This window comes from Streptococcus sp. oral taxon 061 (genome assembly GCF_964211575.1).
Classification (GTDB): Bacteria; Bacillota; Bacilli; order Lactobacillales; family Streptococcaceae; genus Streptococcus.
Map to the genome: position 1 here is coordinate 57,672 of NZ_CAXOQQ010000006.1, position 57,671 is coordinate 115,342.

58 protein-coding genes, 2 pseudogenes and 1 riboswitch (2 of these 61 cut by a window edge) are annotated in these 57,671 nt (G+C 41.8%); of the genes and pseudogenes, 17 read left to right on the forward strand and 43 right to left on the reverse strand.

Features of this window, described 5'->3' with window-relative positions:
• Positions 1-421, forward strand: partial view of a rhomboid family intramembrane serine protease gene (locus tag AB8E63_RS05785; RefSeq protein ID WP_368910375.1) — the 3' portion only. 254 nt of this gene lie to the left of the window's left edge; the window shows 421 of its 675 coding nt (coding positions 255-675); the start codon falls outside the window, past its left edge; the stop codon is at positions 419-421.
• Positions 422-498: 77 nt separating this feature from the next.
• Here AB8E63_RS05785 and AB8E63_RS05790 read toward each other — a convergent pair whose 3' ends face one another.
• From AB8E63_RS05790 to AB8E63_RS05810, 5 genes are all read right to left on the reverse strand, one after another.
• Positions 499-1,878, reverse strand: coding sequence for a glycoside hydrolase family 1 protein (locus AB8E63_RS05790; RefSeq protein ID WP_368910376.1), 1,380 nt, complete (start codon positions 1,876-1,878; stop codon positions 499-501).
• Positions 1,879-1,986: 108 nt separating this feature from the next.
• Positions 1,987-3,840, reverse strand: coding sequence for a proline--tRNA ligase (locus AB8E63_RS05795; RefSeq protein WP_368910377.1), 1,854 nt, complete (start codon positions 3,838-3,840; stop codon positions 1,987-1,989).
• Between the two features lie 16 nt (positions 3,841-3,856).
• Positions 3,857-5,113 carry an RIP metalloprotease RseP gene (rseP, locus tag AB8E63_RS05800; protein WP_368910378.1) on the reverse strand — a complete coding sequence of 419 codons (1,257 nt, stop codon included), beginning with the start codon at positions 5,111-5,113 and terminating at the stop codon, positions 3,857-3,859.
• 21 nt (positions 5,114-5,134) lie between these two features.
• On the reverse strand, positions 5,135-5,938 hold the full coding sequence (locus AB8E63_RS05805) for a phosphatidate cytidylyltransferase (protein WP_368910379.1): 804 nt from the start codon (positions 5,936-5,938) through the stop codon (positions 5,135-5,137).
• 8 nt (positions 5,939-5,946) lie between these two features.
• Positions 5,947-6,699, reverse strand: coding sequence for an isoprenyl transferase (locus AB8E63_RS05810; RefSeq protein WP_368910380.1), 753 nt, complete (start codon positions 6,697-6,699; stop codon positions 5,947-5,949).
• 213 nt (positions 6,700-6,912) lie between these two features.
• On the opposite strand from AB8E63_RS05810, the gene AB8E63_RS05815 reads away from it, so the two are divergent.
• From AB8E63_RS05815 to AB8E63_RS05835, 5 genes are all read left to right on the forward strand, one after another.
• Positions 6,913-7,308 carry a helix-hairpin-helix domain-containing protein gene (locus tag AB8E63_RS05815; protein ID WP_368910381.1) on the forward strand — a complete coding sequence of 132 codons (396 nt, stop codon included), beginning with the start codon at positions 6,913-6,915 and terminating at the stop codon, positions 7,306-7,308.
• 360 nt (positions 7,309-7,668) lie between these two features.
• The gene (locus tag AB8E63_RS05820) at positions 7,669-8,229 is read left to right on the forward strand and encodes a GNAT family N-acetyltransferase (protein WP_368910382.1); all 561 of its coding nucleotides are present in this window, start codon (positions 7,669-7,671) and stop codon (positions 8,227-8,229) included.
• A gap of 62 nt (positions 8,230-8,291) precedes the next feature.
• A complete protein-coding gene (locus AB8E63_RS05825) occupies positions 8,292-8,657 on the forward strand; it encodes a hypothetical protein (protein ID WP_045613811.1) in 366 nt (121 codons plus the stop codon).
• 1 nt (position 8,658) lies between these two features.
• Positions 8,659-8,838: a hypothetical protein gene (locus AB8E63_RS05830; protein WP_045613813.1), complete on the forward strand. Its 180-nt coding sequence runs from the start codon at positions 8,659-8,661 to the stop codon at positions 8,836-8,838.
• Between the two features lie 13 nt (positions 8,839-8,851).
• The gene (locus AB8E63_RS05835; protein WP_368910383.1) at positions 8,852-11,503 is read left to right on the forward strand and encodes a valine--tRNA ligase; all 2,652 of its coding nucleotides are present in this window, start codon (positions 8,852-8,854) and stop codon (positions 11,501-11,503) included.
• A gap of 55 nt (positions 11,504-11,558) precedes the next feature.
• Here AB8E63_RS05835 and AB8E63_RS05840 read toward each other — a convergent pair whose 3' ends face one another.
• From AB8E63_RS05840 to AB8E63_RS05910, 15 genes and pseudogenes are all read right to left on the reverse strand, one after another.
• Positions 11,559-12,158 carry a response regulator transcription factor gene (locus AB8E63_RS05840; protein ID WP_368910384.1) on the reverse strand — a complete coding sequence of 200 codons (600 nt, stop codon included), beginning with the start codon at positions 12,156-12,158 and terminating at the stop codon, positions 11,559-11,561.
• Positions 12,159-13,256, reverse strand: a complete 1,098-nt coding sequence (locus AB8E63_RS05845) for a sensor histidine kinase (RefSeq protein ID WP_368910385.1) — start codon at positions 13,254-13,256, stop codon at positions 12,159-12,161.
• Complete coding sequence (locus AB8E63_RS05850) at positions 13,256-13,993, reverse strand: ABC transporter permease (protein WP_368910386.1); 738 nt, start codon at positions 13,991-13,993, stop codon at positions 13,256-13,258. Before AB8E63_RS05850 ends, AB8E63_RS05845 begins: the two co-directional genes overlap by 1 nt.
• Position 13,994: 1 nt before the next feature.
• The gene (locus AB8E63_RS05855) at positions 13,995-14,879 is read right to left on the reverse strand and encodes an ABC transporter ATP-binding protein (RefSeq protein WP_368910387.1); all 885 of its coding nucleotides are present in this window, start codon (positions 14,877-14,879) and stop codon (positions 13,995-13,997) included.
• Positions 14,866-15,060 (reverse strand): hypothetical protein, encoded by a 195-nt coding sequence (locus AB8E63_RS05860; protein WP_006154913.1) that lies wholly within the window; start codon positions 15,058-15,060, stop codon positions 14,866-14,868. The genes AB8E63_RS05855 and AB8E63_RS05860 overlap by 14 nt, the downstream gene beginning before the upstream one ends.
• Positions 15,057-15,248, reverse strand: coding sequence for a hypothetical protein (locus tag AB8E63_RS05865; protein ID WP_368910388.1), 192 nt, complete (start codon positions 15,246-15,248; stop codon positions 15,057-15,059). Before AB8E63_RS05865 ends, AB8E63_RS05860 begins: the two co-directional genes overlap by 4 nt.
• A 166-nt stretch (positions 15,249-15,414) precedes the next feature.
• Entirely contained in the window at positions 15,415-15,960 is a 546-nt protein-coding gene (locus tag AB8E63_RS05870; RefSeq protein WP_368910389.1) for an SP0191 family lipoprotein, read from the reverse strand.
• 10 nt (positions 15,961-15,970) lie between these two features.
• Positions 15,971-17,635: a DAK2 domain-containing protein gene (locus AB8E63_RS05875; protein ID WP_368910390.1), complete on the reverse strand. Its 1,665-nt coding sequence runs from the start codon at positions 17,633-17,635 to the stop codon at positions 15,971-15,973.
• Positions 17,636-17,637: 2 nt separating this feature from the next.
• Complete coding sequence (locus tag AB8E63_RS05880; RefSeq protein ID WP_000216443.1) at positions 17,638-18,003, reverse strand: Asp23/Gls24 family envelope stress response protein; 366 nt, start codon at positions 18,001-18,003, stop codon at positions 17,638-17,640.
• Positions 18,004-18,156: 153 nt separating this feature from the next.
• Entirely contained in the window at positions 18,157-18,345 is a 189-nt protein-coding gene (rpmB, locus tag AB8E63_RS05885) for a 50S ribosomal protein L28 (protein WP_001140948.1), read from the reverse strand.
• Positions 18,346-18,451: 106 nt separating this feature from the next.
• Positions 18,452-19,126, reverse strand: coding sequence for a hypothetical protein (locus AB8E63_RS05890; RefSeq protein WP_368910391.1), 675 nt, complete (start codon positions 19,124-19,126; stop codon positions 18,452-18,454).
• A 4-nt stretch (positions 19,127-19,130) separates the two neighbouring features.
• The gene (locus AB8E63_RS05895; RefSeq protein ID WP_006155797.1) at positions 19,131-19,577 is read right to left on the reverse strand and encodes a LytTR family DNA-binding domain-containing protein; all 447 of its coding nucleotides are present in this window, start codon (positions 19,575-19,577) and stop codon (positions 19,131-19,133) included.
• A gap of 118 nt (positions 19,578-19,695) precedes the next feature.
• Positions 19,696-20,199, reverse strand: coding sequence for a phosphatase PAP2 family protein (locus AB8E63_RS05900; RefSeq protein ID WP_368910392.1), 504 nt, complete (start codon positions 20,197-20,199; stop codon positions 19,696-19,698).
• A gap of 112 nt (positions 20,200-20,311) precedes the next feature.
• Positions 20,312-20,461: pseudogene (locus tag AB8E63_RS05905) on the reverse strand (hypothetical protein); the annotation flags it as partial.
• A pseudogene (locus tag AB8E63_RS05910) lies at positions 20,454-20,639 on the reverse strand (ABC transporter ATP-binding protein); the annotation flags it as partial. The pseudogenes AB8E63_RS05910 and AB8E63_RS05905, both read right to left, overlap by 8 nt.
• A 182-nt stretch (positions 20,640-20,821) precedes the next feature.
• Between AB8E63_RS05910 and AB8E63_RS05915 the strand changes: the two are divergent.
• Positions 20,822-21,493 (forward strand): hypothetical protein, encoded by a 672-nt coding sequence (locus AB8E63_RS05915; protein ID WP_368910393.1) that lies wholly within the window; start codon positions 20,822-20,824, stop codon positions 21,491-21,493.
• Positions 21,494-21,537: 44 nt separating this feature from the next.
• Here the strand turns inward: AB8E63_RS05915 and AB8E63_RS05920 are convergent, their stop codons facing one another.
• Positions 21,538-22,254 (reverse strand): YebC/PmpR family DNA-binding transcriptional regulator, encoded by a 717-nt coding sequence (locus AB8E63_RS05920; RefSeq protein ID WP_368910394.1) that lies wholly within the window; start codon positions 22,252-22,254, stop codon positions 21,538-21,540.
• A gap of 97 nt (positions 22,255-22,351) precedes the next feature.
• Entirely contained in the window at positions 22,352-23,722 is a 1,371-nt protein-coding gene (locus AB8E63_RS05925) for an MATE family efflux transporter (protein ID WP_368910395.1), read from the reverse strand.
• A gap of 108 nt (positions 23,723-23,830) precedes the next feature.
• On the opposite strand from AB8E63_RS05925, the gene AB8E63_RS05930 reads away from it, so the two are divergent.
• Positions 23,831-24,385, forward strand: coding sequence for a GNAT family N-acetyltransferase (locus tag AB8E63_RS05930; RefSeq protein ID WP_006149229.1), 555 nt, complete (start codon positions 23,831-23,833; stop codon positions 24,383-24,385).
• A gap of 44 nt (positions 24,386-24,429) precedes the next feature.
• Here AB8E63_RS05930 and recA read toward each other — a convergent pair whose 3' ends face one another.
• The 6 genes from recA to AB8E63_RS05960 all read right to left on the reverse strand — a co-directional run bounded on the left by recA (position 24,430) and on the right by AB8E63_RS05960 (position 30,486).
• On the reverse strand, positions 24,430-25,578 hold the full coding sequence (gene recA / locus AB8E63_RS05935) for a recombinase RecA (protein WP_006149228.1): 1,149 nt from the start codon (positions 25,576-25,578) through the stop codon (positions 24,430-24,432).
• 54 nt (positions 25,579-25,632) lie between these two features.
• Positions 25,633-26,889 (reverse strand): competence/damage-inducible protein A, encoded by a 1,257-nt coding sequence (locus AB8E63_RS05940; RefSeq protein ID WP_368910396.1) that lies wholly within the window; start codon positions 26,887-26,889, stop codon positions 25,633-25,635.
• Between the two features lie 76 nt (positions 26,890-26,965).
• Positions 26,966-28,015 (reverse strand): LCP family protein, encoded by a 1,050-nt coding sequence (locus AB8E63_RS05945; RefSeq protein ID WP_368910397.1) that lies wholly within the window; start codon positions 28,013-28,015, stop codon positions 26,966-26,968.
• A gap of 4 nt (positions 28,016-28,019) precedes the next feature.
• Entirely contained in the window at positions 28,020-28,541 is a 522-nt protein-coding gene (locus tag AB8E63_RS05950; RefSeq protein ID WP_368910398.1) for an N-acetyltransferase family protein, read from the reverse strand.
• Complete coding sequence (tsaE, locus tag AB8E63_RS05955; protein ID WP_368910399.1) at positions 28,531-28,974, reverse strand: tRNA (adenosine(37)-N6)-threonylcarbamoyltransferase complex ATPase subunit type 1 TsaE; 444 nt, start codon at positions 28,972-28,974, stop codon at positions 28,531-28,533. The genes AB8E63_RS05950 and tsaE overlap by 11 nt, the downstream gene beginning before the upstream one ends.
• Positions 28,975-29,064: 90 nt before the next feature.
• On the reverse strand, positions 29,065-30,486 hold the full coding sequence (locus AB8E63_RS05960; protein ID WP_036758137.1) for an NCS2 family permease: 1,422 nt from the start codon (positions 30,484-30,486) through the stop codon (positions 29,065-29,067).
• A 196-nt stretch (positions 30,487-30,682) separates the two neighbouring features.
• On the opposite strand from AB8E63_RS05960, the gene AB8E63_RS05965 reads away from it, so the two are divergent.
• On the forward strand, positions 30,683-31,495 hold the full coding sequence (locus tag AB8E63_RS05965) for a Cof-type HAD-IIB family hydrolase (RefSeq protein WP_036758139.1): 813 nt from the start codon (positions 30,683-30,685) through the stop codon (positions 31,493-31,495).
• Between the two features lie 134 nt (positions 31,496-31,629).
• On the opposite strand, the gene AB8E63_RS05970 is transcribed toward AB8E63_RS05965, so the two are convergent.
• From AB8E63_RS05970 to uvrA, 10 genes are all read right to left on the reverse strand, one after another.
• On the reverse strand, positions 31,630-32,055 hold the full coding sequence (locus AB8E63_RS05970; RefSeq protein WP_006152909.1) for an SP_0198 family lipoprotein: 426 nt from the start codon (positions 32,053-32,055) through the stop codon (positions 31,630-31,632).
• 86 nt (positions 32,056-32,141) lie between these two features.
• Positions 32,142-33,392 carry a folylpolyglutamate synthase/dihydrofolate synthase family protein gene (locus tag AB8E63_RS05975; RefSeq protein WP_368910400.1) on the reverse strand — a complete coding sequence of 417 codons (1,251 nt, stop codon included), beginning with the start codon at positions 33,390-33,392 and terminating at the stop codon, positions 32,142-32,144.
• Positions 33,393-33,603: 211 nt separating this feature from the next.
• Positions 33,604-33,909: a DUF1292 domain-containing protein gene (locus AB8E63_RS05980; RefSeq protein ID WP_000017624.1), complete on the reverse strand. Its 306-nt coding sequence runs from the start codon at positions 33,907-33,909 to the stop codon at positions 33,604-33,606.
• Positions 33,910-33,924: 15 nt separating this feature from the next.
• Complete coding sequence (ruvX, locus tag AB8E63_RS05985) at positions 33,925-34,344, reverse strand: Holliday junction resolvase RuvX (protein ID WP_368910401.1); 420 nt, start codon at positions 34,342-34,344, stop codon at positions 33,925-33,927.
• Between the two features lie 3 nt (positions 34,345-34,347).
• Entirely contained in the window at positions 34,348-34,614 is a 267-nt protein-coding gene (locus tag AB8E63_RS05990; protein WP_004250500.1) for an IreB family regulatory phosphoprotein, read from the reverse strand.
• 97 nt (positions 34,615-34,711) lie between these two features.
• Positions 34,712-35,284 carry an SP0191 family lipoprotein gene (locus AB8E63_RS05995; protein ID WP_006149217.1) on the reverse strand — a complete coding sequence of 191 codons (573 nt, stop codon included), beginning with the start codon at positions 35,282-35,284 and terminating at the stop codon, positions 34,712-34,714.
• A 60-nt stretch (positions 35,285-35,344) separates the two neighbouring features.
• Positions 35,345-35,743, reverse strand: coding sequence for a transcriptional regulator Spx (gene spx / locus AB8E63_RS06000; RefSeq protein WP_000591164.1), 399 nt, complete (start codon positions 35,741-35,743; stop codon positions 35,345-35,347).
• A 137-nt stretch (positions 35,744-35,880) separates the two neighbouring features.
• On the reverse strand, positions 35,881-38,541 hold the full coding sequence (gene mgtA / locus AB8E63_RS06005; RefSeq protein WP_368910402.1) for a magnesium-translocating P-type ATPase: 2,661 nt from the start codon (positions 38,539-38,541) through the stop codon (positions 35,881-35,883).
• Positions 38,542-38,839: 298 nt separating this feature from the next.
• Positions 38,840-38,993, reverse strand: a riboswitch (M-box (ykoK) riboswitch).
• A gap of 52 nt (positions 38,994-39,045) precedes the next feature.
• Entirely contained in the window at positions 39,046-40,107 is a 1,062-nt protein-coding gene (locus AB8E63_RS06010) for a M24 family metallopeptidase (protein ID WP_368910403.1), read from the reverse strand.
• Positions 40,100-42,931, reverse strand: coding sequence for an excinuclease ABC subunit UvrA (gene uvrA, locus AB8E63_RS06015; protein WP_368910404.1), 2,832 nt, complete (start codon positions 42,929-42,931; stop codon positions 40,100-40,102). The genes AB8E63_RS06010 and uvrA overlap by 8 nt, the downstream gene beginning before the upstream one ends.
• A 142-nt stretch (positions 42,932-43,073) precedes the next feature.
• On the opposite strand from uvrA, the gene AB8E63_RS06020 reads away from it, so the two are divergent.
• The 4 genes from AB8E63_RS06020 (at position 43,074) to AB8E63_RS06035 (ending at position 46,355) form a co-directional block, all read left to right on the forward strand.
• Positions 43,074-44,018, forward strand: a complete 945-nt coding sequence (locus tag AB8E63_RS06020) for a magnesium transporter CorA family protein (protein WP_004250490.1) — start codon at positions 43,074-43,076, stop codon at positions 44,016-44,018.
• Positions 44,019-44,030: 12 nt separating this feature from the next.
• The gene (locus AB8E63_RS06025; RefSeq protein ID WP_016466360.1) at positions 44,031-44,705 is read left to right on the forward strand and encodes a DUF1129 domain-containing protein; all 675 of its coding nucleotides are present in this window, start codon (positions 44,031-44,033) and stop codon (positions 44,703-44,705) included.
• A 200-nt stretch (positions 44,706-44,905) separates the two neighbouring features.
• Positions 44,906-45,169 (forward strand): SemiSWEET family transporter, encoded by a 264-nt coding sequence (locus tag AB8E63_RS06030; RefSeq protein WP_006149211.1) that lies wholly within the window; start codon positions 44,906-44,908, stop codon positions 45,167-45,169.
• Positions 45,170-45,317: 148 nt separating this feature from the next.
• Complete coding sequence (locus AB8E63_RS06035; RefSeq protein WP_368910405.1) at positions 45,318-46,355, forward strand: S66 peptidase family protein; 1,038 nt, start codon at positions 45,318-45,320, stop codon at positions 46,353-46,355.
• A 45-nt stretch (positions 46,356-46,400) separates the two neighbouring features.
• On the opposite strand, the gene AB8E63_RS06040 is transcribed toward AB8E63_RS06035, so the two are convergent.
• The 3 genes from AB8E63_RS06040 to mutL all read right to left on the reverse strand — a co-directional run bounded on the left by AB8E63_RS06040 (position 46,401) and on the right by mutL (position 49,645).
• Positions 46,401-46,973, reverse strand: coding sequence for a DNA-3-methyladenine glycosylase I (locus tag AB8E63_RS06040; protein ID WP_368910406.1), 573 nt, complete (start codon positions 46,971-46,973; stop codon positions 46,401-46,403).
• A 9-nt stretch (positions 46,974-46,982) separates the two neighbouring features.
• Positions 46,983-47,576, reverse strand: coding sequence for a Holliday junction branch migration protein RuvA (gene ruvA, locus AB8E63_RS06045; RefSeq protein WP_368910407.1), 594 nt, complete (start codon positions 47,574-47,576; stop codon positions 46,983-46,985).
• Positions 47,577-47,695: 119 nt separating this feature from the next.
• Positions 47,696-49,645 (reverse strand): DNA mismatch repair endonuclease MutL, encoded by a 1,950-nt coding sequence (gene mutL, locus AB8E63_RS06050; RefSeq protein WP_368910408.1) that lies wholly within the window; start codon positions 49,643-49,645, stop codon positions 47,696-47,698.
• A gap of 183 nt (positions 49,646-49,828) precedes the next feature.
• Here mutL and tyrS point away from each other — a divergent pair, with 183 nt between their 5' ends.
• Positions 49,829-51,085, forward strand: a complete 1,257-nt coding sequence (gene tyrS / locus AB8E63_RS06055; protein WP_368910409.1) for a tyrosine--tRNA ligase — start codon at positions 49,829-49,831, stop codon at positions 51,083-51,085.
• A gap of 53 nt (positions 51,086-51,138) precedes the next feature.
• Entirely contained in the window at positions 51,139-51,987 is an 849-nt protein-coding gene (locus AB8E63_RS06060; protein WP_368910410.1) for a putative RNA methyltransferase, read from the forward strand.
• Between the two features lie 52 nt (positions 51,988-52,039).
• Here AB8E63_RS06060 and glgP read toward each other — a convergent pair whose 3' ends face one another.
• A complete protein-coding gene (glgP, locus tag AB8E63_RS06065) occupies positions 52,040-54,298 on the reverse strand; it encodes a glycogen/starch/alpha-glucan family phosphorylase (protein ID WP_368910411.1) in 2,259 nt (752 codons plus the stop codon).
• A gap of 23 nt (positions 54,299-54,321) precedes the next feature.
• The gene (malQ, locus tag AB8E63_RS06070; protein WP_368910412.1) at positions 54,322-55,839 is read right to left on the reverse strand and encodes a 4-alpha-glucanotransferase; all 1,518 of its coding nucleotides are present in this window, start codon (positions 55,837-55,839) and stop codon (positions 54,322-54,324) included.
• A 417-nt stretch (positions 55,840-56,256) separates the two neighbouring features.
• Between malQ and AB8E63_RS06075 the strand changes: the two genes are divergently transcribed.
• Both AB8E63_RS06075 and AB8E63_RS06080 read left to right on the forward strand, forming a co-directional pair.
• Positions 56,257-57,528, forward strand: a complete 1,272-nt coding sequence (locus tag AB8E63_RS06075; RefSeq protein WP_368910413.1) for an extracellular solute-binding protein — start codon at positions 56,257-56,259, stop codon at positions 57,526-57,528.
• A 127-nt stretch (positions 57,529-57,655) separates the two neighbouring features.
• On the forward strand, positions 57,656-57,671 hold the start of the coding sequence (locus tag AB8E63_RS06080) for an ABC transporter permease subunit (protein ID WP_368910414.1). Its footprint extends 1,277 nt past the window's final position; the window shows 16 of its 1,293 coding nt (coding positions 1-16); its start codon is at positions 57,656-57,658; its stop codon lies beyond the right edge, outside the window.

Sequence of the window (57,671 nt, forward strand, 5' to 3'; positions counted from 1 at the left end):
GCGTCAGATGGAGGACATCTTTGGTTCCAAGCAGTTTTTCTTTATCTACCTCTTATCAGGTATGATGGGGAATCTCTTTGTCCTAGTTTTTAGCCCTGATGCCATTACCGCAGGTGCTTCAACTGCCCTCTACGGTATGTTTGCCTCAATTGTTGTTCTCCGATATGCTTCACGCAATCCCTATCTCCAACAGCTTGGTCAATCCTACCTCTCCCTCTTGGTCATCAACCTAGTAGGAAGTATTTTAATGCCTGGCATCAGCCTTGCTGGACATCTAGGTGGAGCTGTCGGGGGTGCATTACTGGCTATCGTCTTCCCAGTTCGAGGAGAACGAAAGATTTACAACCTAGGCCAACGTGCTCTAGCAACCCTAGCCTTTATTGCTTTATCAGCTCTACTACTTTTTATCGGACTATTCTAAGAACAAGAAAAACCATTGGAAACTCTCTCAGAGAGCTTTATTTCCAATGGTTTTTTTGAATCTATTTGAAAAGTAGCTTAAAATCCATTATTGTCACTGAGTTCTTTGAACCAGTGGCCTGATTTTTTCAAGCGACGTTCTTGTGTTTCTAAGTCAAGCTCGACCAAACCGTAGCGGTTTTTATAGCTGTTGAGCCATGACCAGCAATCGATAAAGGTCCAGATTAAGTAGCCTTTACAGTTAGCACCGTCTTCAATGGCGCGATGAAGTTCAGCCAGATGCCCTTTGACAAAGTCAATACGGTAATCATCCTGAATCATTCCATTCTCACGGAATTTATCCTCACCTTCAACACCCATCCCATTCTCGGTCAGCATCCACTCAATATTCCCATAGTTTTCCTTGATGTTTTGAGCAATGTCATAAATTCCTTGCTCGTAGATTTCCCAACCACGGTGCGGATTGATCTTACGACCAGGCATGACGTAAGGTTCATAGAAATGCTCTGGCAAGAGCGGGCTGTCAGGATGCTTAGCAAAACGTGGCGCCATGACACGCAAAGGCTGGTAGTAGTTGACTCCAAGGAAATCTACTGTGTGCTCACGAATAAGCTCCAACTCCTCAGCTGTAGAATCTGGCAGCAAATCATGCTCAGCTAAAATTTCCACTAATTCTTCTGGATAAGTTCCCAAGACAGATGGATCTAGGAAAGATTGAGCTTGGAATAGATCAGCAATGCGTGCAGCTTTGACATCGGCAGGATGCTGACTACGTGGATAGGCTGGTGTCAAGTTGAGGACAATCCCAATCTTAGAACCTGGCAATATTTCGTGACAAGCCTTCACCGCAAGAGTGCTGGCTAGCTGGGTATGGTAGGCAACCTTAACGGCTGCTTTGGCGTCCACCTTATGAGGGTAATGGGCATCATAGAAATAGCCAAACTCTACAGGAACGATAGGCTCATTGAAGGTAATCCACTGATCTACCAAGTCTCCATAAGTTTCAAAACAGAAACGCGCATAGTCTTCATAAGCCTTGATGGTCGCCTTATTTTCCCAACCATCGCCATCCTCTTGAAGGGCAAAAGGCAGATCAAAATGATAGAGATTGACTAAGAGACGAATGCCCTTGGCCTTAATAGCTTCAAAAACCTGACGGTAGAAAACTACACCTTGAGGATTGACTTCTCCACGACCCTGTGGGAAAATACGAGACCACTGGATAGAAGTTCGAAAGGCTGTATGCCCAGTTTCTAGCAAAAGTTCAATATCCTTTTCCCAGTTCTCATAGAAGGTCGATGTTTTGTCTGGTCCAATCCCATTATAGTAGCGATTTGGCTCTACTTGGTACCAATAATCCCAGAGATTATCTCCCTTGCCATCACCAGGTACTCGCCCTTCTGTCTGTGGCCCAGAAGTTGAGGAACCCCAGACAAAATCCTTTGGAAATTTTAGCATAGCACTACCTCTTTTTACGATTTTAATGTTTACTTTCTCTCATTATAAAGAAAAAACAAGGCAAAAACTAGTTACATTTTTGTCTTGTTTTTCTTCTGATTATAGATTTTATTTATTTGTTAGGATTTCAAGGGTTTCAAGCAAGCTATCTGCGTGAACTTCGATTGTATCTCCTGTCGCCTTGATCTTCACTTCTACAATCCCGTCAGCTGCTTTCTTCCCAACAGTGATACGAATTGGAAGACCGATCAAGTCGCTATCGCTAAATTTAACACCGACACGTTCGTTACGGTCATCCGTCAAGACTTCGTAGCCTTTATTTACCAAAGCTTCTTCGATACGATTTGTCAATGCAAGACTTGCTTCATCCTTGACATTAACTGGAATCAAGTGCACATCGAACGGTGCCAATTCTTTAGGGAAGTTGATGCCCCAAGCGTAACGGTATTCACCCTTTGGAGTTTTGTTAACAAAGAGGCGAGCATGTTGCTCCATAACTGCTGAAAGGAGACGACTAACACCGATACCGTAGCATCCCATGATGATTGGCACAGCACGGCCATTTTCATCCAAGACATCTGCTCCCATACTTGCTGAGTAACGAGTCCCGAGTTTAAAGATGTGACCAATCTCGATCCCACGCGCAAAGTTAAGAACACCTTGTCCGTCAGGAGAAATTTCACCTTCACGAACTTCACGGATATCCACATACTCAGCAGTGAAGTCACGACCTGGGTTTACACCAGTTAAGTGGTAACCATCTTCGTTGGCACCAACAACAGCATTACGGCTATCTTGTACCTTGCGGTCAGCGATAATCTTAACATTTTCTGGAAGATCTACTGGCCCAAGTGAACCAAAGTCCGCTCCTAATAATTCTTTCACTTCTGCCTCAGTTGCAGGTTCTAAGAAGTCTGCTCCAAGGTAGTTTTTCAATTTGACTTCATTGAGTTGGTCATTGCCAACGAGTAGGGCAACAACTGGCTCCTCGTCTGCGATATAAACCAAGGTCTTGATTGTTTGCTCTTCAGAGACATTCAAGAAAGCAGCAACTTCATCAATCGATTTGACACCTGGTGTTTCCACGCGAGCTACTTGATCTTCAGTCACAACACGGTTGCTTGGTTTGTAGGCGTTAGTTGCCATTTCCAAGTTAGCTGCATAGCTTGACTCACTTGAGTAGGCAATGGTATCTTCACCAGAAACCATCCATTTGAGCAATTCTGCCTTGATTTCTTTCTGTACATCTACAGGAATCTCATCAAATGATGCGACAGACTTGTCTAAAACAACCCAACGGTCAAGGTCTGTACGAGCAGGTGTGATGGCCATAAATTCTTGGCTATCCTTACCACCCATAGCTCCACCGTCACCGATGATGGCTTTGAAGTCCAAGCCACTACGGGTAAAGATACGCTCGTAAGCTGCCTTGTACTCATCATAGGTTACATCCAAGCTATCGTAGTTAGCGTGGAAGCTATAGCCGTCTTTCATGATGAACTCACGGGTCCGAAGAAGTCCATTACGTGGACGTTTTTCATCACGGTACTTAGGTTGGATTTGATACAAGTTCAGTGGTAACTGCTTGTATGACTTGACAGAATCACGGACAATCGCTGTGAAGGTTTCTTCGTGAGTTGGACCCAAGATAAAGTCAGACTTCTCACGATTTTTCAATTTGTACAAGTCCTCACCGTAGGTCTCATAACGTCCTGATTCACGCCAAAGGTCAGCACTGAGAAGGGCTGGAGCCAACATTTCAACAGCACCCATCTTGTCAAACTCTTGACGCATGATGTTCTTGGCTTTTTCAATAACACGGTTAGCAAGTGGTAGGTAAGAATAAACACCTGCTGATACTTGGCGAACATAACCAGCACGCAACATAAGGGCGTGGCTGATAACTTGAGCATCGCTTGGCATTTCGCGAAGCGTTGGAATAAGCATTTTACTTTGTTTCATATTTTTCCTCTAATTCTTAAAAGAAGGTACGCATGATGTCGTTCCAAGTCACGGCGATCATCAAGACAACCATAATCACAACTCCAACTAGAGTCACATAGGTTTCAATTTCTTGTTTTAGTGGTTTACGGCGAATAGCTTCGATGATGTTGAGCACGATTTTACCACCGTCTAGTGCCGGGATAGGAATCAAGTTGAAAATACCGATATTGATGGAAATCATAGCCAAGAAGAACAAAACATTCTCAAGACCATTTTTAGCAGCATCACTACTTGCCTTAAAGATAGCAACAGGTCCACCCAATTTATTCAAATCAGGCTGAAAAATCAAGCTCTTCAAGGCATTGAGAATACGCAAGGCTGAGTCAGCCGCACTAGTAAATCCACCTACAAACATAGACCAGATATCTGATTTGAGTCTCGGTTGAACCCCTAGAATATAGCGACCTTGGTTTTCCTCAGGGGTCACACTGACTTGCTTCTCAGTTCCATTTTCAGAGACTGTTACATCCAATACAGGTGCTGTTTTGTCTTTGGTCTCTGCTTCAACAGCCTGAATCAAATCTTGCCAGTTACTAATTTCGTGTGAACCGACTTTAGTGATTTGGGCCGTATTGTCAACACCGGCCTTAGCAATCGCGCTATCAGGGATGATGCTAAAGTTATTGCTTTGCGTATCACGAACGCCACCTTGCATGAAAATCAGAATCCAAAAGACGATAACTCCTAGAATAAAGTTATTCATAGGACCTGCAAAGTTGGTAATCAATTTACCCCAGACAGTCGCATTCTGATACTGAACATCTAGCGGAGCGATACGAACTTCCGTCCCATCAGCTTCCACAATCGTTGCATCATGGTCTACAGAGAAGGTCTTCTCCTCTTCCAAAACCAGACCTGTGATAAAGAGTTTGTCCTCAAAGTCAAACTGAGTGACTTGCATCGGAAGAGCCGTTTGGTCGACCTTCTTACCAGAAAGATTGATGCGCTTCACCTTGCCATCTTCAGCCAAAGTCAAACTAACAGGAGTTCCTGTCTTAATCTCTGTGGTATCCTCACCCCAACCTGCCATGCGGACATAACCACCAAGCGGTAGGAGACGAATCGTGTAAGCTGTCCCATCTTTCCCAATATGGGCAAAGATTTTTGGACCCATTCCGATGGCAAATTCACGAACCAGAATTCCAGACTTCTTAGCAAAGTAGAAATGGCCGAACTCGTGAACCACCACGATAATTCCAAAAACAAGGATAAAGGTTAATAATCCTAACATTTAATATCTCTTCACCTTTCCTTAAAATAAGCCAAAGAGGTGCATAATAGGGAAAACAGCCAACATAGAGTCAAAGCGATCCAGTACTCCACCATGGCCTGGGATAAAGAAGCCTGAATCCTTGACTCCAAAATGGCGTTTCATGGCACTCTCAATCAAGTCACCCAATTGCCCTGCAATACTAAAGAAAATAGCAAAGAGCATCATTTTGTAAATGCCATAAGGAAGGGCAACTGTATTATCCACTAACATAAAGATAAGAGTGACAAGCATGGCAGCTAAAATTCCACCAAAGGCTCCCTCGATGGATTTGTTCGGAGAGACTCTCGGAGCCAATCTTCTCTTACCGAAATTCATTCCGACCAAGTAAGCACCACTATCAGTGGCCCATACGATACAGAGGGCCAAGAGGGCTTTATCCAAACCTGCGATTCGAGCATCCACTAAAGCATTGAATCCAAAACCAACATAGAAACTCATGGCAATCGGGTATACAGCATCTTCAATGGTGTAATTCTTGCTAAAAACAGTGCAACCTAACATGATAAAAATCACAACACCATATGCGACAACATTCCCATCTACAGGTAAAAATGTCAAGTAGTTTTCTAGGGGGATTGTCAGTGCAAAAGTCGCTAATAAGGTTAGCAAACCCTCAGGGGTCATGGTGTTTAACCCTTTCATCTGAAGCAACTCATGAACCCCTAGCATGGCTAGAAGTCCCATAGCAATCTGTAACCAAAGCCCACCAATCACCAAGAGTGGGATAAAGATTGCTAATGCCAGAGCGGCAAATATGGTTCTCTTTAATAAATCCTTTTTCATAACTTTTCCTAAACTCCTCCAAATCGACGGTTGCGGCGATTATACTCTGCAATAGCCTCCTTCAAAGCTTGCTCGTCAAAATCTGGCCATAAGACATCTGTGAAATAAAGTTCACTATAAGCTGCTTGCCAAGGCAAGAAATTGCTCAAACGAAGCTCCCCACTAGTCCGGATAATTAAGTCCGGGTCGCGCAAGGTTTTCGGCAAATGCCCCGTAAAGAGATATTCCCCAATCAACTCTTCTGTAATATCGCCTGGATTCACCTTGGCATCCAAAACATCCTGCGCAATCAACTTGACTGCCTGTGTAATTTCAGCTCGTCCACCGTAATTAAGGGCAAAATTGAGAATCAAACCCGTATTCAACTTGGTCAACTCTTCTGCCTTTTTCAAAGCTTCAAAAGTCTGTTTAGGTAAACGATCCGTTTCCCCAATCATTTGAATCTTCATGTTCTTTTGGTGCAACTCAGGAACATACTTATCGTAAAATTCAACCGGAAGGTTCATGATAAACTTAACTTCCTGGTCTGGACGAGTCCAGTTTTCAGTCGAGAAAGCATAAACAGTCATAGCCTTGACACCCATATCACTAGCAGCAATGGCTACTGTTCTCAGAGCATCCATCCCAGCCTTATGACCAAAGACACGTGGCTGCATCCGTTTTTTGGCCCAACGACCATTGCCATCCATGATAACTCCGATATGCGCTGGTACCATCGCTGGTATTTCTGTTACTTTATCTTTTTTTAAAAATCCAAACATGATTGTATTCCTATTCAAAAATCTATCGTTTCATTATACCATATTTTTCGCTTTTCTTCTATCATATTCTCTTATTCTAAGGCGGAATTCCCTATAGAACTCCTATCTTTCTAAACTAACAAGCCTTGCATTTCACAGAGAAAGTTGGTACAATAAAACATAAAGATTTATCCTTGTTCAGTCACAAGGTTTTTTTATTGAAAGGATCTTATCATGTCAAAAAAACTCCAACGTAAAAAACAATTAAGAAATAGCCTTCGTCGTTCAGGTGTATTTTCAAATGCTGTAAACAAGGTTGTCGAAGAGACAAAAAAAGTCGTTAAACACGCAGAACATGCTGCAAATGAGGCTGGAAAAGTTGTCTCTAAGCAAGTAGAAAAAGCTGTAGAAACAACTAAAGAGCAAGCTCACAAGGTGACGACTTCTGTTGAAGATTTCGCAGCCAACCTAGGCGGACTTCCACTTGACCGTGCTAAAACTTTCTATGATGAAGGGATCAAGTCTGCTGCTGACTTCAAAAACTGGACAGAAAAAGAACTCCTTGCTTTGAAAGGAATCGGTCCAGCTACGATCAAGAAATTAAAAGAAAACGGCATCAAGTTCAAGTAATCTTTCTTGTTCCTTGCTTTTCCGTCAAAAACTTGTTAAAATAAAGCTATTAGAGGTGTTTTGAGTCCCACATTTTACAGAAAGTGGCGGTGCTGAGAAGTCCACAAATGTGTCAAAACTGGTTGCTAATGAGTTGAAATTAAAAATTGAATATAAATCTTTTTGCTTCCTTTTAGGACTAGGCAGCGAGTTGCAGGCTGTACTCAAGTACGGCAAGACGAGCTAACGACGCCATAAAAGAGAAACAAGAAGATTAGAGTTGCGGGCTCTGCCCGAAATTGGGTGGTACCGCGGATAAACACATTCGTCCCTGTCAGATTAATGACAGGGGCGATTTTTTGTAGAAAGTGAGGGAGGAAAATGACAAGAGCAGAGTTGCCAGAACGAATCGAAACCGAGCGACTTATCTTACGAGTCCGTACAGTGGCTGATGCCGAGGATATTCATGCCTACGCTAGTTTGCCAGAGGTTTCTTACCCAGCAGGTTTTCCACCCGTCAAGACCTTGGAAGATGAGATCTATTACCTGGAACAGATCCTTCCTGAACGCAATCAAAAGGACAATCTCCCAGCTGGCTACGGCATTGTGGTCAAAGGGACTGATAAAGTTATAGGATCTGTTGATTTCAACCATCGCCACGAAGACGATGTACTGGAGATTGGCTATACCTTGCACCCAGACTATTGGGGCCGAGGTTATGTACCAGAAGCAGCGCGTGCTTTGATTGACCTAGCTTTTAAAGAACTGGGTCTTCATAAGATTGAACTGACTTGCTTTGGGTATAACCTTCAAAGTCAACGAGTCGCAGAAAAACTTGGCTTTACCCTCGAAGCTCGCATAAGAGACCGTAAAGATGCCCAAGGCAACCGCTGTGACGATTTGAGATATGGCTTGCTGAAGAGTGAGTGGGAAGCTGAATAATTTAGTAGTGATAACAAAAAAATTGAGAGTATTAATAACATATAAAGTATTGAGGTATAAAAATGGAAAATGAAAGTTTAGATTTAATTATTAAGGAAGTAGAAAATCAACAGGAGAAAGAGTTAGTTCGTTTTGAATCAAACTTATCTGAAGGAATAAATAAGTATAAAGAAGTATTACCTGCTGATTTAATAACACCCCAGCTACAAGAAAAAATTGACAATGAAGTAAAATTACAATTAGTTGAATTTCAAAAAAGTATTGACTTAAAACCTAAAGCATTATACCATGCTTTAAAAGTGGAAGCTGAACTCAATCCAGATATTGAAAAAGATGAATTAAAGAAAAACGCTTATGATTTCTTGGAAAAAACAACAAAGAACAAATATCTGAAAAAAATTATTCGCGAGCTAAAAAAAGGAGTATAAAATGGCAAAAGTTGGGGATTTAGCTGTCAAAAGTGGAAAAGCTGTTATTAAATTTATGTTTGAATTGATAACAGATTATCTAAAAAGTGAAGAATTTAAAAAACAAATGAAAATCATGGTTGAAACTTTAGTAACTAAAATAGTTGAAAAAGTTATAGAAGAAAAGAATAGAAATAACTAGAAAGGACACACACATGTCTAAAGAACTTTCACCTAAATACAATCCAGCCGAGGTTGAGGCTGGTCGTTACCAAAAATGGCTTGATAAAGATGTTTTCAAGCCCTCAGGCGATAAAAAGGCGAAGCCTTATTCAATCGTGATTCCACCACCAAACGTAACTGGGAAACTTCACCTTGGTCACGCTTGGGATACAACTTTGCAAGATATCATTATCCGTCAAAAACGCATGCAAGGTTTTGACACCCTTTGGCTTCCAGGTATGGACCACGCTGGGATTGCGACTCAGGCTAAGGTTGAGGAGCGCTTGCGTGGTGAGGGCATTACGCGTTACGACCTGGGTCGTGAAAAATTCCTCGAAAAGGTTTGGGAATGGAAAGACGAATATGCCACTACTATCAAGGAACAATGGGGCAAGATGGGGCTCTCTGTAGAATACTCTCGTGAGCGTTTCACGCTTGACGAAGGCTTGTCGAAAGCGGTTCGCAAGGTCTTTGTGGACCTTTACAAGAAAGGCTGGATCTACCGTGGTGAGTTTATCATCAACTGGGACCCAGCAGCTCGCACAGCCCTTTCTGATATCGAGGTGATTCACAAGGATGTCGAAGGTGCCTTCTACCACATGAACTATATGCTGGAAGATGGCTCACGCGCCCTTGAAGTTGCGACAACTCGTCCAGAAACTATGTTTGGGGACGTTGCAGTTGCGGTCAATCCAGAAGACCCACGCTACAAGGACTTGATCGGTAAAAATGTCATCCTTCCAATCGCTAATAAATTGATTCCAATCGTTGGGGATGAACACGCAGATCCTGAGTTTGGTACTGGTGTCGTGAAAATCACTCCTGCCCATGATCCAAACGACTTCTTGGTTGGTCAACGCCATAACTTGCCACAAGTTAACGTCATGAACGATGACGGAACCATGAATGACTTGGCCTTCGAATTTGCAGGCATGGACCGTTTTGAAGCTCGTAAGGCAGTCGTTGCTAAGTTGGAAGAAATCGGTGCCCTCGTTAAAATCGAAAAACGTATCCACAGTGTCGGTCACTCAGAACGTACAGGTGTTGTGGTTGAGCCACGCTTGTCTACGCAATGGTTCGTCAAGATGGATCAATTGGCTAAAAATGCAATTGCCAACCAAGATACAGAGGACAAGGTAGAATTCTACCCACCTCGTTTCAACGATACCTTCCTTCAATGGATGGAAAATGTCCACGACTGGGTAATCTCACGTCAGCTCTGGTGGGGTCACCAAATCCCTGCTTGGTACAATACTGAGGGTGAAATGTATGTCGGTGAAGAAGCTCCAGAAGGTGACGGATGGACTCAGGACGAAGACGTCTTGGATACATGGTTCAGTTCTGCCCTTTGGCCATTCTCAACTATGGGCTGGCCTGATGTTGACTCAGAAGACTTCAAACGTTACTTCCCAACTTCAACCTTAGTAACAGGTTACGACATCATCTTCTTCTGGGTATCTCGCATGATTTTCCAATCATTAGAATTTACTGGCCGTCAGCCATTCCAAAACGTTCTGATCCACGGACTCATTCGTGATGAGCAAGGACGCAAGATGTCTAAATCTCTCGGTAACGGGATTGACCCAATGGATGTCATCGAGAAATACGGTGCCGATGCCCTTCGTTGGTTCCTTTCAAACGGTTCTGCACCAGGGCAAGACGTACGCTTCTCTTACGAGAAAATGGATGCTTCATGGAACTTCATTAACAAGATCTGGAACATCTCTCGCTACATCCTTATGAACAATGAAGGCTTGACCCTTGAGCAAGCAACTGCCAATGTCGAAAAAGTTGTTAACAAGGAAGCTGGAAACGTTACTGACCGCTGGATTCTACACAACCTCAATGAAACAATCGGAAAAGTCACTGAAAACTTTGACAAGTTTGAGTTTGGTGTGGCTGGACACATCCTCTACAACTTCATCTGGGATGAGTTTGCGGACTGGTACGTTGAGTTGACCAAAGAAGTCCTTTATAGCGATAATGAAGAAGAGAAAGTCATCACACGTTCTGTTCTCCTTTACACTTTGGACAAGATCCTTCGTCTCCTTCACCCAATCATGCCATTCGTGACAGAGGAAATCTTTGGACAAATCTCAGAAGGTTCTATCGTTACAGCAGAATACCCAACTGTCAACCCAGCCTTTGAAGACCTCGCTGCTCACACGGGTGTCGAAAGCCTCAAAGACTTGATCCGTGCAGTTCGTAATGCGCGTGCGGAAGTAAACGTTGCACCAAGCAAGCCAATCACCATCCTTGTGAAGACAAGCGATAGCGACTTGGAAGCCTTCTTTAACAGTAATGTCAACTACATCAAACGCTTCACAAATCCAGAACACTTGGAAATCGCATCAAACATCCCTGCACCTGAACTCGCTATGTCAAGCGTCATCACAGGAGCAGAAATCTACTTGCCACTGGCTGACCTCCTTAATGTCGAAGAAGAACTGGCTCGTCTCGACAAGGAACTGGCTAAATGGCAAAAAGAACTGGATATGGTCGGCAAGAAGCTCTCTAACGAACGCTTCGTAGCCAATGCTAAACCAGAAGTCGTCCAAAAAGAACGCGACAAACAAGCCGACTATCAAGCGAAATACGACGCGACCGTCGCACGTATTGATGAGATGAAGAAGTTGGTGAAATAAACATTAAAAAATCTCTTAGATTTATTTCTAAGAGATTTTTTCTTACTTCTCCCCCTCACAACCAGCCTTCTTCTTCGGCAGTTTTGGCTGCTTCGGTTCGGTTGCTAGCGCCTAGTTTGGAGAGGATATTGGTCATGTAATTACGAACTGTACCGTTTGAGAGATAGAGCTGGTCTGCAATTTCTTGGTTGGATAGGCCTTGGGCAACTCCGTGCAAAACAGCGACTTCTTGCTCAGTCAAGGGATTGGGATGGGTCATCATGACTTCCATCAGCTCTGGAGAATATTCCTTGCGTCCTTCTAGCACCGTATGCAGGGTTTGCATGAGCTCGGCGATGCTCCGCTCCTTCAAGACATAGGCGTCTACTCCTGCTTTGACAGCTCGTTCAAAATAGCCTGGGCGTTTAAAGGTCGTAACGATAACAACCTTGGTTTCAGGAATTTCTTGTTTGATCCATTCGAGAGCTTCTAGTCCTGTCTTGACTGGCATTTCAACGTCAAGGATGGCAATATCTACTGCTTCTTTCTCCAAAACCTCGATAGCCTCGGCTCCATTTTTCGCCTGCAAGACAGTCTCCACATCCAGTTGAAAGCTTAAGAGCTGGCACATGGCATCTCTAAGCATACTTTGATCTTCTGCGACTAATACTTTCATCTACTTTCTCTCCTTATAAGGCAGATGCACGCGCACCTCTGTTGGATTTTTCAAACTCACTAGTTCAACTTGACCAGAAAAGGCCGACACGCGATCTCGCACCGTGTGCAATTCATCCCCCGAAAAACTTACAAAGCCTTTCCCGTCATCTCTGACTGTTAGGAGCAATTCCTGATCTGTTCGTTCCAGTTTTAGGTAGGCTTTTTTAGCTCTGGCATGCTTGATGATATTGGTCGCAAGTTCTAGCAAAATCATAGCAGCCGTCGACTCCACATCCCGAGTCAAGCTTGCCTTGTCCAACTGATTGTCAACTTGAACCTCAATCCCAGCAATCTCAAGCATCTTCTTGACAGTCTCTAGCTCTGAAGCTAGGGTCCGTGATTTCAGATTTTCCACAATAGTCCGCACTTCATTCATGGAATCCTTGCTTATCTGGTGAATTTCTTTTAATTCCTTCTCCACCTGTGGATAAGCCTGCATTTGAAATAACTGCAAGGCTAGATCAGTTTTAACACTCAGCATAGCAAAGGTGTGTCCCAGACTATCATGCAAATCCTGACCGATACGACTGCGTTCATTTTCAGCAAGCAATAGATTTATCTGGGCATTTTGCTTGGCCTGAGCTTCTTTCAAATCCTCCACAATACGAATCCGAACCAAGCCAAAAGTCATTAAATCGATAAAAGTGAGAATTCCAAGTAGATAGACTAGAAACTCAACTTCAACTTCCTGAAAAATCAAAAGTTGCCCCACAACAAGGACTTGAGCAAGGAGAAAAGTTCGGACATGTAAAGAATTAAAACTACGTACGCCGAAATGATAAATTAAGAGATTGGCAAGGAAAAAGAAGAACCAGATATAATTTACACCAACAAAGGCAGTATAGCCAGCTACATAGGCTAGCATGATAACCCAACAGAGCCAGGATAAACGCTGACTCTTGGTGGTTAAAACACCTAAGTAAGCCAAGACAAATAGAATATCAATCAACAAATGCCAGCTAGGAAGCTCCCCAGTCACTACAGGAACGATGGGAAAAACCATAAAAATCAAACTGGCCCAATACATATAATCTATGCTTTTCAGTCTTACAAGCATTAAGCATTCTCCTTATGACCTTGAAGGTAAATGGTCAAACCAAACAAAACTGTTGAAAAAACAAGTAGATAAACTGTGGCTGATAAATTGATGCCACCCTCGTTTAAGAAGGTCTTGAGCAACTCCATCAACTGATAAGTTGGTAGGCACTTTCCGATTGCTTGCATCCAGTCTGGAAATAAAGAGATGGGCATCCAGAGTCCGCCTAAAACAGCCAAGCCTAGATAGAGAAGATTGCCCACGACTGACATCAACTGACTAGACGGCAAGAGTGTCAAGGTCAATCCAAGTGCTACAAAGGCAACACTTCCTACTATCAGCAAAAGCGCAGACCCAATCCAGTTTCCAAGAGACATATCCACACCTCTTACAAAATGCCCAACTGAGAAAACAACCAGAATTGAGACCAAATAATCAACCATCATACTTGTTATCTTTGATAGATAATATTCTACCATATTTACTGGAGTATGGCGTAATGTTTTCTGCCAGTTGTTGATCTTGTCGGTATGTAAGACAGCTGGAAATGAAAACATAGCTGTCGACATCATGGAAAAGGCTGTCATGGAGATCAGGTAGTCGCGCATAAAGTTGTCTGGTCCACCGGGTGTGTCCTGGTACATACCTGAAAAGAATAAATAGAAGGCTGTCGGCATCCCTACGGATAATAGATAATAGACTAATTGTCGTTTGGTCAATAGAAATTCTATCTTGTTTAGTGCGATCCATCGTTTCATCTTAGTCATCTCCCTTTTGTGTTTCTTCAAAGATTGTATCCAACAAGCTACGATTATTGACTTCAATTTCTTGAATCCTACATCCTGCTCGGACTAACAGTTTCCAGAAATCATTCGCTTCACGTGTAACTACTTGTAAAGCATCTTGTTTTTGTGACCAGTTTTCAACCAAGTTAGACTGCTCAATGACTTCCTTGTATGCTAGAGGAAGGATAAAGTGCTTCTCAATCTCCTCACTGCGCATGGCTAGAGGTGTTGTATCGCGAATCAACTCTCCCTTATTCAAGACCAAGATTCGGTCCGCTGTATGCTCTACCTCTTCGATATAATGGGACGAATAGAGAATGGTGACTCCTTGCGCTTTTAGGTCCTGAACAATTTCCCAAAAACGTTGACGAGTTGAAGTATCCATGGCTGCAGTAGGCTCATCCAAAAAGACTAGCTTTGGTCGGCCAATCAAGGTCAAGACAAAAGAAAAAAGACGCTTTTGCCCACCTGACAATTTTTCTGCCAATTGTTCTTTTTGTTGCTGGTCAAACTGTAATAGTTGATCGATTTCCTGATTGCTCAAGGGATTTGGATAAATACTTTGAAAGAAAGCAATCAACTCTTTGACCTTTAATTTCTGAACGATGACATTTTCTTGAGGGAGGTAGGATCTTGTGTAGTCCAACTTAGAGCTCGTCACTGGCAAGCCTTGGATGGATACTTGACCGCTTGTGACTAGTTTATCTCCAAGCAAACAGTCCAAGAGTGTGGTCTTCCCAGCACCATTGGGACCAATCAAGGCGACGCATTCACCTTCAGCTACCTCAAAGGAAATATCCTTCAAAATAGCCTTGCCCTTGATGTTTTTATTTAGGCTTTCTACCTTAATCATGTTCATGATATTCTCCTTTCAGCCACTCCTTTCCCATCGGAAAGGCGATAAAAATCATAAATCCTAATCCCCAGGCACCGCGAATAGCTTGGTGCAGGAAGGCTTGATCAAACCAACCTGTAAACATTTCTACCAACCATACCACTAGTGATAGTCCAATAAAAAGATAGAGAATCGCTTTTTTCATTTTTCAAACTCCTTTTTCACATCTGAGACTAATTTTAAACCTTCTAGGATCAACCAAGACATGATTCCAAAGCTTGCAAATAACTCCCAAGGAAAATGATAGAAGCCTTCATCCAATCCTGAAAACATGAGATAAGTCATGACTCCTGCTGCTACTAAACTCATTGCGACAATTACTTTATGTTTCATTATTTTCTTCCTCCATTTGATACATCTAGTATAATTCTTTGAAGGTAGAATCACTAGAAGCTTCTGTCATGAGGAAATATGACAAATGTCACAAAAAGTCTAATCGCTATGAGAATAGAATTCTCTGAAAATCAAAAAGAGGTCGGGAAAATCCCGACCTTTCTTTTTATTCTTCTTTAAATCCGTGTAATTTTAATGCAGCGATTAGTGTATTAGGCTTTTTAAAGTCTTCTATACTATCCGCAAGTGGTTTAAAGAAATATGTATTTTTTACTTTATTCAAGTCTGCTTTTTCAAGATCGAGTTCCATAACGACTCTCATCTTTTTGTCCTCGGTGATAAAATATTCTACATTAACACCAGGCTCGTCCTTGATTTCAAGATACTCTGGACTATCTTCCATAGCTTCACGGAAGATTGTTTGGAATTCTTCTGGAGTAACTCCAGCAGGAATCTCCTCATTTATTTTCCCAAGCATATCCATCTTGAAGCTTTTAACAACATCCGTATAAACAAAGGTCATGGTGACATCAAATTCATCCATTTTCCCTTTAAGAACTTTTGTTTTTTCTTCTTTTGCTTGATTGGTTGTCGTTTGACTTGTAGACGGATCACTCGCTTTACTCTTTTCACTTGAGCGGTGAGGTAACAACTTACTGCAACCTGCAAGTAGAGTTACCGAAATAAGTGTTAATCCTAAAATCTTCTTCAATATGAATCTCCTATTCCACACTGAAAAGATATGGATAAACCGGTTGTTGTCCTTGGTGAATTTCTACTTCGACATCTTCGAATTCTTCTGCAATTTCTTGAGCAATTTCATTTGCCAATTCTTCGCTTCCGTCTTCTCCAACATAGAAGGTTACGATTTCACTGTCTTCATCCAACATGTGTTTCAAAGTTTCAGTCAAGGTTTGGTGCATATCAGGATTTGATACGAGAATCTTACCATCCACCATACCAAGATTGTCATTTTCATGAATTTCTAGACCATCGATAGTCGTGTCACGAACAGCTGTTGTTACACTACCGCTGACAACGTCCCCAAGAGCCGCAGTCATGCGTTCTTGGTTTTCTTCGATAGACTTGCTTGGGTCAAATGCTAGAAGGCTAGTCAATCCTTGAGGAATTGTACGAGCTTCTACTACAACAGCTGGTTGTTCCAATACTTCAGCTGCAGATTGAGCTGCCATGAAGATGTTTTTGTTGTTTGGCAAGAAGATGATGTTACGAGCATTAACTTTCTCAACAGCCTTGACAAAGTCTTCTGTCGAAGGATTCATGGTTTGTCCACCCTCGATGACATAGTCCACACCTTGAGCACGGAAGATGTTTGCCAATCCTTGTCCAGCTACTACTGCGATAAGAGCATATTCTTTTTCTTCAGCTGGCTTGCTGATTTGAGCTTCTTTTTCTACTTGCGCTTCGTGTTGGTTACGCATGTTATCGACTTTAACCTTGACCAAGCTACCATACTTGAGACCTTCTTGCATAACAAGTCCTGGATCTTCTGTATGGACGTGAACTTTAACGATTTCGTCATCATTAACAACAAGTAGAGAATCCCCAAGTTCGTTCAAGTAGTTACGGAATTCTTCGTAGTCAAAGTCTTTAGCATAAGTTGGACCTTGTTTAAGAGCAACCATGATTTCAGTACAGTAACCAAAGGTAATGTCTTCTGTTGCCACATGTCCAGCTACAGATTTGTGGTGTTCTGCATTGATCATCTCACCCATATTGGCTGGAGTCGCTACAAAGTCTTCAGAAGCACTGTATTCACCAGTAAGAGCTGAAAGGAATCCTTCATAGATGAAGACCAAACCTTGACCACCTGAGTCCACAACGCCAACTTCCTTCAATACTGGAAGCATTTCTGGAGTTTTAGCAAGGGCTGCTTTAGCTCCTTCCAAGGCTGCACGCATAACTTCAACTGCGTCATCTGTCTGTTCTGCTTTTTTCTTAGCACCGATGGCAGCACCACGTGATACTGTCAAGATTGTCCCTTCAACAGGCTTCATAACAGCCTTGTAGGCAACCTCAACACCTGATTGGAAAGCAAGAGCTAGGTCTTTTCCTGTTAGCTCTTCTTTTGTCTTGATGGCTTGTGAGAACCCACGGAAAAGCTGAGAAGTGATAACTCCTGAGTTTCCACGCGCACCCATCAAAAGACCTTTAGCCAAGATACTTGCAGCCTCACCAACAGTTGAAGCTGGTTTGTCTGCTACTTCTTTAGCACCATTTTCGATCGTCATTCCCATGTTTGTTCCTGTATCTCCGTCTGGAACTGGGAAGACGTTCAATGAATTGACATATTCGGCTTGCTTGTTCAAACGAGTTGAAGCAGCCTGTACCATTTCTTGAAATAAGCTTGTAGTAATATTTGACACGATTATTCTCCTACAACTTTGATATTTTGAATGTAGACATTCACAGTTTGAGCAGTGATTCCAAGTTGGTTCTCTAGGCTAAAGCGAACACGTTCTTGGATGTTTTTTGAAACTTCACTGATTTTTGTACCGTAGCTCAATACAGTATATACATCAACTGCAATACTACCGTCTTCAGCTGCTTTAACGACTACACCTTTTGAATAATTTTCCTTACCAAGAAGGGCTTGGAAATTATCTTTGAGGGCATTTTTACTAGCCATACCGACTACACCAAAAATTTCAGTTGCTGCACCACCTACGACAGTAGCGATTACATCATCTGTCAGTTCGACTTGACCATCTTTTGTATTAATTTTTACAGTCATTTTTTTTACCTCAAATAGTTGATACTCTATTTTATCATATTTCAGCCCAACTGTAAAAGCAGAATGATGTATCATCGGATATTTGCTTGATTTTTCAAATGATTTCAGCTGTCGAGCAAAACAAAAAAGACCCTGTAGGTCTTTTCATGTTTATTAAACGCGTTCTACTTTTCCTGATTTCAAAGCACGAGCTGAAGCCCAAACTTTTTTAGGTTTACCATCGATAAGAACAGTAACTTTTTGAAGGTTTGGTTTTACGGCACGTTTAGTTTGGTTCATCGCGTGTGAACGGTTGTTTCCTGATACAGTCTTACGACCTGTAAAGTAACATACTTTAGCCATTGTGTTTTCCTCCTATTAGATCTAATATAGCGGATGTGCTAGCACCACATACCGTACTATGTTATCACACTTTCTTATTTTTGGCAAGGGAATTGGAAGACTTTTTTTATTTGACGTAGACAACTTCTAATTTACCAAAAGCTACCTCTCCACGGATAATCAAGGTTTTGCTGGTTGGGGCTACAGGAGCATCTGCCTTAGCTACTCCACAAGAAGTCTCCACCTTCAGGTCCACTCTCCAGTGTTGGGGCACATAGATAACTGCATTCCCTAAACTGACTTCTACCTTCAAGGTTGCACTATCACCTAACATCTCTGCATTGTCATAATAAATCTTGGCATTCCCACAGCTAACTTCAAACTGGTCTTCTACCAAGTCTTGGTCCTGTTTGTAAAAAGTTCCACTACCAAAGGAAACTTCCTTTTCTGTTAAAATGGTCTTTTTACCGTCATACCACCATTTTTTCTCGTTCCATGTTTTGTTCGAATTAGTCAACATGCCAACTCCGAGAACGATTAGCACTCCCGCCCAGAACAGTGATTGATTGGGAATCGGTAAAATGTCATAAAAGTGATTAGCAATCATGAGGGCCACTAGGGCTGTAAAAGTGGCTGAATTGAAATGACGACGAAGCAAAGCTTCAACTGATTGATAGGCAAAAAATCCAATACCAATCAAGGGCCAAATCTGCCCTCCAAATGAAGGGATTCCAAAATTCCCCTGTAATAATACTAAAGCTGCCAATACTAGCAACACAATACCAAATGCTTTCTTTTTCATGTTCTTACCTCATGTTTCTTAGATTTTCTTTTAGGAGGGATTGGTAGTGTCGTGACACGTGAACCTCCTTGTGGGTTTGATAAAAGGAAATAGTTCCTGTCCCTGAGAAGGACTTGTCCACCGAGTAGACCTGCCGAAGATTGGCAATGGTCGACTTGGATACTCGACTGAAATAGCGGGGCAGGATGGACTCTAACTCATAGAGTTTAAGTCGAACCTCGTAGGCCTCTTTCTGGGTATGGGCGTAAATCTTGCTACCTTCCGTCTCAAAGAAGAGGATTTCTGCCAAGTCTAAGTAATACTCACCCGTCCCCTTGTAAAAGATCAACCTAGGAGCCTTGGTTTCTTGCAAGAGTCGTTGCAAGTCAGCTATTTCATCTGTCAGGGCTGCAGCCTTGATGACAATCTCTGTCTCAGTTAATTCACTATCAATCTCGATTCGTAACTTCATCCTATCTCCTTTCTGCATCTACTATACCAAAGCCCATAAGACTTTACAAGGGCAAAAAAGCAAGTGGTCACTTTTGACCCGTAAGTGGTTACGAGGCCAAGCCCACTTGCTTTGCTTTTTACAAAATAAAGAAAAGAATTCCCAAGAGGAGACCACAGGCGTAGCCAACTAAAACATCCTTGGGATAATGAACGCCTCCTAAGACCCGCACAAGACCGAGAAAAGCTGATAAAACCAATAAAACCAACCCCACAGGCAGATTTGCATGCAGGCAAGCCATGGAAATGATGGTTGCCGAAAAGACATGGCGACTGGGCATTGAATTGCCAGAACTGTCCTTGTCCAGTAGCGGGATAATCCCCCATGTTTCATATGGACGCGGTTGATTGATCCACTTACGAACAAGCGTCAATAGGACAAAGCCTAAAGCTGGCACCATGATATAAGTAGCAAGTTCTTGCCCCAAGCCTTTGCTAATAAAACTTGTTCCCAACAGGGTCAAGTAGGCTAGGGGCATCAGAACTGTCATCATGCGATTAAAGACTCGCATCAATTGCAATAATTGTGGATGTCGAAGAAGACTTGATTTCCTCTTATCGTACCACTCTTGATAGTTTTTCATCTATTTTCTCGTTGTTTCTAGATTTTACACAAGAAGCCTGACAGAACGAGTCTGCTAGCATCTCCTACTCTAGTATAGTGCAGAAAAAGAAGGCCGTCAAGCCTTCTGAGATTTATTCTTCTGCTTGGTCTTCTGTAAATTGACTATTGTAGAGGTCTGCATAGAAACCACCCTGAGCCATCAGCTCATCATGATTTCCTTGCTCGATGATGTTTCCTTCTTTCATGACCAGAATCAAATCAGCATTGCGGATCATTGACAATGACTGCCACCACTACTGCCCAAATCCAGTATTCAGACTTACCAAGGATTTTACCAATGGCCCAAATAGCCATGATAGGACCACGAGTGACCACTTGGAGTCCCATGGTAAAGAGCATCTGAATCTGCGTGATATCATTAGTCGTCCGAGTCAATAGACTGGGGATTGAAAAACGTTTAAAGACCAACATCGGTTTATCCATTCTTTCTCCCTTCTAAGTAAAAATAGTTCTCATAAGAACATTTAAGTTTCAATGAGAACTATCTAAGTAGAAATTGACATCAGCTCTCATTTTATCTATAATAAACACTATCTCACACGGAGAAAATCTTAGCCTGACTAGAAATGAGAAACTTAGAAATGAAACATAAAGAAGAGAAATTTTTAGGAATCTTTGCCATCATCTTTGGAACCCTGGCCCTTCTTGGTTCCTGGCTACCAATCATTAGCATACTAGCCTTTTTCTTTGCCATTATCGCTATCGCTCTAGGAGTTTTTGGTATCGGCCTTAATCTCAAAAATCGTAAAATATTGGCTATCATCGGAACAAGCCTAGGTATTCTATCCATTTTTCTTGTCTTAATGACGCAAGTATTACCTTCTGGTGTCTTTACTGACTTGGCTAAAAACTTTCGACAGCCCTACAGAAGTCTGACCTCTTTAACAGAAAATGAGGAATTTGGAAAATTACCAGATTATAGACCAGATGAAGAGGATATCGAAGATACTGATACCTTCTCTTGGACCCAGGAACAGTTTGATTCTTTGATAGAGGGAGACACTGCAAACAGAGGAAAAGGCGGCTCCAACTACAAAGATATCATCAGCAAGCATGGACTACCAGATTCTGAAATTGAGTCAACCTCAGGTAGCTACGACATCAAGAAAATCACCTATCTATCCCTCGGTTCAAACACCAAGACAGTCGTACTCACTTTCGCAAAGCAGGAAAACGGCCAGTTTCTTCTCGTCCGTAAATTTGCCCTAGGCTTAGATAGAAAAGAGCAAACTGATGATGGAGTGAAAGTTTAACATAACAAAAAAGCGAACAGCTATTAAGCCTGTTCGCTTTTCTATTAGAAGCCATCTACATTGGTATAGATTTTTTGTACGTCTTCGTCGTCTTCGAGGACTCCGTAGAGTTTTTCAAAGGTTTCAAGGTCTTCCCCTGACAATTCCACTTCTGACTGAGGAATCATCTCAAGTTCTGTTACTTGGAATTCTTCGATACCAGATTCACGCAAAGCCACAATAGCTTTGTGAAGGTCAGTTGGAGCTGTGTAAACAGTGATTGTTCCTTCTTCTGCTTCTACATCGTCTACATCGACATCTGCTTCAAGCAAGAGTTCAAAGATAGCATCAGCGTCGTCACCAGCAAATACGATGACACCCTTGTTGTCAAAGAGGTAAGATACTGAACCTGAAGCTCCCATGTTACCACCGTTTTTACCAAAGGCAGCACGGACATTGGCAGCTGTACGGTTAACGTTTGAAGTCAAGGTATCCACGATCAACATTGAACCATTTGGCCCAAAGCCTTCGTAACGTCCTTCTGTAAAGGTTTCGTCTGTATTTCCTTTAGCCTTATCCAAAGCCTTATCAATAACGTGTTTTGGCACTTGCGCTTGTTTGGCACGATCGATAACGAATTTCAAAGCTGAGTTTGATTCTGGATCTGGATCACCTTTTTTAGCTGCTACATAGATTTCTACACCAAATTTTGCATATACTTTAGAGTTAGCTCCATCTTTAGCCGTTTTCTTGGCTACAATATTGGCCCATTTACGTCCCATTAGGAATCTCCTTTTTTCACATTTTAATCTTTCTTATTATAACACAAGTCTAGTCGATTTTCACTAGAGGAAATGGATTTTTCTTTTATAAATGAAGCTAGGATTGTCCGCCGACAGCCAAGATTTTCTTGCCTTCTTTTATCCAAGGGTGCTGATAGAGTGAGATATAAAGCTGTGCAGTCATAACAAGCCAAAGTAGCGGTTCACATAGAATCACACCTGTATAACCTGCCCAAGGAATAATCCAAGCGACGAAAACAATTTTCCCGATAAACTCGATAAAACTAGATATGAGGGGTAAGAGTTTTTGACCGAGTCCCTGCAAACTATTTCTATAAATCAATAAAAGACTCAAAAACGGATAGAAAACAGAACTAATACGTAGGTACAAGGTCCCATTTTCAATCAAGTAACCATCTGTTGAACTCGCTAAGAAAGAAACTAGGCTAGGACTTGCAAAAAATAGGAACACACAAGCAAAAGTTGCCCAAGCCATACTCAAATAGCTCCCTAGACGAAGACCTTGGACGATACGATCTGGACGTTTTGCCCCAAAATTTTGAGAGATAAAAGTTGTCATAGAAGCCGAAATTGCCGTCATTGGCAATAGGGCAAAGGCCATGATTCTACGTGCTGCCGTTTGGGCACTGATAATAACTGCTCCAAAGCCATTAACAGAGGATTGTAAGATGACACTTCCGACAGAGACGATTGAACCCATCAGCCCCATGGCTAGCCCCTGCTCCAAGAGATCGATATAGAGAACCTTATTCCATTTGAAATGCTTCAAGCTTGGAAGAAGCTCTGGAACACTCTTGCGGATATAGAAATAACAGAGAATAGCGGACAAACCTTGCGAGATGATAGTTGCTAGACCTGCAGACTGAACCCCCAACTGCAGTTGTGTAATAAAATATAAATCTAGAATGACATTAACAATGGCTGAAAAGATAAGAAAGGCAAGCGCCGCAAGGCTGTCACCAATTGATCGTAGCAATCCTGCAAAGAGATTATAGGCAAAGCTAACTCCCACGCAGCTGACAATCATAGAGATGTATTCATAAGACTGGGGGAGGATTTCTGCAGGTGTTTCGAGATATTGTAAGAGCGGATAAAGACCGAAGAATCCCATCAGCATGACAAGACCACTCAGGATTGCACCTAAAATCCAAGTCGCTGCGACAGCCTCTTTAATCTTTGTAAAATTACGAGCACCGTAAAGACGGGCAATAACAACTCCCATCCCATTTCCGACTCCGAGGGCAAATCCAATAATTAAATCAAAAATGGCTGTCGTAGCTCCGACTGCCGCCAAGGAATTTTGTCCCAAAAAACGCCCAACAATCAAAATATCAGCTGTATTGTATAGTTGCTGAAAGATATTGGACAGTAAAATCGGTAATGCAAAACTAATCAGTGAAGGAAGAATGGGACCATGAATCAAGTCCACCGTTGATTTTTTATTCATAAGGCTATTATATCAGCTTTCAAGTTGAGGAACAAGGGAGTTTCCTCGAGAAAGCGTTGCCTATATGTAAACAATCTGGTATAATCGTGACAGAAAAGGAGGGTATGTATGAGCTTAACAAGTCAGTTAATTACAGATGTATTCCCAGACCTTGAGAAAGTGGAACAATTAAACAAGGAGGCCTTCCCTGAAGAAGAACGCGTCTCTTTGGAGGAATTTTTAAGTTACCAGGATAGAGATGACGCCCACTTTTTCGCCTTTTATAACGAAGAAGAATTTGTCGGCTTCGCTTTTGCCATTTCTAATCAAAAAGCTTTCTACATTAGCTTCTTTGCCATTATGCCCCATCTCCGCAGTCATGGGTACGGGAGAGAAATCATTGAAAAACTCATTGATTTTTACCAGCGTACGATGATTCTTGAAGTGGAGCGATTAGACGAAGACTGTGACAATCTCGAACAAAGAAAATCCCGCATGGACTTTTACTTACAAAATGGCTTTAAAACTGCCAACGCCTTCTTGGAATACGAGGGAATGAGTTTCGAAATTCTCTATCGTGGCGACCACTTTGATGAAGAGGCCTATCGGAACATCTTTCAAAAATTGCAAGAAGAGAACTACTTCGACTTTCGTATCGAATACCGACGCTTTAGTGACCACTAGTCATCATGAAACAAAAAGTAGCAGTTTTACTGCTACTTTTCTTTTTATTCTTCAATTTCGATTTCAAGAGCGTCGCCCAAATCAAGTGTTACTTCTTGGTTAGAATCTGCATCAGCTGCTGCACTTGCTTTAGAACCTTCTTCCTCTTCAATTAAACCATATTGAACACGAACTTGGTGGTCAATTTCATCAAAGATTTCTGGGTGATCTGCCAAGTATTTCTTAGCATTCTCAGAACCTTGTCCGATTTTTTCACCCTTGTATGAGTACCAAGCACCTGCTTTTTGGATAATATCCAAATCACTAGCAATCTTCAAGAGTTCACCAGTTCTAGAAATCCCTTCACCATACATGATTTCAACAAGAGCTTCTTTGAACGGTGGAGCCACCTTGTTTTTCACAACTTTAATCTTAGTTTCTTTACCAACGTTCGTATCTTTTTGATCACCAGTTCCCTTGATTTGTGTACTTCCACGCACATCCAAACGAACTGAAGCATAGAATTTAAGGGCGCGTCCACCAGGAGTTGTTTCTGGATTACCAAACATAACCCCTACTTTTTCACGCAACTGGTTGATGAAGATAGCAATTGTCTTTGTCTTGTTGATAGAAGCACCGAGTTTACGCATAGCTTGGCTCATCATACGAGCTTGAAGACCAACGTGGCTATCTCCGATATCTCCATCGATTTCCGCACGAGGTACAAGAGCTGCAACTGAGTCAATAACCACAAGGTCAACCGCACCTGAATCGATCAATTTCCCAGCAATTTCAAGACCTTGCTCACCTGAGTCTGGTTGTGACAAGAGCAATTCGTCAATGTTAACCCCAAGAGCTGCTGCATAGGCTGGATCAAGAGCGTGTTCCGCATCGATAAAGGCTGCAATTCCACCTTCTTTTTGTGCTTGCGCTACAGCGTGAAGGGCTACTGTTGTCTTACCTGATGACTCTGGACCGTAGATTTCGATGATACGCCCCTTTGGATAACCACCTGAACCGAGTGCAATATCAAGTGCCAAAGAGCCTGAACTCATCACTTGCACTTTTTGTTCTGCTCGCTCACCCAAGCGCATGATTGAACCCTTACCGAAGTCTTTTTCAATCAATTTAAGGGCATCATTCAAAGCTTTTTCACGATCAGCTCCAAATTTTTTCCCAATTTCATCTAATTTTTTTGTTGGTTTTTTCGCCATTTTGTTCTCCTATATTTTAATGATTCTAAGAACCTTCTTCTATTATATCAAAAGTCAGTCACTTAATAAAGCTTTGCGAACTAAGTTAAAAGCATGCATGACTGCAATTTTACGAACGTCTGCTCGGCTTCTTCCAGCTATATTGACCTGAACAACTTCTGTGCCTGATGCTTGAGACAAACCGATAAAAACTGTACCAGCAGGATGGCCTTCTAGACTATCCGGACCAGCCACTCCTGTCAAGCTAACCCCAATGTCTGATTGAGTTTTAAACCGTGCCTGATCTGCCATTTTTTCCGCCGTAAAGGCTGAAACAACTCCATGTTTTTCCAACTCTACTTGTGGAATATCTAACATCTTAGCCTTTTCTTCCAGACTATAAGTGACAAAACCACCTTTAAAGATAGCTGACACTCCCGAAAAGTCTGCCAAAGTTGCTTGAAAAAGCCCGGCTGTCAAACTTTCCGCAGCCGTTATGGTTTTATGCTGCTTTTTCAACTCCTCAACAACTACACTAGCTAGACTCGCTTCCTCACCATAACCATAGCAAATATCCTTTAAAGCAACACCTTCAAAAGTCTGGCGGGCAAGAATTTGAACCTCAAGACGATCCAAAGATTTTCTAGCCTCGCCCTCACTGCGAGCCTTTGTAGACAAGCGCAGAGTCACTTCTCCCGTTTTTGCATAGGGTGCCAAGGTTGGATCTGTCTGCTCTTCAATCAAATCCGACAGAATCGTTACTAACTGACTCTCGCCAATGCCAAAGAAACGTAGCACACGTGAGTACAACTTAGCTCCAGTTGTCAATATCGGAAGCAATTCATTTAAAACCATAGGTTTCAGTTCACTTGGCGGACCTGGTAGGACGACATAGGTCACGCCAGCCACCTCGATCATGCCTCCGACTGCTAGTCCTGTTTCATTAGGCAGCGGGATTGAACCCTCAACGATTTGAGCTTGGCGTTCATTATTTGGAGTTCGGGCATAGTCCGGTCGATGAGCAAAAAAGTCATCTAGTTTAGCCTGTGCTTGAGCATCAAAAGTTAAATCACGCCCTAGAAAATGGGCCAAGGTTTGTTTGGTCAAATCATCCTCTGTCGGTCCCAATCCTCCTGTTAGGATAACCAGATTGCTACGATTCTTAGCAATTTCCAACAAGGATAAGAGACGAGATTCATTATCTCCTACAGCCGTTTGGAAGTAGATATCAACACCGATTTCAGCCAATTTTTCAGACAAAAACTGAGCATTGGTATTGACAATTTGACCTGTTAGAATCTCTGTTCCAACAGCTATGATTTCCGCTTTCATTTTTTCCTCCTACCTATCTATTCGGATTTCTTTGAAAAAATCGCAGGAAAATTCCCACGATTTTAGTTTTCATGTCTTATTGTTCTTGTTGGCCTTGTTGTTCTTGATCTGCAACAGAACCTGTTATTTGTGGCAGACGACCATAAATATTTTCATACAAGACTACATTTGTCTCCAATTCGGTAACTTCTGGCTTATCCAATGAACGACGTAAGAGATTTTGCATTTCTAACATATGATCAGATGTCACGATTTGGTAAGATGTCTCATCAATCATTGCATCCTCTCCACGCAATTGCTGAGACTCAATATTCTTAAAGGAATCTTGGTAGCCCATCAGCTGAGGAATCGTTGTTGTTGTAATCTCGATATTTGTCTGCATGTTATCGCTAAGAGCCTTCAAAATTTCTTGGTAGTGACTAACACTATTCAAACTAAGAATTTTTTCAACAATCTTTTGAATGACTTCGCGCTGACGTTTCTGACGACCGTAGTCTCCCTCTGGATCCTGATAGCGCATGCGTGAATATACTAGCGCCTCGTCACCATTTAGGGTTTGTTCCCCAACACCGATAGAAATCGTGTTAAATGGTTCCTGGTCTTGGATAGAGATTGGGAAACCTAGAGTGTTGTTTACTGTGATACCTCCGACAGCATCAACCATTCTTTGAAGGCCGTGCATATTGACCATCACATAGCGGTCGATATGGATATTCATCATTTTTTGAATGGTCGAAATGGCAAGCTCTGCCCCACCATCAGCATAGGCAGCGTTGAGTTTAGCTTCTCTAACACTACCATCTGGTTGTTGGATTTGTGTCAGAATATCACGTTCCAAACTCATCATAACGACTTTCTTGGTTTTAGGATTCACTGTTACCAAAATCATTGAATCACTATTTCCTGCCCATGGGTCTGTACGTTCAACATTCCCCGTATCTACCCCCATCAATAGGATTGTCAATGGTTCAGTTGCCTCGATAACCTTGGTTTCTTCTCCGATTTGTTTATAAGTTTTGGCTAAAGTCTGTGTACTTTGTTGGTAGATAGTATAGGCATAAGCTCCCACACCAAGCACTGTCACAAGAACAAAGCCTAAAAACATTCCGATTATTTTTTTTGCCATACATTTATTCGTCTATCAGTCGACCCATCAGGTAAACATCAAGAAACTCTCCTCCTTCTATACAAGCGCCGCGTTCCTGCTGGCCTTCAATGATAAAGCCCAGCTTTTTATATAGATGAACAGCTGCCAGATTTCGTTTTTGAACTGTCAATTGTAAGCGTCGAATACTTCCGCTCGACTGGGCCCACTCAATAGCTTCTTCCATCAAGATACTACCGAGACCATTTCCCCAATAGGCTTTTTTGATACCTAAAAAGATATCCCCAATATGCCGAACTCGCGGACGTTGATCAGCCGTTATATTGATCACTCCTGCCAATTCTTCATTCAAATAAGCTAGTAAAGTAATCTGATTATCCGACTGGGCCTGCTTGTTAATAAAACGCTGCATCTCAGATTCACTCATTGCAATTCCATTTTCATCCAGACTGGTAAAACTAGATTCATGACCAATCTGATCCAAAAGTGCAATAAGTTTTGTAGCATCCTCAACTTCTGCTTCACGAATTAATAAATCATACTCCATTCGTAAGCCTCTTCAAAAGTTCTGTCGCTCGTTGACCATGAGCATGAAAGACAACTTCACGGCCCTCACCATCTTTAAGGATTTCTAATTCCAGATAGTCGGCTGGAAGAGCCTCACCTAATAGGTGCCCCCATTCAATAACTGTCACACCCGAACCAAACAGAAATTCATCCAAATCGATCGAATCTGCATCCCCTTCGATGCGATAAACATCCAAGTGATACAGGGGTAGACGTCCTTCATACTCTCGAACGATAGTATAAGTAGGACTCTTAATCATTTGATGAATCCCTAAGCCTTTAGCCAGACCTTTTGTTAGTGTTGTTTTCCCAGCACCTAATTCACCAGTCAAAATCAATACATCATTTTTTTCAAGTAGACTACCCAACTCTTTTCCAAGAGCGATTAGTTCATCTTCATTTTTTATGTGCATGTTATCATTATACCAAAAAGTTTTCTTTTGCGACATTTCTAGTAATAAAAAAGGAGGATATTCCTCCTTCTTTTTTTAAAGTTTTTGTCTTTAGTTAAGTGCCATGCTGATGTAGTTCAAGATGAATAGAGCATCTAAAATCCAAATCATGACATGCACTTCCTTAACTTGACCTTTAACAATCTTCGCTAAAGTGTAAGTTAGGAAACCAACGGCAATCCCTTGTGTAATGGAGTAACTGAATCCCATAAAGATAGATGTGAAGAAGGCTGGAATAGCTTCTGACATATCATCCCAAGGAATGTTTTTCAAGTTAGAGAGCATCATAATTCCGACGATAATCAAAATTGGTGCTGTCGCAGCTGAAGGCACAATGGCAAGAAGTGGGCTAAAGAAGCTTGATAGAGCAAAACAGATAGCAACAACTAAGGCTGTCAATCCAGTACGTCCACCAGCACCGATCCCTGCTGCTGACTCAATATAAGTTGTAACGTTTGAAGTACCTGCAATGGCACCAACTGATGTCGCCACCAAGTCAGAATATAGAGCCTTATCCAATTTAGCTGATTCATTGTTCTCACCACTTGATGCGATGATCCCAACTTTTTCACCTGTACCGATAAGAGTACCAATTGTATCAAAAATATCAGTCAATGAGAAGGCAAGAATGGCCATCAAGGTTTCAGGTAAACGTGAAGTATTTGAAATCAGAGAACCCAAACCTTCTGAACCAAGGGCTGCACCAAATAAAGTTCCTAAGTCGTTAACTGCTGCTGAAAGATTGTTGCTAGCAAAATCGATTCCTGACAAATTAACAAGACCAACCGCAATCGCAAGGACTGTAGTTGTCAAAATAGAAAGAATGATCCCACCTTTAATACCTTTGACAACAAAGAAGATTGTAATGGCAAGACCTGCAATAGCTACCAATACTGCTGGAGTATTGAAATCTACCAATCCTGGAACAGCTGCTGCATTTGCAGTAATCGCTGCTTGAGCCTTATCTGCTCCTTCACCTGCTACTGTATAAGTACCTGGGTCAATTGAGAATTTCAAGAGACCAGCATTCTTAATACCAACATAGGCAAGGAAAACACCAATACCAGCTGAAATTGCTGAACGAAGAGTTGCAGGAATAGACTCAATGATCATTTTACGAACATTGGTTAATGTGATAATCAGTGAAATAATCCCACAGATGAAGACCATACCAAGAGCTTCTTTCCAAGTATAGCCCATTCCGAATACAACCGTAAATGTAAAGAAAGCATTAAGTCCCATACCTGGAGCTTGTGCGTATGGCAAGTTAGCATAGAAAGCCATCATCAAAGTTCCTACTACAGAACCGATGATTGTTGCCAAGAATACACCCTGAACAGGCATTCCTGTTTGCGAAAGCATTTGAGGGTTTACAAAGAGAATATAACTCATTGCAAAGAAAGTTGTTAAACCAGCAAGCACCTCTGTACGAACATCTGTCCCGTGCTCTTTTAGTTTAAATAATTTGTCCATTTTTAATCTCCTTTGTCATTTTACGAACAATATGTCTATTATATCATTAATCATTCACATTTTCAAGCTATTTTTCTTATTTTTAAAAATTCTTAGAGGATATAATTCTTCTTATTTTTGCTTATAGTCAGCTTTTCTTTCAGCTTTTTGATATAATAGGAAACATCTTATCTGAAACTAAATTCGGGAGGATTTTATGACTAAAAAAATGATTGCCGTGGACTTAGACGGTACCTTACTTAATGGAGAAAGCAAACTCTCTGACTTTACAAAAGAAACCATTAAAAAAATTTCTAAGAAAGGCCACCATGTGGTTATCGCAACCGGTCGCCCATATCGTATGGCCAAAGATTTTTATGACCAACTTGAACTTGAGACTCCTATGATTAACTTCAACGGTTCGCTCACTCACCTACCTGGTAGGGCTTGGAAACATGAAAAATGTCTTACTGTGGACAAAAAATATCTCTTGGATATCGTAAAACGAAAAGAGGATATCGAGGCAGACTTTATCGCAGGTGAATACCGTAAAAAGTTTTACATTACATCCCCAGACAAGGAAATTGCAGATCCTAAATTGTTTGGTGTTGAAAACTTTCGCCCTGAAAATCAATTCAAGTCTGACTTAGTGACTAAGGGGCCTAACTGTATTTTATTACAAACTAGGGCAGACGATAAATATGCACTAGCAGAAGAGATGACTAGCTTTTACAAGCATCAGCTTAATATCAATACTTGGGGCGGTCCCTTGAACATTCTTGAATGTACTACAAAAGGTGTTCACAAGGCCTTTGCCCTTGAATACCTCCTCAATGTCATGAATATAGACAGACAGAACCTGATTGCCTTTGGTGACGAACACAATGACCAAGAAATGCTCTCCTTTGCAGGTAGAGGATATGCCATGAAAAATGCTAATCCCGCTCTACTTTCTTTCGCAGACGAGCAATTACCACTAACCAACGAAGAAGACGGAGTCGCTCACTTTTTACAAGAGCAGTTCCTTTAATAAAAACTATCCCTCCATACTTTTTTGGTAGAAAATAGCTACCTTAATCGTATGGATTTTTTATGCCCAAAATCGATTAAAGAAAAAAGGACCCGAATCCGTGTTAACGAGATTCAAATCCTTACAAAAGATGTCTATTTTTTTAGAACGATACGATCAGAAATTTCGCGATCCATATCATCAATGATCATTTGATTGCCATCAACTACATAAACCTTGATATCATCTCCAATAAAGACTCTCTGACTTTCTGGTTCGAAGGTGACCTTTTTAATTTCCTGATCGCCATCAGGTTCTACTTCTGTCCATGTTCCAGTATTACCAGTAACTACGAGAGTAATGCTATCTCCCTCATCTTGCCCTTTATAGGTCCCATCAATGTTAGTTACTGAGCTAGCAGTCGAACTAGAAACAGTCGTTTCTGCTGACTGAGCAGTCGTTACTTCCGTACTAGTACTTGCTTGAGTTGAAGGAGTTACCTGCTCTTTTGGCGAACATGCAACTAAGAGACTAAGACTTGCCAAAGAAGCAAGAGAAAGTGTGAATTTTTTTAGTGACATAATGTCTCCTTTCTTTTAGTGGCTTAAAATCAGAATAACCCTGCCGAGCCACCACACCTTTACTATAACAAATGAAGATAGGAGGGTCAATCAAATGACTTTTGTTTCATAAGACAAGCGCGAACCTCAGATATAAAGTAGAGAGATCCTGTCACAAATAGCAGGTCTTTCTCTCCTGCAGAAGCTTCAAAAGTATCTATAAATTCTTGATAGGAACTAACTATTCTATAACCACTCAAGTCTTGCTCGCCTAAGGAGCCCTGATAGTCAAAACTCGTAACATAGAGATCCGCGTCAGGTAAATGCTCTGTTAAATAAGCAAGCATCCCACTATAATCTTTCCGCTTTAGGGCACCAAATAGGATGTGAGGCTGATACCCTTGCTGGATCTTTTCTTGGATAAACTCAACTAAACGCTCTAGAGCCGGTAAATTGTGAGCCCCATCTAGATAGATGTGCTCAGTGACAGCTTCTAGCCTTCCAGCCCATTTAGTAGCTTGCAAGGCAGCACGTACTGCTTCTTGATCTACTTTCTCGTTTCTTTGTACCATAAATAGTAGAAAAGCCTGCAAGGCAAGAGCTGCATTTTCCTCCTGATATACTCCCTCCAGTCCCAATATTAGGTGGTTAAAGTCAGCTAGAGAGGAAGAAAAGTTCCCATTTCGGAAAGAAAAATCTTTATTAGCTTGGTAGAGACTTACACCCAAATCAGTGGCAGTTTTTTGACAAACGAGTTGGGCTTCCGGTGCTAGATTTGCAATCACAGCTGATTTCCCAGGCTTAAAAATTCCTGCTTTCTGCTCTGTAATTACTGTTAAACTATCGCCCAAGGTCTCCTGGTGATCGAGGCCGATTGATGTGATGATTGCAATTTCTCCTGTCACCACATTAGTGGTATCAAGAAGTCCACCTATCCCAACTTCCAGTAGGACCAAATCTACTTTTTGCTCTTTAAAATAAAGCAAAGCAATCAAGGTCAGCAACTCAAAAAAAGATAGCTGATCGTGGGTTTCTAAAAGTCTTTGCTCCATTGCTTTGACTTGATCTGCTAAACGAATAAAATCTTCGTCCGATATAGGCTCACCATTAATACAGATACGGTCATGGATGCTGACAATGTGGGGCGAAGTAAAGGTGCCAACCGTTTTCCCATGGGCAACAAAAAGCTCCCTCATAAAAGAAATAGTTGACCCCTTGCCATTTGTCCCTGTCACATGGATAATTGGATAGGTTTGCTCAGGATTCCCCAGCAAATCTACCGCTCTTTGCATCCGTCCCAATCCTGATCTAAAATTCAAACCAATCCGACTATGAAGCCATTTTTCTACTTCAATCATGCTTATCTCCTTAACAAAAAAGCGAAGATTCTCTTCGCTTTTTACTCATTTTGCTAGATACTAGCTAAATTTTATTTTTAGCGTCAGGCTAAAAACGTCCACTGGACCGACTTGCGATCTTCATTTCTATCACAGGGCTAAAAACGTTCCCCGAACTTACCAGTTCTCTCTTATTTTAAGGAACTGGGCTGATACAGTCTCCCAGACTGTATCACTCCTCCATAAAGCTGTTGAAGACTTCTTCAATCATGTTCCATTCATCTTCTGAATCTTCAGGGATTGGTTGCAATTCACCTTCAGTTCCATCTTCATTTTCGATGAATGAGTATGCTTGGATTTCAACTTCACCGTTTTCATCTTCTTCTGCATTAACTGGTACAAGAAGAACATAGTTTTTACCAAATTCTTCTTTTCCGTCAATAGTCAAAAGGATTTCAAATAAAGTTTCGTTTCCTTGCTCATCTACAAGTGTAATAAGTTCACGTTCTTCGTGATCGTGGTTGTGATCGTGTGACATAGTTTCTCCTCTGTCTTAAAATTTTCTATCTAAATAATTTTGCAAAATCAATTGAGCTGCTAATTTATCAATAACTTTTTTACGCTTATTGCGACTAATGTCTGCTTGCTCAATCAACATGCGCTCAGCAGCAACCGTGGTTAGGCGCTCATCCTGGTACTCCACTGGCAAACCAAAGAGAGCTTCCAGTTTTGCTCCATAGGCTTGACTCGCTTCCACCCGAGGTCCACTGGTATTGTTCATATTTTTAGGTAAACCAACAACAAAGCGCTCTACCTTATAGGTGTCAACCAATTCCTTGAGTCGTTCAAAGCCGAACTCTCCTTGATCTTCATTGATTTGGATGATTTCGAGCCCTTGTGCTGTAAACCCTAACGGATCGCTAATCGCTACTCCTACTGTTTTGGAACCAACGTCCAACCCCATAATTCTCATTGGTTATAGATCGACTCCTTGTCCCTTAAGGTAGTAGCGGACCAATTCTTCAACAATCTCATCGCGTTCGTATTTACGGATTTGATTTCTTGCGTTATTGTAACGAGGAACGTAAGCTGGGTCTCCACTGAGAACATAGCCCACAATTTGGTTAATAGGGTTATACCCCTTCTCATTCAATGAAGCATAGACTTCTGTCAATGTTTCACTAATTTCTTTTTTATTGGAATCATCCAATTTAAAACGTACGGTTTCTTCAGTAAATCCCATTCTAACACCCTCTTTCCTTAGAATAGTACTATTATAGCACATTCACAACCATTCTACAAATGACACAGCCTGATTTTGCTGATTTTCTGTGACTTCCTTACTGGACAGTCGCGCCACTTGCAACTCGATTTTCAATATATTCTTCTGGTTCGTTTTTTAGTAGATTTTCTAATCCCACATTTTTTAAATATTCGCTTTCGCTTGCCTTTTTAACGTCTAGAACTTGAAAATCATAACTTGTTTTTGTTTCAATCTCGGTTTCACTTAAAAGATTGGTTTCAATGTTAAATCCAGGAATTTTACGTGCTTCTTGGACCGATTCATCCTTGTCTTCTCCTTCTTTCAAGGCCTTTTTTGCTTCCTCTAATCCATGCTCTGCAATAAAGTTCTTGAGGTCTTCTGAAACTTGTCGTTTTTGCTGAATCGTTAAGGTCAAGAACTGTTTGCCCTTATAGGTAATGGTCTGGGTTTGTTGAACCCCATTTTCGTCAGCAGGTAGAACAAGCGTCTTGGTTACAACTGTATTGTTATTGGCATTTTCTAGAACTGGCAAAGTTGATTGAAGAGCTTCTGTCGTTGTATCTTTAGAAGGTTCCGCAGACTCTTTTTTCTGTCCACAGCCAGCTAGCAAAAATAGGAGCGCAACTGTACCGATAACTATCTTCTTCATATTTATTTTTCCTTATTTATCTATCAAATAAGGCTAGGAGTCACTCCCAGCCTTTATGTTTTATAGTGCTGCACGTAAACGTGCTTCTGCATTTTCTACATTGCGGACAGAGCGTGGCAAGAAAGCACGAATGTCATCTTCTTTATAGCCAACTTGTAAACGTTTCTCGTCAACAAGAATTGGACTTTTTAGGATGCGTGGTGTTTCCATGATTAAATTAAGCACTTCATTGACACTCAAATCTTCGATATCAACTCCAAGAGCTTTAGCGTAGCGATTCTTTGATGATACAATGCTCGCAATTCCATTGTCTGTTTTTGTTAGAATATCTAATAATTCTTCTCTAGAAATCCCCTCTTTACCGAGGTTTTGTTCTTTATAACTTAACTGGTGGGCATTGAGCCAGGTCTTAGCTTTTTTACAGCTAGTACAACTTGAGACTGTATAAATTTTGATCATGTACCTACCCCTTTCGCTACATGTTACTATCAGTTTATTCTATTATACCATAAAAAACATCCGACTTGCGACCTATTTTTAAAAAAAAATTTAACTTTTTCCCCAGTTTTCTATCTTTTTTCTTGACAAAAACCGAACTATAACCATTCTTTATACTTCTTAATGTAAAATTTCTTAATAACTGTAACGCTAAACATATACAAGAAAATAATACAGGTTAGGAACAAGAAATAAGGAAGCCCTAAGGGTGCTAGACGAAGGATATTTACTAGCGGTCCATAAGGTAGACTTGTTACGAAAAAGGCTGCAACCAAGGTTGTCAAGATCACAAGCCAAGCTGGTCTGCTTTGTACAAAAGGAACTTTTGCCGTACGAAGCATATGGATAACCATAGTTTGAGACCACATAGATTCAATGAACCATCCTGTTTGGAATAAGATAATAAACTGAAGGGCAGATTCAGAACCATGAACATAATGATAGCCTGTCACCAAAGGAACAATAATAAAGTAGAGGAAAATAAAGGTCAAAATGTCAAAGATAGATGAGATTGGACCCATCCAAACCATAAATCGCGTAATGGATTTTGCTTCCCATGTATGGGGTTGTTTTAGGAAGTCTTGATCCACGTTATCAAACGGCAATGCCACACAAGATAAATCGTAGACTAGGTTTAGGACAATGAGATGAACAGGAGCCATTGGTAAAAATGGCAAGAAGATACTTGCAACCAATAGTGAGAAGATATTCCCAAAGTTTGAACTAACTGTCATCTTAATATATTTGGTCATGTTGGCGTAGACCTTGCGGCCCTCAACGATACCTGTTTCAAGAACCATGAGGTCCTTGTCCAGCAAAATAACATCAGCTGTTTCCTTTGCGATATCTACTGCTGTATCAACGGAAATTCCAACATCTGCCACCTTCATAGATGGGGCATCATTAATACCGTCACCCATATAACCAACACCGTGACCATTTTTCTTCAATTGTAGAATAATTCGAGCTTTTTGGTCAGGAGACAATTTGGCAAAGACTGTTACACTTTCAACCGCTTCTGCCAATTCTTGGTCTGTCATTTGATCAATGTCAGCACCTAAGAGCATATGTTCAACGTCCAATCCAACCTTTTCACAGATAGCTTGGGTTACTTTTTCGTTATCTCCAGTTAAAATTTTTGTTCTGACACCATGCTCAAGTAAAGCTTGGATAGCGGGTGCTGCAGATGGTTTTGGTGGATCCAAGAAGGCAAGGTAACCCGTAAGGATCATGTCACTTTCATCAGTCACAGCATAGGCATAGTCTTCACGTAGACCTGACTTGTAACCAACACCTAATACACGCAAACCTTGACGGTTTAATTGACCAACTTCCGCCAACACTTCTTGACGAATGTCTTCAGTAAGAGGGATGACTTCTCCACGATATTCCACATGTGTCGAAATGGTCAACATTTCTTCCAAGGCGCCTTTGGTTACCATACTAACAACATTGCTATCATCTTTGACGATAACACTCATGCGTCTGCGCTCAAAGTCAAATGGAAGCTCGTCGATTTTTTGGAAACTGGTATCGAGATTTTGTAGGATAGCGTGTTCCTTGGCTTCTTTTTCAGTTCTACTGATGATGGCACGGTCCATCAAGTTTTTCAAACCTGTTTGAAAATGTGAGTTTAGATAAGCCCTTCTTAAAACCGCCATATCCAAATCACCATGGATATCCAAAGGGTATTCTAAGACAATCTCATCTTGCGTTAGAGTTCCAGTTTTATCCGTACATAGGATATCGATTGCTCCTAAGTCCTGAATAGCATTGAGTTTTTTGATGACTACCTTTTCCTTGGCCATGATAATGGAACCTTTTGCTAAGCTGGCTGTAATAATCATCGGAAGCATTTCTGGTGTAAGACCGACACCGACGCTCAAGGCAAATACTCCAGCCTCTAGCCAGTCTCCATCGGTCAATCCATTTGCGAAAAACACGATTGGAACCATGACAAGCATCAAGCGGATCAATAGCCAGGAAATGCTGTTCATTTCACGTTCAAAAGAAGTTGGCTCATCATAAGTGTTGAGAGTTTGCTCGATGGCTCCCATCATGGTGTCATCACCAACCGCTAGAACCATAGCCGTAGCACTTCCTGAGATAACGTTTGTCCCCATGAATGCCAAAGATTCTGCTTCTAAGAGGCTATCTACATTTTGACCAGTGGCTTTATTTAAAGCTAGCTTTTCAACTGCATCACTTTCTCCAGTCAAACCTGACTGTTGAACGAAAAAGTCGCGTGATTCAAATAAGATGACATCTGCTGGAATCATATCTCCAGCGCTCAATTTCACGAGGTCTCCCACAACCAACTCATCGATTGGCAACTCTTGTTCAAGACCATCGCGAATAACAGTTGCAGTGTTGACAATCATTTTTGAAAGATTGGTTGTCGCCTTGTCGCTCCGCAACTCTTGGACAAAACGGATGCCTCCTGAAATCAAAACCAAGACAACGATAATAATAGAGGTCGTAGGGTCCTCTTGGCCAGGTTTGGCAAGCCAAACGTTTGTAACGAGAGAAATAAAGGCAATCACAAGCAAAATGATTGTGAAAGGATTGATAATAGACTCATAAATCTTTTTAAAGATGGAATCCTCTTGACCTTTTGTGATGGTGTTTTCACCATATAGGTCACGGTTTTCTTCGACTTGTTCTTGGTCTAGGCCTTTTAGACTTGTATGATAAAAAGCTAGACTATCTTTTAATGGAGTTTGAATAGCTACTGCTAGTCTTTCTTTTGTAGTTTTCATTGGTTTCTCCTATCTGTATGAATGGTGATTTCATACTCAATGAAAATCAAAGAGCAAACTAGGAAACTAGCCACAGGCTGTACTTGAGTACGGCAAGGCGACGTTGACGTGGTTTGAATTTGATTTTCGAAGAGTATCATACACAGAGACCAATCACTTTATAGGGACAGAACGACACAAATCAGCGATTGGCTGTGTATGTGCGGTTCTGGATGATCGTCAATTTGCATCGTTTGTCTCCTTTCTTTGTTTTAAAACAGCAGAAAATCCTGCCATAAAATGGCAGGACTAAAAAACTTATGATCTGTTTTCGTTCAAGCTTTAACTCCATAGGGCGATGTAATGAGCTTAGTCTTGACCTTCGCGACCAGGACTGTTGACCAACGAGTAGTGTCTCCACTGCTTTGCGGTAGTCATCCGTATCCCTATGGTAGCCTCACCTACCGTTTTCGCCTTTCAGTATAAACCTTTAACTAATAAAAGTCAACGATTTATCTCATTTTCTTAGATTACGATTAATTCTTTTGGAGCAAGGGTTAATAACTCACAACCTGTATCTGTAATCAAGATATCATCTTCGATACGAACTCCGTATTTACCTTCAATATAAATACCAGGCTCATCAGTCAAGACCATACCCGATTTAATAACTTCTGTAGAAGTTTGGCTAAAGTATGGCTCTTCGTGGATATCAAGTCCGATACCGTGTCCGATACCGTGTGTAAAGTATTGTCCATAGCCTGCTTCCACAATGATATCACGAGGAATTTTATCAAAGTCACGGAAACCTAAGCCAGCCTTAGCTTGGTCAATCAACGCTTGGTTCGCCTTTAAAACAGTATTGTAGATTTCTGCTTGTTCGTCGCTGACATGGCCTAGGTAGATGGTACGAGTCATATCACTCACATAATGCTCGTAAAGGCATCCAAAGTCCATAGTGATAGCTTCGCCTAGTTCTACTGGCTTATGCATAGGATGAGCATGGGGTTTAGAAGAGTTGATGCCACTCGCTAAGATTGTGTCAAAGGACAAACCTGCCGCTCCCAGCTCACGCATACGGAAATCAAGGAAGTTGGCAATTTCAATTTCAGTCTTCCCTGGCTTGATAAATTCAAGGGCATCGTGGAAAGCTTGGTCTGATATTGAACAAGCCTTGCGAATAGTCGCAATCTCTGTTTCATCCTTAATCATACGAAGCGCTTCAACAAACTGAGTCTGTGGAACTAGTTCCAAACCTTCAAAAGCGGCTTGCATGCGGTGGTAATAAGAAACCGAGATTTCATCTTCAAACCCGATACGAGAAAGGCCCATGTCTTTCGCAATCTTTGCAATAACAGCCAACTCGTCACGTTCTGCAAAAATCTCAAAACCAGTAACTTCCTGCTTAGCAGCGATGATATAGCGGGCATCCGTCACCAAAATTTGACGGTCACGACTGATAAAGACTGTTCCATTTGAACCCCAAAATCCTGTCAAATAGTAGACATTTTTAAGGTTATTGATAATGATTCCATCTAGTTCTTTTTCTTGCATTTTATCGAGAAATGCTTGCACACGTTTATTCATGATGTAACTTTCCTTTCAAATACTGTCCTGTATAGCTTGCTTCATTGGCAGCTACTTCTTCTGGAGTTCCTGTTGCAATGATGGTACCACCACCGACACCGCCTTCTGGACCTAAATCGATGATATGGTCTGCTGTTTTGATGACATCTAGATTATGCTCAATCACGAGAACTGTATTACCATCGTCTACAAAGCGAGACAAAACCTTCAGTAGACGCGCGATATCCTCGGTATGAAGACCAGTTGTCGGTTCATCTAGAATGTAGAAGGATTTACCAGTCGAGCGTTTATGGAGCTCGCTAGCCAGCTTCATACGTTGCGCTTCTCCACCAGAAAGAGTTGTGGCAGGTTGTCCCAAGGTCACATAGCCTAGACCAACATCTTTGATAGTCTGGAGTTTGCGTTGAATTTTTGGAATGTGTTTGAAAAATTCCACCGCATCGTTGACGGTCATATCTAAAACTTGCGAGATATTCTTTTCCTTATAATGAACTTCCAGGGTTTCACTGTTGTAGCGGGTTCCATGGCAGACTTCACAAGCTACGTATACGTCTGGCAAGAAGTGCATCTCAATCTTGATAATCCCGTCACCTGAGCAGGCCTCACAGCGACCACCCTTGACATTGAAACTGAAGCGACCCTTCTTGTAGCCTCGAATCTTGGCTTCATTTGTCTGAGCGAAGAGGTCCCGAATGTCATCAAAGACACCTGTATAGGTTGCAGGATTGGACCTTGGTGTTCTTCCAATAGGACTCTGGTCAATATCAATCAGACGATCGATATGCTCAATCCCTGAGATAGTCTTAAACTTTCCAGGCTTGTCTGAATTGCGATTGAGTTTTTGAGCAATGGCTTTTTTGAGGATGCTGTTAATCAAGGTAGATTTCCCAGAACCTGACACACCCGTCACCGCGACAAATTTTCCTAGTGGGAAACGAGCAGTGATATTTTGTAGGTTGTTTTCACGCGCACCTGTCACTTCGATAAAGCGACCATTGCCTATACGGCGTTCTAACGGCACTGGAATGGCACGTTTTCCTGATAGATACTGTCCTGTGATGGATTTACTGTTGCGAGCCACCTGCTTAGGCGTTCCTGCTGCTACAATCTCTCCACCAAAGACCCCTGCACCAGGGCCGACGTCTATCAGATAATCAGCCTCTCGCATGGTATCTTCATCATGTTCTACTACAATGAGAGTATTCCCCAAATCACGCATCTTTTTCAGACTGGCAATCAGACGGTCATTGTCCCTTTGGTGAAGACCGATAGACGGCTCATCTAAGATATAGAGGACTCCTGAGAGATTGGAACCAATCTGGGTTGCCAAGCGAATACGTTGACTCTCCCCACCTGATAATGTTCCTGCAGAACGAGAAAGGGTCAGATAGTTGAGACCGACATTATTGAGGAAGGTCAAGCGATCTTTGATTTCCTTAAGAATCGGACGAGCGATGATGGTTTCATTTTCAGATAGGGTCAACTGGTTAATGGCTTCCAAGTGGTCTGCAATAGAAAGGTCAGAAACTTCTCCGATATGAAGCCCCTTCTCTCCCCCTACTCGAACAGATAAGGCCTGGTCATTGAGACGATAACCATGACAAGTACCACAGGTTAGCTCATTCATATAAAGGCGCATCTGTGTGCGGGTGTAGTCGCTATTAGTTTCATGGTAACGTCGCTTAATATTCCCTATAACACCTTCAAAAGGAATGTCGATATCGCGAACTCCGCCGAATTCATTTTCATAGTGGAAATGGAATTCCTTCCCATCTGAACCATAGAAAATGAGATGTTTCTCCTCCTCAGACAAGTCCTCAAAAGGAGTATCCATATCCACTCCAAAGGCTGTCATGGCTTGTTCTAGCATATTTGGATAATAGTTAGAAGAGATAGGGTTCCAAGGTGCTAAGGCTCCCTCACGGAGGGTCTTGCTAGCATCTGGTACGACTAAGTCCGTATCAACCTCTAGCTTGATACCCAAACCATCACACTCACTACAAGAACCAAACGGTGCATTGAAAGAGAAGAGACGAGGTTCTAGTTCTGGAACTGTAAAACCACAGACTGGGCAGGCATAATGTTCTGAAAAGAGTAACTCCGAATCATCCATAGTATCGATAACCACATAACCTTCTGCGATACGAAGGGCTGCTTCGATGGAATCAAAGAGACGACTACGGATACCTTCCTTGATGATAATACGATCTACCACCACATCGATGGTGTGTTGTTTATTCTTTTCAAGTTCAGGAACTTCGGTCACATCGTATACAACCCCATCGACACGGACACGAACATAGCCATCCTTTTGAATTTTTTCAATCAGAGTCTTATGCTGCCCTTTTTTCTTACGAATAACAGGAGCCAAAATCTGCAGACGCTGGCGCTCTGGCAACTCCAAAACCTTGTCTACAATTTGTTCGACAGACGAAGCCTTAATAGCCCCATGTCCATTGATACAGTAGGGTGTTCCTACACGAGCATAGAGGAGACGTAGATAATCGTTGATTTCCGTCGTTGTCCCAACCGTTGAGCGAGGGTTTTTACTAGTCGTTTTCTGGTCAATAGAAATGGCAGGGCTGAGACCATCGATAGAGTCCACGTCTGGTTTTTCCATATTGCCCAAAAACTGACGAGCATAGGCTGACAGACTTTCAACGTAGCGACGTTGCCCTTCTGCATACAGGGTATCAAAGGCAAGACTCGACTTGCCCGAACCCGACAGCCCCGTCACCACAACCAGCTTGTCTCGTGGAATTTCCACGTCAATATTTTTTAAATTATGGGCGCGTGCCCCATGGATGACAATCTTATCTTGCATGTTACTTCTTTCTAGTCCATTGTTGCTTTCCATTATACCAAAAAAAGTGAAATTCTATTACCAAAAAAGCCGAATTTATAGTATAATAGTACGGTGCTAAAAATCACTTAAACACAGAATAGATTAGGAAAGGATAGGAGATATGAAACAAGTCTTTCTCTCAACAACAACTGAATTTAAAGAGATCGATACGCTCCAGCCGGGCACTTGGATCAATCTCGTCAATCCTACACAAAGCGAATCGATGGAAATTGCTTCTGCTTTTGATATTGATATCGCTGACCTCCGTGCACCACTCGATGCCGAAGAAATGTCTCGTATCACGATTGAAGATGAATACACTCTGATTATCGTAGATGTTCCCATTACCGAGGAAAGAAATAACCGAACCTACTATGTGACCATTCCCTTGGGGATTATCATCACAGAGGAGGCTATCATTACTACTTGCTTGGAACCTCTCCCACTTCTAGATGTCTTTATCAATCGGAGACTTCGAAATTTCTATACCTTTATGCGTTCGCGCTTTATCTTTCAAATCCTCTACCGCAACGCTGAAATTTATCTGACAGCCCTTCGTTCAATTGAACGTAAGAGTGAGCAAATCGAAACCCAACTTCACAAATCTACTCGAAATGAAGAATTGATTGAACTCATGGAGTTGGAAAAGACCATCGTCTACTTCAAGGCCTCTCTTAAGACAAACGAGCGCGTGATTAAAAAATTGACCAGCGCAACTAGCAATATTAAGAAATACCTTGAAGACGAAGATCTACTTGAAGACACATTGATTGAAACGCAACAGGCCATCGAGATGGCGGATATCTATGGAAACGTCCTTCACTCTATGACAGAGACCTTTGCCTCTATCATTTCAAACAACCAGAACAATATCATGAAAACCTTGGCCCTCGTGACCATCGTTATGTCTATCCCGACTATGATTTTCTCAGCTTACGGAATGAACTTTAAGGATAATGAAATTCCTTTAAACGGAGAGCCACATGCTTTCTGGCTCATCGTCTTTATCGCCTTTGCTATGAGTGTTTCTCTCACTCTTTACCTCATCCATAAAAAATGGTTCTAAACAGGAGTTATTATGTCACAGATTGATTTAAAAGAATTAACAAAGAAAAACCAGGAATTTATCCATATTGCAACCCAGCAATTTCTCAAGGACGGGAAAACCGATGCCGAAATCAAGGCTATCCTTGAAGAAGTCATTCCTCATATCCTTGAGGAGCAACCAAAAGGAGTGACAGCTCGTTCTATCTACGGAGCACCAACTCACTGGGCTCATAGTTTCAGCGAAAAAGAGCAATACGAAAAAGAACATCCAAAAGAAAACGACGATCCAAAATTGATGATGTTGGATTCAGCCCTTTTCATCACAGGATTATTTGCAGTAGTTAGCGCCTTGATGAGCTTCTTCTCAAACCAACCTGTGGCCTACGGATTGGTAACACTTATCAGTGTAGGAGCCTTTGGTGGAGTTGCCTTCTATCTTCTCTACCACTTCATCTACCGCTACTACGGACCAGATACTGACCGTAGCCAACGCCCTCCATTCTGGAAATCACTTTTAGTTATGTTGGCAACCATGTTTGCCTGGGTTCTCATCCTCTTCTTGAGTAACTTCCTTCCACAAGCCATCAATATTAGTCTCCCACCACTTGTTTTGTTGGTGATTGGAGGAGCACTTCTTGCCCTACGTTTCTACCTCAAAAAACGTTTCAACATCAAGAGCGCAAGTGCTGGACCAGCTAGATATTAAGATAAACAAAAAAAGTAGTGTGTTTTACAGACAGACTACTTTTATTATGGCTCCAAAGCATTTTTTGATTCTCCAAAGAAAAGTAGCTACATTTTCTAAAAACGTTCTAATGTAACGGCTCCCCTTAAAATCCCTAGGTTTTATCCTTGAATTCAAGTTGTTTTTCTGTTATGATAATAAAGTAATAAGGAGAAATATATATGACTAAACAGAGAATTAATCAAGTTGTTGGTTCAATTGGTGCCTTTATCGGGATTATTGTATTTATAGCCTACATCCCTCAAATTTTTGCCAATTTACAAGGGAACAAAGCTCAACCATTCCAACCTTTATCAGCAGCTGTCTCTTGCTTAATCTGGGTCATTTATGGATGGACAAAAGAGCCTAAGAAAGACTGGATTCTAATCATTCCAAACTCGGCTGGGGTTGTCCTTGGCGGACTGACCTTCCTTACTGCTCTATAAGAATGCAACTACTATAAAAAGCAACCACATCATTGGTTGCTTTTTTACTACTTTCTTGGTCTAAAAGTCTTCTTCTGACTCTAATTCTTGTTGTTTTCCCTCATCTTTTGTGATACAATAGCATCAATTTTTTCTAGGAGGATAATATATGACTTCTACTATTGGTATTATAAGTTTATCTAGTGGGACTATGGGTGAAGACTTTGTCAAGCACGAAGTGGACTTGGGTATTCAACGTCTCAAGGACCTCGGACTCAATCCTATCTTTTTACCTCATTCGCTAAAAGGCTTAGATTTTATCAAAGAACATCCTGAAGCTCGTGCAGAGGATTTGATGCAGGCCTTTTCTGATGATAGTATCGACATGATCCTATGCGCCATTGGTGGAAACGATACCTATCGCCTGCTACCCTATCTTTTTGAAAATGACCAACTACAAAAGGTTATCAAACCAAAGATTTTTCTCGGTTTCTCGGATACGACCATGAACCATCTCATGCTGCATAAACTAGGAATCAAGACTTTTTACGGCCAATCCTTTCTAGCAGACATTTGTGAGTTAGACAAAGAAATGTTGCCATATAGCCTCCACTACTTCAAAGAATTGATTGAGACGGGAAGAATCTCAGAAATTCGACCTAGTGACGTTTGGTATGAGGAACGGACTGATTTTAGTCCCAAAGCCTTGGGAACACCTCGTGTCAGCCATGCAAATACAGGTTTTGACTTGTTACAAGGCAATGCTAAGTTCGAGGGAGAAATCCTCGGTGGTTGTCTTGAGTCTCTCTATGATATTTTTGACAACTCTCTACACGCAGATAGCACAGACCTCTGCCAAAAATACAAACTTTTCCCTGACTTATACGACTGGGAAGGAAAGATTCTATTGCTAGAAACCAGCGAGGAAAAGCCTAAACCGGAAGACTTCAAAAAGATGTTACGGACTTTAAAGGAAACTGGTATACTCGAGGTCATCAGTGGACTCTTGGTCGGAAAACCTATGGATGAAACCTTCTATGACGACTATAAGGAGGCTTTAATGGACACCATTGATAGCAATATCCCAATTGTCTATAATCTAAACGTTGGCCATGCCACACCAAGAGCAATTGTCCCCTTCGGAGTCCACGCCCATGTAGATGCAACGGAGCAAGTCATTCGCTTTGACTATAACAAAGAAAGCTGAGATGAATTTCTCAGCTTTTTCTGTATTCTCCGATGTTCTAGCCATCTAACGGCACTCATTTCTACTTTTCCATTCACAATCATTCTCATGGTCATCAACCAAACCTGCAGCCTGTAGAAAAGACAAGACAGCAACTGGCCCAGTAAACTTAAAGCCTCGTTTTTTGAGATCTTTGGATAATTTCTCAGATAGAGCTGTTTTGGCAGGCGCCTGGCTGTAGTCAGGCACATCATTGACGATGGTTTTCCCACCGACAAAAGACCATAGGTAGCTATCAAAAGAGCCGAACTCTGCCCGGACTTGTAGAAAGGATTGGGCGTTTGCTCGCGTTGCAAAGATCTTATCTCGATTTCGGATGATAGCTGAATTATCCATCAAAGCTTCCAATTCTTCATCAGTCATGTCCGCAACAGATTGAATTTGGTAACCATGAAAGGCTTCTCGGAAGGATTGGCGTTTATTGAGCACCGTTTCCCAAGATAGTCCAGCCTGATAGGTTTCCATGCAAAGCAACTCAAAAAGAGCTTGATCATCATGAAGAGGTTGGCCCCACTCTTCATCGTGGTAGGCTACATACAGAGGGTTGTTCATTTTAACCCAACCACAGCGTTTTGACATAGACATCTCCTATTTCACCAACATCTTAAGGGCAGATTTGATATAGTTCTCTGCCGTATCCGAAGTTCCTTCAAAGAATTTCTTGATCTTCTTAAGCTCAGTCGCCTTGTAGCCCAAGGCCAACATGGCTTCCATAGCTTCTTCCAATTCTTGGTTGTCGCTGCTAGATGGAGCTGTAGTCTTAGCAGGGAGGTCGTCACCTGCCACAACCACCTTACCTTCTAAGTCCAACACCATCTGTTGGGCTGTTTTCTTCCCGATTTTAGGGAACTTGGTCAAGTAGGTGATGTTCTTAGTCTCAATAGCTTGAACGAGGCCAGCATTGTCATCGGCCGCGATAATAGCAAGAGCGGAAACAGGACCAATGCCCGACACCGAAATCAAGCTGAGAAAGAGTTTCTTCTCGTCTTCTGAACGGAAACCGTAAAGTAGATGAGCATCTTCGCGAACGACTTGATGCACATAGATTTGTGCTTCTTGGTTGACTTGCCCTGAGTAGGCATAAGGATTAGCTACATGCAGGATGTAGCCGATACCGTTAGCTTCTAGAACGATGTATTTAGCAGTAATTTTGGTAATGATACCCTTTAGATATTCGTACATAATTTTCCCTTCAATTTATACTCAATGAAAATCAAATCTAAACTAGGAAGCTAACCGTAGGCATGACTTGAATTAGGCAAGGTAAAGCTGACGAGGTTTAGAGAGATTTTCGAAGAGTATTAGTATTTTCCTAGCTCTCGTAGGCTTGTGTGATTTTCCTGAATGCGACGGAACATCTTTTCCATGTCTGACTTGGTAAAGTGGACCAAAACAGGACGTCCGTGTGGACAGTTGTAGGGGTTGTCACATTGTGAGAGTTGGTATAGAAGCTGTCTAGCCGAGTGGTCATCGATACGATGATTGGCCTTGATAGACCGCTTGCAGGACATCATAATGGCCAACTCTGCTCTGTATTTCTTGATCGAAACTTCCTTGGTCAAAAGGAGCATGTCGGACATCTCATAGATTCCAGACTCAATTTCCTCCTCTGCCATCCAAATGGGATGTTCGCGCAAGATAAATTGATTCTCCCCGTACTCTGATAGAAAGACGCCAACTTCCTCTAAGAGAGACATTCTTTCCTTGAGACGAAGGACATCATCCGCTGGAAATTCGAAGATATAAGGTACTAGGAGTTGCTGCTGGCTCTGATCAACATTGCCAATGCTCTCACGGTACTCCTCGTACTTAACCCGCTCCTGAGCCGCATGCTGGTCTATGATGTAAAGTCCATCTCGACCTTGGGCAAAGAGGTAGGTCCCGTGCATTTGTCCGAAAAACTCCAACTCTGGGAAGCTTGAAGATTCTTCTCGCTCCAACTTGTCATAAGCCTTATCCAAACTAGCTAGGTCTAACTCTGGATGGTCCAGTTGGTCATAGCTAGCAGGCTTTCTCTCTGCAAAATGCAGTTTGGCTGGTTTGGTTATCTGGTCTAAGGTTTCCTTAGCAAACAGATTCAAATCCTGTCTTCCTTCCGTCAGATTCACCTGATGGTCTGCCACCTCAGCTTGTGTCGGTCTGGTCGGTTCATTTTTTTCATAATAGAGCGTATTTTCTCTCAGTGGCAAAGTCGTTTGCTCTACTTTTTCACGATTGCGAACAGTAGATTTTGCCAGATTTTCCAAGGCATCTGGAATCAAGGTCTGTTCCTTGAGACTCTTTGCAATAGCTTCTGAAACCAGCGCCATTAGTTCTCTTTCCTTGGAAATCCGCACCTCTTGCTTGGTTGGATGCACATTGACATCTGCTAGATAAGGATCAATATGGATGTGAATAACAGCCAGCGGAAAACGCCCCACCATGAGCTTGCTACCGTATCCATCTAAAATGGCACGATTGAGCAAGAAGTTTTTGATATAACGGCCATTGATAAAAAGGCTGATGTAGTTACGATTAGCCCGTGTCAATTCCGGCAATGAGACAAAGCCTGAAATTTCAAAGTCTAGGTCAGCATTCTCAATTTCAACCATCTTTTTGGCACTGGCTAAACCATAAATTCCAGCAATGGCTTGACGCAGTTGACCCGTACCAGCTGTTCGTGTCATTTCCTTGCCATCGCTAATCAGGCTAAAAGAAATCTCCGGATGGGCTAGTCCCAGACGATTGACAATGTCAATGATATGAGACAACTCTGCCTGCTGGCTCTTCATATACTTGAGACGAGCCGGTGTATTGAAAAAGAGGTCTTCCACACAAACCTTAGTCCCCACAGGACTGGTCGCTGGAATGATTTCCTCAACTTCTCCCCCACGAGCCACTAGCTTGGTCCCGTGACTGGCACCGTCCACCGCTGTCAACAAAGTCAAAACACTAACAGATGCGATAGAGGGCAGGGCTTCACCACGAAAGCCGAGGGTCCGAATCCGAAAAAGATCCGCTTGATTCTTAATCTTACTAGTCGCATGACGACGAAGAGCCAATTCCACTTCATCGTGGGCAATCCCGTGACCATTATCTGTTATTTGGATTTTCTTAAGACCAGCTTCTTCAATTTCAACGATAATCTGGCTAGAGCCAGCATCAATGGCGTTTTCAACTAGCTCCTTGACTACACTAGCAGGACGTTCAATAACTTCTCCTGCTGCGATCTGATTGGCCAAGACTTCTGGCAATTCAATAATATGAGACATCTTTCAGCCCCTTTCTTAACTGTTTTTATCTATTTCTCTGAAAATAAGCTAGTGCTATTATACCATATTTCACTCGTTTCCAAAAAAGTCCGAGTAGCAACTTTCTTCCCGATTTTACTAGGTTATTTGCCAAGTTTGTGGTAAAATAGGTAGAAACAATATTTTATAAAGGAGAAAAGACACATGCACATTTTTGATGAGCTAAAAGAGCGTGGTTTGATTTTTCAAACGACTGATGAAGAAGCTTTGCGTAAAGCCCTAGAAGAAGGTCAAGTTTCTTATTATACTGGCTACGATCCAACTGCTGACAGCCTTCACCTAGGTCACCTTGTCGCAATCTTGACAAGTCGTCGTTTGCAGTTAGCGGGTCACAAACCATATGCTCTCGTTGGCGGTGCTACAGGTCTCATCGGAGATCCGTCCTTCAAAGATGCTGAGCGTAGTCTCCAAACAAAAGACACAGTAGATGGCTGGGTCAAGTCTATCCAAGGACAACTTTCTCGCTTTCTTGACTTTGAAAATGGTGAAAATAAAGCTGTCATGGTCAACAACTACGACTGGTTTGGCAGTATCAGCTTCATTGACTTCCTCCGTGATATCGGAAAATACTTCACTGTCAACTACATGATGAGCAAGGAGTCTGTGAAGAAACGGATTGAAACAGGGATTTCTTACACTGAGTTTGCCTACCAAATCATGCAAGGTTATGACTTCTTTGTCCTCAACCAAGAACACAATGTAACCCTTCAAATCGGTGGTTCTGACCAATGGGGAAACATGACAGCTGGCACTGAGTTGCTTCGTCGTAAGGCTGACAAGACTGGTCACGTAATTACTGTCCCACTCATCACAGACGCAACCGGTAAGAAATTTGGTAAATCAGAAGGGAATGCAGTTTGGCTCAATCCTGAAAAGACTTCTCCATACGAAATGTACCAATTCTGGATGAACGTCATGGACGCTGACGCTGTTCGCTTCTTGAAAATTTTTACTTTCTTGTCATTAGACGAGATTGAAGACATCCGTAAACAATTCGAAACAGCACCACACGAACGCTTGGCTCAAAAAGTCTTGGCTCGTGAAGTCGTGACTCTTGTCCACGGAGAAGAAGCCTACAAAGAAGCCCTTAACATCACTGAACAACTCTTTGCAGGAAATATCAAAAACCTTTCTGTCAAAGAACTCAAACAAGGACTTCGTGGCGTGCCAAACTACCAAGTACAAGCAGACGAAAATCACAACATCGTTGAACTTCTTGTATCTTCTGGCGTGGTTAACTCAAAACGCCAAGCCCGTGAAGACGTACAAAATGGAGCCATCTACGTAAATGGTGACCGCATCCAAGATCTTGACTATGTCTTGAGTGACGCAGATAAGTTAGAGAACGAACTCACTGTTATCCGCCGTGGTAAGAAAAAATACTTCGTCCTTACATATTAAAAAGAAGACTGGATGCATTTGCCATCCAGTCCTTTTTTTGCTAGACTAAAACTATGAATACAAACCTCAAACCCAAACTCCAGCGCTTTGCTTCTGCTAGTGCCTTTACCTGTCCTATCTGCCAAGAAAATCTGACCTTGGTAGAGACTAGCCTCAAGTGTAGCAACCGCCATTCTTTTGACCTAGCAAAATTCGGCTATGTCAATCTAGCTCCGCAAATCAAACAATCTGCCAACTACGACAAGGAAAACTTTCAAAATCGCCAGCAAATCCTAGAAGCTGGCTTTTATCAGGCTATCTTAGAAGGCATCTCAGACATACTAGCGACTAAATCATCTGCAAAAACTGTCTTGGACATCGGTTGTGGCGAGGGCTTCTACTCTCGTAAACTCCAAGAAGTCCACTCCGACAAGACCTTCTATGCCTTTGATATCTCGAAAGACTCGGTCCAGATTGCTGCCAAAAGCGAACCCAACTGGGCGGTCAATTGGTTTGTCGGTGACTTGGCTCATCTTCCTATAAAAGACGTCAGCATGGATATCTTGCTTGATATCTTTTCCCCTGCTAACTACGGTGAATTTCGTCGTGTTTTATCTCAAAATGGTATCTTAATTAAGGTCATCCCAACTGAAAATCACCTTAAAGAAATCCGTCAAATGGTACAGGAGCAACTAACAAAGAAGGACTATTCCAACCAAGATATCAAGGAACATTTCCAGGAACATTTCAGCATCCAATCTAGTCAGATAGCTTCCCTGACCAAGTCCATCACCGCAGAGCAACGCCAAGCCCTGCTTAGCATGACTCCCCTGCTCTTCCACGTTGACCAAAGCAAGATTGACTGGAGTCAACTGACAGAGATTACCATCGAAGCAGAAATTCTAGTTGGGAAAGTACTGTGAATGAATCTAAAATCAAAAAACGCATCTATTAAAGATGCGTTTTTGTTTAATCTTAGTTCAAGTGCCAGATATCTTCGTTGTACTGAGCGATTGTACGGTCAGATGAGAAGAATCCTGCTTTAGCAATGTTGACAATCACTTTATCCAACCATGCGTCACGGTCTTCGTAGTCAGCAAGCATTTGCTCTTTCACTTTGATGTAGTCTTCCAAGTCAAGAAGAGTCATGAACCAGTCTTTGTTGATCAATTCGTTGTAAAGACGTTCCAAGCGTTCTTTCTTACCTACTGCAAGAACAGCGTCGCTCACGATAAAGTCAACCAATGGTTTGATAGCTTCACGAGCGTAGAATTCGCTTGATTTGTAAGCTGATTTTGCGTAAAGGTCGATAACAGTTTCTGAATCTTCACCAAAGATGTAGATGTTTTCGTCTCCAACCAACTCAGCGATTTCCACGTTTGCTCCGTCCATAGTACCAAGAGTCAAAGCTCCGTTCAACATGAATTTCATGTTACCAGTACCTGAAGCTTCTTTAGAAGCCAATGAGATTTGTTCTGAGATATCACATGCTGGGATGAGGAAGCTTGCTGCAGTAACGTTGTAGTTTTCAACCATAACGACTTGCAAGTGTGGAGCTACTGCTGGGTCGTTTGCAATCACTTCTGACAAGCAAAGGATCAAGTGGATGATGTCTTGAGCAATTGTGTAGGCAGGAGCTGCTTTACCACCAAAGAATACTGTGATTGGACGGGCAGGGATGTTACCAGCCTTGATGTCAAGATATTTGTGAATCACATACAAAGCGTTCATTTGTTGGCGTTTGTACTCGTGAAGACGTTTGATTTGGATATCAAAGATAGAGTTTGTATTGATTTCCACACCTTGGTGTTCTTTCAAGTGACGAGCCAATTTACGTTTGTTGTGAGCCTTGATGCTTTCCAATTTTTCTTTGACAGCAGCCTTGTCTTCATATGAGAGAAGGTCTTCCAACTTAGAAGCATCGTGGTGCCAATCGCGTCCAAGAATCTCATCCAAGTAGTGAGACAAGCTTGGGTTGGCATGCATGAGCCAACGGCGGAATGTGATACCGTTTGTTTTGTTGTTGAATTTTTCTGGGTAGATGTCGTAGAAAGCTTTCAACTCAGAGTTCTTCAAGATTTCAGTGTGGAGTGCTGCTACCCCGTTAACACTGTATCCGTAGTGGATATCCATGTGAGCCATGTGTACACGGTCGTTTTCATCAATGATTTGAACAGCTGGGTCTTTGTATTCTGCTTTCACACGACGGTCCAATTCTTTGATGATTGGTACCAAGTGAGGAACCACTTCTTCCAAGAATTCAAGAGGCCATTTTTCAAGGGCTTCAGCAAGGATTGTGTGGTTTGTGTAGGCAGTCATGCTACGAACGATAGAGATTGCTTCATCAAGTTCGATACCACGTTCAGTCAAAAGACGGATCAATTCAGGGATCACCATTGATGGGTGAGTATCGTTGATTTGTACAACTGCGTAGTCAGCAAGGTCGTGCAAGTTGCTTCCTTTTTCGATCGCTTCGTCGATGATCAATTGAGCACCATTTGAAACCATGAAGTATTGTTGGAAAATACGGAGCAATTCACCTTGACGGTCACTATCGTCTGGGTAAAGGAAAAGAGTCAAGTTGCGAGCGATGTCTGTCTTGTCAAAGTTGATACCATCTTTGATGATTGAAGAATCAACTGAATCTAAGTCAAACAAACGCAAGCGGTTTTTAGTCGCTGTTTTGTAACCAGGTACATCGATATCGTAAAGAGTAGATGTCAATGTAAAGTGTGCAAATGGTACTTGGTAGCTACGGCTTGAGCGAACCAACCAGTTTTGGTCAGTCAACCAAGCGTTAGGAATTGTTTCTTGTTGGTTGTTTTTAAGAACTTGTTGGAAAAGTCCGAAGTGGTAGTTCAAACCAACCCCATCACCGTTCAAACCAAGTGTAGCGATTGAGTCGATAAAGCAGGCTGCCAAACGTCCCAAACCACCATTCCCAAGTGATGGTTCCAATTCTACTTCTTCGATTTCGATCAACTCTTTACCTGCATCAGCAAGTTCTTTCTTAACTTCGTCATAAAGACCAAGGTTAATCAAGTTGTTAGACAAGAGTTTACCAATCAAGAATTCAGCTGAGATATAGTAAACTTTCTTCTTGCCAGTGTTGACTGGTTTTTGGCTACTTGCAAGCTTGCTGTAGTTAAGAAGAGCAAGGTAAAGCTCTTCGTTACTACATTCTGCGATAGATTTATTGTAACGATTTTGTACAAATTCTTTTAATGGTAACATTTTTTGTGTCTCCTGATAATGTCTTATTTCTTTAATTCTACCAAATTTTCATTAATTCTGCGATAAATTGTAGTCAAGTCAAGCAAAGTTTCTTCGACAGCAGGAGTCAATTGATCCTCTGTCATACGCCATGACCAGTTTCCACCAAGAGTAGATGGGTAGTTCATACGAGCTGAACCATCCAACTCTAGCAAGTCTTGCATCGTTGCAATCGTCATGAAACTTACTGATGCGAAGGCTGTGCGAAGCATAGCATGCACTACTGTTTCGTACTCTTTACGGTTTGTATAACGTGCCATGTACTCACGAGTTGGATCGTCAATTTCATTGCGATACCAACCAAGAACAGTGTTGTTATCATGTGTTCCTGTATACATAACTGAGTTAGCTGGTGCCAAGTGTGGGCTGTCAATGCTTTCGTGATCTGGGTTGAAGGCAAATTGAAGGACTTTCATTCCTGGGAATCCAGTGCGCTCACGAAGTTCGATGACTTCGTCAGTCATAAATCCAAGGTCTTCTGCGATGATGTTCAAGTCACCAAGTTCTTCTTTAACCGCTGCAAAGAGTTTGTAGTCAGGTCCTTTCACCCATTTACCAGGTGCCGCTGTTTCAGAACCAGCAGGGATTTCCCAGTAAGACTCAAATCCACGGAAGTGGTCGATACGAACGATATCGTAGATTTTAAAGCTTTCACGCAAGCGTTCAATCCACCATTTGTAGCCATCTCGATCCATTGCTTCCCAGTCATAGATTGGGTTCCCCCAAAGCTGACCATCCGCAGAAAACTCATCTGGAGGGCAACCTGCAATGTGAGTCGCTTTCCCGTTTTCATCTGTTTTGAAGAGATGTGGATTTGCCCACATATCGCTTGAATCTTCAGCAACATAGATTGGCATATCGCCTACAATCTCGATGTGGTTTTCGTTAGCGTATGCTTTCAATTTCAACCATTGTTGGAAGAAGAGATATTGGGTTACACGATGGTAAACAAGCTTGTCAGCTAATTGCTCACGGTAGCTTTCAAGAGCAGAAGCTTTACGCTCACGAATATCTGCATCTGGCCACTCTGTCCAAGCGAGGTTATCAAAATGCTCCTTGATAGCCATATACTCTGCAAAAAGTTCAAGCCATGATTGGTTGTCTTGAGCAAATTTTTCAAAATCTTTGACATCTCCAACTTCAAGGAAACGTTTAACTGCTTTCTCTAAAAGCGGACGACGTGCATAGTAGATTTTAGCGTAGTCAACTTCAGTTGGGTTACTACCAAAATCCACACCTTCAAGATCACTTGCTTCCAACAAGCCTTGCTCTACCAAAACATCAAGATCGATAAAATGAGTATTACCTGCAAAAGCTGAGAATGATTGGTAAGGTGAGTCACCATAGCTAGTTGTTCCTAAAGGAAGGATTTGCCAGTAGCGTTGCTTAGTGCGAACCAAGAAGTCAACGAAATCATAGGCGCTTTGACCAAATGATCCGATTCCGTAAGCTCCTGGAAGTGATGAGATGTGCATCAACACACCACTTTGACGTTTTTTCATATTAGCACCTCAAGTGTTTATATTGTTAATTACTTCATTTTTGCGCAAACGTTTGCGCTAATTAAAGTATAACCCATTTCTAAAATAAATGCAAGCGTTTGTAAAAAAACTTTTTATTGTTTAATCTTTTTTGACAAACTTTCAAGTTACTATATTCTTATTTTTAAAACCCTTTTAATCTTCATTCTAATCATGCAATCGTTTCCCTTCAATTATTTTTGAATTGAAATTTGCACGATTTCCTATTTCTCTTCTATTATACAAACAATTTTAGGAATTAGCCAGTCACAAGCTTTTTTAATTTTTTTCAAAAAAACGCTTGCAACCGTTTTCCGTTTGTGCTATACTATGGTCATAAGGGAAAACGTTTGCGTTTCCTCGAAATTAAAATTTGTTATTCTTTAGGAGGAATACACTATGTCAACTAAATTCATGAAGAGCGCTGCTGTACTTGGTACTGCTACTCTTGCTAGCTTGCTTTTGGTAGCTTGCGGAAGCAAAACTGCTGATAAAGCAGCTGATTCTTCTGCATCAGGAAGCCAAGAAATCACTTTCTATGTTGAAGACCAATATAAAGCTTACGCTGAGAAAGTTGCTGCTGCTTATGAAAAAGAATCAGGAACAAAAGTTAACATCAAATCTGGTGACCAACTTGGCGGACTTGACAAACTTTCACTTGACAACCAATCAGGTCAAGCTGCTGACGTTATGATGGCACCATACGACCGTGTAGGTAGCCTTGGTACTGATGGACAACTTTCAGAAGTTAAACTAAGCGACGGTGCTAAAACAGATGATACTACTAAATCTCTTGTAACAGCATCTGACGGTAAAGTTTACGGTGCTCCAGCTGTTATCGAGTCACTTGTTATGTACTACAACAAAGACTTGCTTAAAGAAGCTCCAAAAACTTTCGCTGAATTAGAAGAACTTGCTAAAGATAGCAAATACGCTTTCGCTGGAGAAGACGGAAAAACTTCTGCATTCCTAGCTGACTGGACTAACTTCTACTACGCATACGGACTTCTTTCTGGTAACGGAGCTTACGTATTCGGACAAAACGGTAAAGATCCTAAAGATATCGGTCTTGCAAACGAAGGTTCAATCGCAGGTATCAACTACGCTAAATCTTGGTACGAAAAATGGCCTAAAGGTATGCAAGATGGAACAGCTGCTGGAAACTTAATCCAAACTTCATTCCAAGAAGGTAAAACAGCTGCTATCATCGATGGTCCTTGGAAAGCTCAAGCATTCAAAGATGCTAAAGTAAACTACGGTGTTGCTACTATCCCAACTCTTCCAAACGGAAAAGAATACTCAGCATTCGGTGGTGGTAAAGCTTGGATCATCCCATCAAGCACTAAGAACCTTGAAGGCGCACAAAAATTTGTAGACTACCTTGTATCAACTGAACAACAAAAAGCATTCTACGAAGCAACTAACGAAATCCCAGCTAACACTGAAGCACGTGCATACGCTGAAGGCAAAAATGATGAGTTGACAACAGCTGTTATCAAACAGTTCAAGAACGCTCAACCAATGCCAAACATCTCACAAATGTCAGCAGTTTGGGAACCAGCTGCAAACATGCTCTTTGACGCTGTAAGTGGCAAGAAAGATGCTAAAACTGCTGCAGATGATGCTGTAACATTGATCAAAGAAACAATCAAACAAAAATTTGGTGAATAATTGAATTCGTTACAAGGGGGGGAGAATACAAATCCCCCTTTGATTTTATAAATTTACGAATGATTGCAGTTGCCTATTTAGTGATTGGAGACAAACTTCAATCTCGTATCCTATGAAAGGAGTAATTATGGAAAAACAACAAC

Coding starts and splice junctions, on each gene's coding strand:
- AB8E63_RS05790 (WP_368910376.1), bottom strand. CDS start 1,878: ATGCTAAAATTTCCAAAGGATTTTGTCTGGGGTTCCTCAACTTCTGGG.
- AB8E63_RS05795 (WP_368910377.1), bottom strand. CDS start 3,840: ATGAAACAAAGTAAAATGCTTATTCCAACGCTTCGCGAAATGCCAAGC.
- rseP (WP_368910378.1), bottom strand. CDS start 5,113: ATGTTAGGATTATTAACCTTTATCCTTGTTTTTGGAATTATCGTGGTG.
- AB8E63_RS05805 (WP_368910379.1), bottom strand. CDS start 5,938: ATGAAAAAGGATTTATTAAAGAGAACCATATTTGCCGCTCTGGCATTA.
- AB8E63_RS05810 (WP_368910380.1), bottom strand. CDS start 6,699: ATGTTTGGATTTTTAAAAAAAGATAAAGTAACAGAAATACCAGCGATG.
- AB8E63_RS05815 (WP_368910381.1), top strand. CDS start 6,913: ATGTCAAAAAAACTCCAACGTAAAAAACAATTAAGAAATAGCCTTCGT.
- AB8E63_RS05820 (WP_368910382.1), top strand. CDS start 7,669: ATGACAAGAGCAGAGTTGCCAGAACGAATCGAAACCGAGCGACTTATC.
- AB8E63_RS05825 (WP_045613811.1), top strand. CDS start 8,292: ATGGAAAATGAAAGTTTAGATTTAATTATTAAGGAAGTAGAAAATCAA.
- AB8E63_RS05830 (WP_045613813.1), top strand. CDS start 8,659: ATGGCAAAAGTTGGGGATTTAGCTGTCAAAAGTGGAAAAGCTGTTATT.
- AB8E63_RS05835 (WP_368910383.1), top strand. CDS start 8,852: ATGTCTAAAGAACTTTCACCTAAATACAATCCAGCCGAGGTTGAGGCT.
- AB8E63_RS05840 (WP_368910384.1), bottom strand. CDS start 12,158: ATGAAAGTATTAGTCGCAGAAGATCAAAGTATGCTTAGAGATGCCATG.
- AB8E63_RS05845 (WP_368910385.1), bottom strand. CDS start 13,256: ATGCTTGTAAGACTGAAAAGCATAGATTATATGTATTGGGCCAGTTTG.
- AB8E63_RS05850 (WP_368910386.1), bottom strand. CDS start 13,993: ATGAAACGATGGATCGCACTAAACAAGATAGAATTTCTATTGACCAAA.
- AB8E63_RS05855 (WP_368910387.1), bottom strand. CDS start 14,879: ATGAACATGATTAAGGTAGAAAGCCTAAATAAAAACATCAAGGGCAAG.
- AB8E63_RS05860 (WP_006154913.1), bottom strand. CDS start 15,060: ATGAAAAAAGCGATTCTCTATCTTTTTATTGGACTATCACTAGTGGTA.
- AB8E63_RS05865 (WP_368910388.1), bottom strand. CDS start 15,248: ATGAAACATAAAGTAATTGTCGCAATGAGTTTAGTAGCAGCAGGAGTC.
- AB8E63_RS05880 (WP_000216443.1), bottom strand. CDS start 18,003: ATGACTGTAAAAATTAATACAAAAGATGGTCAAGTCGAACTGACAGAT.
- rpmB (WP_001140948.1), bottom strand. CDS start 18,345: ATGGCTAAAGTATGTTACTTTACAGGTCGTAAGACTGTATCAGGAAAC.
- AB8E63_RS05890 (WP_368910391.1), bottom strand. CDS start 19,126: ATGAAAAAGAAAGCATTTGGTATTGTGTTGCTAGTATTGGCAGCTTTA.
- AB8E63_RS05895 (WP_006155797.1), bottom strand. CDS start 19,577: ATGAAGTTACGAATCGAGATTGATAGTGAATTAACTGAGACAGAGATT.
- AB8E63_RS05900 (WP_368910392.1), bottom strand. CDS start 20,199: ATGAAAAACTATCAAGAGTGGTACGATAAGAGGAAATCAAGTCTTCTT.
- AB8E63_RS05915 (WP_368910393.1), top strand. CDS start 20,822: ATGAAACATAAAGAAGAGAAATTTTTAGGAATCTTTGCCATCATCTTT.
- AB8E63_RS05920 (WP_368910394.1), bottom strand. CDS start 22,254: ATGGGACGTAAATGGGCCAATATTGTAGCCAAGAAAACGGCTAAAGAT.
- AB8E63_RS05925 (WP_368910395.1), bottom strand. CDS start 23,722: ATGAATAAAAAATCAACGGTGGACTTGATTCATGGTCCCATTCTTCCT.
- AB8E63_RS05930 (WP_006149229.1), top strand. CDS start 23,831: ATGAGCTTAACAAGTCAGTTAATTACAGATGTATTCCCAGACCTTGAG.
- recA (WP_006149228.1), bottom strand. CDS start 25,578: ATGGCGAAAAAACCAACAAAAAAATTAGATGAAATTGGGAAAAAATTT.
- AB8E63_RS05940 (WP_368910396.1), bottom strand. CDS start 26,889: ATGAAAGCGGAAATCATAGCTGTTGGAACAGAGATTCTAACAGGTCAA.
- AB8E63_RS05945 (WP_368910397.1), bottom strand. CDS start 28,015: ATGGCAAAAAAAATAATCGGAATGTTTTTAGGCTTTGTTCTTGTGACA.
- AB8E63_RS05950 (WP_368910398.1), bottom strand. CDS start 28,541: ATGGAGTATGATTTATTAATTCGTGAAGCAGAAGTTGAGGATGCTACA.
- tsaE (WP_368910399.1), bottom strand. CDS start 28,974: ATGCACATAAAAAATGAAGATGAACTAATCGCTCTTGGAAAAGAGTTG.
- AB8E63_RS05960 (WP_036758137.1), bottom strand. CDS start 30,486: ATGGACAAATTATTTAAACTAAAAGAGCACGGGACAGATGTTCGTACA.
- AB8E63_RS05965 (WP_036758139.1), top strand. CDS start 30,683: ATGACTAAAAAAATGATTGCCGTGGACTTAGACGGTACCTTACTTAAT.
- AB8E63_RS05970 (WP_006152909.1), bottom strand. CDS start 32,055: ATGTCACTAAAAAAATTCACACTTTCTCTTGCTTCTTTGGCAAGTCTT.
- AB8E63_RS05975 (WP_368910400.1), bottom strand. CDS start 33,392: ATGATTGAAGTAGAAAAATGGCTTCATAGTCGGATTGGTTTGAATTTT.
- AB8E63_RS05980 (WP_000017624.1), bottom strand. CDS start 33,909: ATGTCACACGATCACAACCACGATCACGAAGAACGTGAACTTATTACA.
- ruvX (WP_368910401.1), bottom strand. CDS start 34,344: ATGAGAATTATGGGGTTGGACGTTGGTTCCAAAACAGTAGGAGTAGCG.
- AB8E63_RS05990 (WP_004250500.1), bottom strand. CDS start 34,614: ATGGGATTTACTGAAGAAACCGTACGTTTTAAATTGGATGATTCCAAT.
- AB8E63_RS05995 (WP_006149217.1), bottom strand. CDS start 35,284: ATGAAGAAGATAGTTATCGGTACAGTTGCGCTCCTATTTTTGCTAGCT.
- spx (WP_000591164.1), bottom strand. CDS start 35,743: ATGATCAAAATTTATACAGTCTCAAGTTGTACTAGCTGTAAAAAAGCT.
- mgtA (WP_368910402.1), bottom strand. CDS start 38,541: ATGAAAACTACAAAAGAAAGACTAGCAGTAGCTATTCAAACTCCATTA.
- AB8E63_RS06010 (WP_368910403.1), bottom strand. CDS start 40,107: ATGAATAAACGTGTGCAAGCATTTCTCGATAAAATGCAAGAAAAAGAA.
- uvrA (WP_368910404.1), bottom strand. CDS start 42,931: ATGCAAGATAAGATTGTCATCCATGGGGCACGCGCCCATAATTTAAAA.
- AB8E63_RS06020 (WP_004250490.1), top strand. CDS start 43,074: ATGAAACAAGTCTTTCTCTCAACAACAACTGAATTTAAAGAGATCGAT.
- AB8E63_RS06025 (WP_016466360.1), top strand. CDS start 44,031: ATGTCACAGATTGATTTAAAAGAATTAACAAAGAAAAACCAGGAATTT.
- AB8E63_RS06030 (WP_006149211.1), top strand. CDS start 44,906: ATGACTAAACAGAGAATTAATCAAGTTGTTGGTTCAATTGGTGCCTTT.
- AB8E63_RS06035 (WP_368910405.1), top strand. CDS start 45,318: ATGACTTCTACTATTGGTATTATAAGTTTATCTAGTGGGACTATGGGT.
- AB8E63_RS06040 (WP_368910406.1), bottom strand. CDS start 46,973: ATGTCAAAACGCTGTGGTTGGGTTAAAATGAACAACCCTCTGTATGTA.
- ruvA (WP_368910407.1), bottom strand. CDS start 47,576: ATGTACGAATATCTAAAGGGTATCATTACCAAAATTACTGCTAAATAC.
- mutL (WP_368910408.1), bottom strand. CDS start 49,645: ATGTCTCATATTATTGAATTGCCAGAAGTCTTGGCCAATCAGATCGCA.
- tyrS (WP_368910409.1), top strand. CDS start 49,829: ATGCACATTTTTGATGAGCTAAAAGAGCGTGGTTTGATTTTTCAAACG.
- AB8E63_RS06060 (WP_368910410.1), top strand. CDS start 51,139: ATGAATACAAACCTCAAACCCAAACTCCAGCGCTTTGCTTCTGCTAGT.
- glgP (WP_368910411.1), bottom strand. CDS start 54,298: ATGTTACCATTAAAAGAATTTGTACAAAATCGTTACAATAAATCTATC.
- malQ (WP_368910412.1), bottom strand. CDS start 55,839: ATGAAAAAACGTCAAAGTGGTGTGTTGATGCACATCTCATCACTTCCA.
- AB8E63_RS06075 (WP_368910413.1), top strand. CDS start 56,257: ATGTCAACTAAATTCATGAAGAGCGCTGCTGTACTTGGTACTGCTACT.